The organism is Paenalcaligenes niemegkensis, assembly GCF_022230885.1.
In the GTDB taxonomy this organism is placed as follows: Bacteria; Pseudomonadota; Gammaproteobacteria; order Burkholderiales; family Burkholderiaceae_B; genus Paenalcaligenes; species Paenalcaligenes niemegkensis.
This window is the reverse complement of record NZ_JAKGCT010000001.1, coordinates 230,687-288,357: the sequence shown is the minus strand read 5'-3', so window position 1 is coordinate 288,357 and position 57,671 is coordinate 230,687. Positions and strand designations below refer to the sequence as shown.

The window sequence follows — 57,671 nt, the reverse complement described above, 5'->3', positions numbered from 1 at the left end:
GTGACTCGATGTGTAGCGGGATCAAGCTGCAGAGTGCCAATTTGTATTACGTCGTCGGTAAGTTGGGGCGCACGACGCCTTAGTACCGCCTTGATGCGGGCCAATAGCTCTTTGGGCGAAAAGGGTTTGGTGATGTAGTCGTCGGCACCTGCCTCGAGCCCTTCAACCTTATCGACTTCCGCCCCTTTTGCGGTAAGCATAATAACAGGCACCAGGCTTGTGCGCTCGTCTGAGCGCAACTTGCGTGCCAGGGCAATGCCGGAGGCACCCGGAAGCATCCAGTCGAGCAGGATCAAATCCGGAAGTTCGGCCCGGATTAGGATCTGGGCCTGCTCGGCATCAGAGGCACGTAATACTTTATGCCCTGCAAACGCCAGATTGACTGCAATAAGCTCTTGGATTGCAGGCTCGTCTTCAATGACTAGTATGGTTGTGGTCATGCGTATGTAAATCGTTAAAACCGCTGGGAAAAAGCGATGATTTAGGGATAATACGGATCATCATATGGCTTTAATGTTTCAGGTTTGTGAAAACTTTGAAGTAGCTAGCTTATCTATTTCTTGATGGGGCGTATCGAAATAACGGTAATTTGCGGTACGATTAGACCATCATGGAAAAAAGCATACCGATTCCTCTACCCCTTCGCCGGAAACTACCACGCATTTTGGTTTCCAGACCGTGCGCGAAGCCGAAAAAGCCGCTCGCGTCGCTGATGTTTTCCACTCGGTGGCAGCAAAGTACGACATCATGAATGACTTGATGTCGGCTGGCTTACACCGCATCTGGAAGTCCTTTACTATCGGGCGTGCTGATGTGCGGCCAGGCATGAAAGTGCTGGATATTGCGGGCGGTACGGGCGATCTGGCCAAAGCCTTTGCACGTAAAGCCGGCGTTTCGGGCGAAGTATGGCTGACTGACATTAACAGCTCCATGCTTGGCGTCGGGCGTGACCGTCTGCTTGATCGTGGAGTTCTCACGCCGGTGTCGGTCTGTGATGCCGAGCATCTGCCTTTTCCTTCCGAATATTTTGATCGTGTGACTGTAGCCTTCGGGTTGCGCAACATGACTCATAAAGATCAGGCTTTGGCCGAAATGCGCCGCGTTCTAAAGCCTGGTGGTAAATTGCTGGTGCTTGAGTTCTCACGTATCACCAAGCCTCTAGAGGCAGCCTACGATTGGTATTCGTTTAATGTGCTGCCTAAAATCGGCAAGGTGGTGGCAAACGATGAAGAAAGCTACCGTTATTTGGCTGAATCTATCCGCATGCATCCCGATCAGGAAAATCTGGCCGAGATTATGCGCACGGTAGGCTTTGAGCGTGTTAAGTATTTTAATTTGTCCGCCGGGATTGCGGCCTTGCACGAGGGGATACGGCTAGAGTAAACCTGATGTAATCCCTGGCCATTCTGCTGCAAAAGGGTTGTTTCCAGTGAAACAGCCCTTTTTTGTGCGTAGCCAGAACCACGCCAACAAGAAAAAGTAGTAATAAATAGCCAGATTGTGCTAATGTTCAGCTTTCCGTAAGCTTTTCTTAAGTGTCTCTGTTTTTGACACTGTAGAGCACGATATTTGCGTAACATCCGTTTTGCGCAGCAGGAGTCAACTCATGATCTCACAACGTTTTTCCCGATTTATGGCCGCCGCCCTGATCGCTGTGTCTGCAGCCGGTATGCTGGTGGTTTCCTTCGATGCAGAGGCTCGCCGTTTTGGTGGCGGTAAAAGCTTTGGTCGACAGTCTTCTAACGTAATGCAGCAGCGCCAGGCCGTTACGCCTCCAGCAGCAGCGGCTACACCCCGTGCGGCTGCTCCGGCAGCCGGTGCGGCAGCGAGTCGTGCTGGTGCAGCCGCTCCTAAAACAGGCATGTCGCGTTTCTTGGGGCCGCTGGCTGGTATTGCAGCCGGTCTGGGTATTGCTGCACTGCTGTCCAGTATGGGCTTAGGCGGAGCCTTGCTTGAGTTCCTGTCCAGTGCCATTCTTATTGGCGCGGTCATCTTTGCTGTCATGTTCCTGGTACGTCGTTTCCGCGCAGGCTCGGCTCGTCCTGCCACGCAAGCAGCTGGTAACACGGGCTCGGGTAACAACCACTTGCGTCAGGTCAATCCGGCCTCCAGCAGTCAGCCCGAGTGGCCTGCATCTGCCAGCCAATCTGGCGCTGCAGCACCTGCCGCGGTAATGGCTGCACCTGCTGCTGATCCGGTAGACCAAAGCTGGTTCATTCCTGCTGACTTCGACACACCCAGCTTTTTGGCAAATGCAAAAACAAGCTTTACCGAAATTCAGGCTCTGTGGGATAAGGGCGACCCAGCCGCACTGCGAGAGTATCTGACCGACGACCTCCTGAAAGAAGCTACACCGCAAATTCTTGAGCGCGAAGGCGAAAACGTCACTGAAGTGGTGCTGTTAAATGCAGAGCTTCTGGGTATTGAAAAAGTAGCTGAAGGTTATTTGGCCAGTGTCCGCTACTCGGGCATGTTGCGCGAAGGCAAGGATGCCGAAGCGTTCCGCTTCGAGGAAGTCTGGAATCTTTACAAGCAAGATAACGCGGGCTGGTTAGTGGCTGGCATTCAGCAGATGCCGGTCAGCGACGAATAACACTGTTATTTGTTTTAGTTCCCAAGCCGAACGCCGTATCCAACAAGTAGGGTACGGCGTTCAGTCTGTATTATATCCAGGCTGAGCGCTCCCTGAATGAAGCCGGCGGGTTAAACTAGGTCTTTATCCAAAGAACTCGCGGGTTAAATGTGTCTAACGCTACATTAATGTCTGTCGTCCCAGCTTTTCTGCATCCAGCCACGGTAGGTATGCGCATTGCCAATACCCTCCTGGCTCGCGATGAATGGGTGCGCAAGCGTTTGGCCGAGTTTCCCGGTCGTACTATACGCATTGTGGCTGGCCCTGTTTCTGCCCAAGCGTCGATATCCGTCATCGGTGAGCTCGTTCCAACTGCATCGGCAGTGGTGCCTGATGTGATCCTCACCCTTCCTACCGATAAACTTTCTTTACTTCCCCAGGCCTTGCGCGAAGGCGACTCGGCTGCTATTGCCCGTCTCCTGCATGTGCAAGGGGATGCTGGCCTGGCTAATCTGGTTTCTGAAGTTGCCCAGTCTGTCCAGGTTGACGTCGAAGGTGGTTTGGCTAGAGTCGTAGGCGACATTGCTGCCGTCCGCATTGTGGGTGGTGTAAAAAGTCTGGTTAACGCTAGCCGGCGTTCGGTTTCTCATGTTTCCGGTAATATCAGCGAGTATCTGGGTGAGGAAAGTGATTTTCTCGTCAGTCGCAGTCGATATTGGCTATGGGAAGACAAGCTGGCAGCTTTGACCGAGGCTCTGGCTCGCGTTGAGAACTCGGTAGGCCGGCTTGAACAGCAGCTTCCCGCAGCCAGGAAGGGGCACTAATGTTAAGTTTGTGTCGCTTTTTCCATATTTTATATGTGGCGTTCAAGTTCAGGCTCGACGAACTGGTGCTGTCCGGAATCCGGCATCCTTATGCCTATCGCCTGCTTTATATCGTTCGCCTGGGGCGTGCGCCCAAAATGACTCGTGGCGAGCGATTGCGCTTGGCTCTTGAGTCTCTCGGGCCGGTTTTTGTGAAGTTTGGTCAGGTTTTGTCCACTCGTCGCGACCTAATCCCCATCGATATTGCCGAACAGCTAGCCCTGCTGCAAGATCAGGTGCCGCCATTCGACTCTACTCTTTCTGCGCAAATGGTAGAGGCGGCCTTGGGTACCTCGCCGCATGTGCTGTTCAAGCACTTTGAGACCGACCCCATCGCTTCTGCTTCAATTGCGCAGGTACATTTTGCAGTACTTCATGACGGGCGAGAAGCTGCGGTGAAAGTATTGCGACCCGGCATGCGCGAGATCATTGATAAAGATTTAGCGTTGATGCGGGTCATGGCCAACCTGGTAGAAAAACTGATATCAGACGGACGGCGCCTGCGTCCTCGTGAAGTCGTGGGCGAGTTCGAAAAATATCTTCATGACGAGCTTGATTTAATTCGTGAGGCGTCCAATTGCAGCCAGCTACGCCGTAACTTTTCCCAGAATTCCGGCCGTGGCGAACTGTTGATGGTACCAGAGGTCTATTGGGACTACTGCGCAAACAATGTGTTCACTATGGAGCGCATGCGTGGAATTCCGATTAATCAAATTCAGCGGCTTACTGATGCTGGTATTGACCTTAAAGATATAGCTCGCAAGGGGGTAGAGATATTCTTTACCCAGGTTTTTTCCGATGGTTTTTTCATGCGGATATGCACCCGGGCAATATTCGTGTCTCAGATGATCCCGAAACCTTTGGCCGCTACATCGCCCTGGATTTCGGTATAGTGGGCTCACTGTCTGAATTCGATAAAAATTACCTGGCACAAAACTTTCTCGCGTTTTTTCAGCGCGATTATCGTCGTGTGGCACAACTTCATATCGAATCAGGCTGGGTACCAGCTACTACCCGGGAAGAAGAGCTTGAAGGCGCGGTTCGTGCTGTATGCGAACCGTATTTTGATCGTCCGCTTTCGCAGATTTCCTTGGGACAGGTGCTGTTGCGCCTGTTTCAGACGTCCAGGCGCTTTAATGTCGAGATTCAACCCCAATTGGTTTTGCTGCAAAAAACCTTATTGAACGTCGAAGGTATGGGGCGAGACCTGGATCCGGAGCTGGATTTGTGGGATACCGCTAAACCGTATCTCGAAAAATGGATGTATCAGCGGGTGGGTCCCACAGGATTCGCCCAGCGTATGCGGCTAGAGGCCGGGCAATGGGCGCAGATTCTGCCCCAATTGCCACGTTTGGTTTTTGATAGCCTAAGCAGGCCTGATAATACCGGTCAGCTGGCCGTCGAGCTTAAACAGTTACGCAAAGCTCATGAACAAAATAATCGCTTGCTGTTAGCGGTTTGTGCCGTGTTGGCTGTCGCAATTGCCGTAGCAATATGGGCGATTGTGCGGTTTTGATACAGCAATGTGTATTAATAGTCGGTCAAACCACGACTGACATAATTTTGATAACTAAAGATTCTATGATGTGTTGGCATTGCCGCCACAAGTCCCGTTCAGGTATGGCTACGCCCACTGAAGGCATTGCGCGTCTGTAGCGGGGACTGAATCTTAGCGATAGCGCCTCGCTGATTTGCTTGACAGTCAGGATGTACTATCGATTTATCCTTAAGGATTGCTAATGTTATACCCCGAGTTGTTTAAATCTATGGAAGCCGTTCGCTGGAATATGTCGCATGACATTCCCTGGGACGACTTTGACGGCTCCAAGCTTAGCGACGAGCAAGCTTACACCATTAAAATGAACGCTATCACCGAGTGGGCAGCCTTGCCTGCCACCGAGATGTTCTTGCGTGACAACCGAGATGACAGTGACTTTTGTGCCTTTATGTCAGTCTGGTTCTTCGAAGAGCAGAAGCATTCGCTAGTGCTTATCGAGTATCTGCGACGTTTCCGTCCCGAGCTTGTGCCTACGGAAGAAGAGCTGCATAACGTACGTTTCGAGTTTGATCCTGCGCCGGCAATGGAAACGCTGATGCTGCATTTTTGTGGTGAAATCCGTTTGAATCACTGGTACAGGCGTGCAGCCGACTGGCATACAGAACCGGTAATTCAGGCCATCTATAAAATAGTGGCTCAAGACGAGGCGCGTCATGCAGGAGCCTACTTGCGCTACATGCGCCGTGCCCTTGGCAATGCCAACGAAGCAGCTGGCCTGGAAGCCCGTGTGGCTTTTGCCAAAATTGGCGTGCTGATGTCTTCGGCAAACCGTACTGCTCAGGCCCTGCATCCCACGAATTTGCACGTTAATAAAGAAATGTATCCTCTTGATACTGTGCAGTCCAAGCTGCCTTCACCCGATTGGCTAGATCATTGGCTTGATGAACAAATCCGCTTCGACAAAGAATGGGAAGGTAAGGTGTCCACACGAATCCTCCACAATATGTCGTTGCTGATGGGGCAAGATTTCAACTCGGCCCAGGAACTCAATCGCTACCGTCGTGACTTGAACAAGCTCATTGTTCCTGCGTAGTTTATGTTGCCCACTTTTGAACAAAAAGTTCGTAGCCCTCAGGAACTCGCCGCTGCTATCGGGCGCGGCGAGGTATCCAGGCCGCTGATCTTTACAAACGGCGTTTTCGACATTTTGCATCGGGGGCACGTAAGTTATTTAGATGCGGCGGCACAATTGGGCCCTACCCTGGTGGTGGCCGTCAATACTGACGACTCTGTGCGCCGGTTGGGCAAAGGCGATGACCGGCCGCTAAATACAACCGAGGATCGGGCTGCCTTGTTGGCTGCGCTCGCCTCTACTTCCTTCATCACTTACTTCGCGGAAGATACCCCTGAAGCAATTATTGAATTGCTTAAGCCTGATCTTATCGTGAAGGGCGGCGATTACGATATGGAAACCCTTCCCGAAACGGCCTTGGTACGTAGCTGGGGCGGAGACGCTGTAGCCATTCCGTTTGCGTTTAATCGCTCCACGACTGCACTCGTTCGCAAAATTCGCCTGGATTAGGCGCGCAGCCGGGCCTGTAGGCATTGCATTGCTGCAAGCATAAGTCAGGCTATATATGCCTGACTGTGTGCTTGGCTGAAGTTACGGTTGTGGCTGAGCCGAAGGGGTAGGGCTAAGCAGCTGGTTCAATGCTGACAGATCGTCGACGCTTAAGCTGCCTGCAGCTTCTTTCAGACGCAGGCTGTTTACCAGAGTGTCATAGCGCGCTTTGGAAAGGGCCCGCTGTGTTTCGTATAGCTGCTGCTGAGCGTTCAATACATCGATATTGATGCGTACACCTACTTCGTAGGCCAGTTCATTGGCATCCAGGGCGGCCTGGCTGGATTTCTCGGCTGCTGCCAGGGCATTGATTTGCAATAGGCCGGAGCTAACCCCGCCAAAGTATCGTTGCGTGGCCTCAATTGCCAGGCGCCTGGCGTTCTCGCGTTCGTATTGATATTGTTGCAGACGAGAGCTTTGCTCGCGTACACGAGACGATATTTCGCCGCCAGAATACAAGGGAATCTCGAGTTCCAGTCCGATGCTGTTGTCCATCAGCCTGGGCGAAGTGTTGGGCCCGTATATCCCCATGTTGCTGGCACTGCCCGAGCGCGCCTGAATGGACAGGGTAGGGCTGTGTTCGCGTTTGTTGGCATCCAATAGTGACTGGGTTGCCTGCACTGCGAGATCAGAGTGCAGTACATTTAAATTGCTGCTTGCTGCCTGAGCTGTCCAGACATCGACTTGAGCGGGCACCGGAGCCGGGAGCTGTGTGCTTTGCAAAGGGTTTAGTGCCGGAGCAGGCTGCGCGATAATTGCCTGAAGACGCTGGCGTTGGGTTTGCAAGGCGTTTTCTGCGACAACAATATTAGCCTGGAGCAAGTCTAGTCTTGCGCGAGCTTCGTGTGCGTCGGTAATGGTGGCACCGCCCAGTTCGAATGAGCGTTGTGCAGCCTGGAGCTGGTGTGACACAGCGCGTTGCTGGGCTTGGAGAGAGCGCAGGCTATCTTGCTCGGCCAGTACATCAAAGTAGGCCTGTGAGACCCGCAGCATTAAGTCTTGACGCGCCTGTTCTTCGGCGATGACAGCCATGCCAGCTTGTTGCTGAGAGCGCTCATAGAGCTTGTAGGCGCTAAGATTAATAATAGGCTGTCTTAATACGACAGCCCACTGGTTAATGTTGCTGCTGCGATAGTGCTGTAAATTACCAGCCTGGCGTTCGTTGGCATTGGACAGCCCGGCTGTTGCGCTGATATGGGGCAGCAAGCTTGCCCTTGCCTGGTTGACCCATTCACTGTCGGCAACGGTGGCTGAGCGGGCCGCTGCATAGACCGGATCGTTTTGTAAGGCCAGGTTCCAGATTTCAAGCAGGTCGGCAGAGCTTGCTGTATTGCTTACCAACCCCAGCGTTAGCGTCGTTAGCCAAATACGTATACGACGGGACGCTAAAGCCATGTTAGAACTTGAAATGAGAAACGGCAGTACCATGCAACGGTTTGATGATGGTATCGAATAATGGTTCGGTTTCGAAGCTGGCAGCGCTGGTGCGGGTGATACGGGTTGCTACCATAACAGGAGCTTGCCCAACCACGGCTACCAGACGCCCGCCGATTGCCAATTGATATTTCAAGGCGTCGGGGACTGTAGGCACTGAGCCCGTCAAGAGGATAGCGTCGTATTCGGTGGTCCCCCAGCCTGCATGCGCGTCGCCGGTTTCTACAGTCACGTTATTGACGTTATTGCGTTGCAGGTTGTCTTTGGCAAAGGCAGCAAGCGTGCTGTTGACTTCAATAGTGGTGACATGCTGGCACAGGCTGGCCAGTAGCGCCGCCTGATAGCCCGAGCCTGTGCCGATTTCCAGAACACCATCGGTAGGCTTTAACTGCAGCTCTTGTGCAAGGCGGGCCTCGACTACCGGTGAAAGCATGGTTTCGTTGGTGTCGATCGAGTTAACAATCAGCGGGATTTCGGTGTCGGAGAAGGCCACGCCTTCCATGGATGGCGGAACGAAGCGTTCACGCTTAACGTCTAGTAACGACTGAAGGACGTTTTCATCGTACAAATGCCATGGGCGAATTTGCTGCTCGACCATGTAGTAGCGGGCGAGTTCGAGTTCTGACAGCGCGTGAATGTTCATAACTTCCAAAAACTAAGGCTCTTCGATTTTCCAGTATTTCGATTATAGGTCAGGATAGCCGAAGGTGCGTCTAAAAGTATCCGCGTAAACCATTTTAATGCGTAGACAGGTTTAGCACGAGGGAATCATATGGCGTAGCAATATGCTTGAGTTTTCGACAGCAATGGGCATGAACTGTTCAAAATCCATGTGTGCGCCATTGTTAGCGTTATCTGATATAGAGCGAATGCAAACAAAGGGCAGTTGATTCAGATAGCAGACGTGCGCGATGCTGGCGCTTTCCATTTCGCAGGCGAGGGCAGAAAATTCTTTTTGCAGCCACTGGCTTTTTTCGGGACAGGCAATGAATTGATCACCGCTTACGATTCGTCCAGTGTAGCTGTTGTGCGCGGTAATATGCGCAGAGGCCGCTTGCGCCAGGCCAAGCAATAACGGATCGCTCTTGAAATCGAAAGTGTTAAGCCTGAATATTTGACCGGGTGCCAGACCCAGGGCCGTTACATCCATATCGTGCTGAACCAAAGAGTCGCCGATGACAATATCGCCAGGCAGAATACCCGGGCCTAAACCCCCGGCAATGCCGATGTTGATGATCTGCGTGACACGGAAATCAGAGATCAGCAACTGCGTGCAGGCCGCAGCGTTAACTTTTCCTACGCCACATATCACGGCAACCACAGGCTTACCGGCAAACAGGCCCACGTGAAAGTGCATGCCGGCGCGTTCTACTGTCTGAGGCTGTTCAAGCTGCTGAAGAATGATTTCCAGTTCTTCTTGCATGGCAACAATAATGCCAGTGAGCGTTGATTTCATAGTGTGATCAGGTTTAAGACAAGCGTAGCTGCCTTAACTGTCTAAGGTTAAAGCAAGCATGCTTATTTTGAGAGCGGCTTCCACCATTGATGAAAGTGATGGACGGGGCCATGGCCACTGCCAATATCCAGTTCGTGAGAGCGGGCGATGGCTTTGTAAAGGTATTGCTTTGCCGCTTTGGCTGCTTCAACCGGATCTGCTGTTTGTGGCAAGAGGGCTGCCAGCGCCGCCGAAAGAGTGCATCCTGTACCGTGCGTGTTTTTGGTGTCTATACGCAGAGCAGGCATTTCGATCATGCGATCACCATTGTAGAGCAGGTCAGTACACTCTTTGCCGGGTAAGTGTCCACCTTTCAGAAATACCCAGCGCTCGTCATTGTGATCAAACAAACGGTGCAGCTTCTCGGCGGTACCGTACATTTCCTTGACGGTTTCAGCTGGCCGGCGCTCAATCAGCACGCCGGCTTCGGGCAGGTTGGGGGTCATCATGGTTGATTGTGGCAGCAGCGACTCACGCATTTCGTTGATAGCTGCTTTTTCGAGCAGATGATCTCCGCTTTTCGCCACCATCACCGGGTCTAATACAATATGTTTGGGTTTCCAGTGGGCAAGGCTGTCGCTGACCACACGAATGACGGGCTGCTGGCCGAGCATCCCTATTTTGACGGCATCAATACGCACATCGTTGAACAGGGTGTCAATTTGCAGCTTGATAAAATCGGGGTCTACAGGCGATATACCTGTCAGCCCCTGAGTATTCTGGGCAGTCAGTGCTGCAATAACAGCATTGGCGTAGGCGCCAAGTGCGCTCATGGCTTTGACATCAGCCAGCACGCCAGCGCCACCTGAGGGGTCTACGCCGGCAATGGTCAGAGTGCTTGGGATCATGTGTGCTTAGTTAAGAAGAACGGGAGTGGATTAAGCCTTCGGTGGGAGAGCTGGGATCTGCATCGTAATATTTACGAGGAACACGGCCAGCCAGATAGGCATTACGACCAGCCAGTACGGCCTGGTTCATTGCTGTAGCCATAAGTATCGGGTTTGTTGCTCCGGCGATGGCGGTATTCATCAGCACACCATCGCAGCCGAGTTCCATGGCAATAGTTGCGTCAGAGGCTGTGCCTACGCCTGCATCCACCAGAATTGGAATGTTGGCCTGGTCGATAATCAAGCGCAGGTTCCAGGGGTTGATGATTCCCATGCCTGAGCCAATCAACGAAGCTAATGGCATAACGGCAACACAGCCGATATCTTCCAGCATTTTGCATTGAATGGGATCATCGGTGCAGTAAACCATTACGTCAAAGCCATCGTCGACCAAGGTTTTTGCGGCCTTTAAGGTTTCAGGCATGTTCGGGAACAGGTTGTCGGCGTCGCCGAGCACCTCTAGCTTTACCAGGTTGCGGCCATCAAGCAGTTCGCGCGCCAGTCGCAAGGTACGCACGGCATCATCGGCGGTGAAGCAGCCTGCAGTGTTGGGCAGCAAGGTGTATTTTGAGGGTGGCAGGTAGTCAAGCAGACTAGGCTGATCAGGATCTTGCCCTATATTTGTACGACGGATGGCAACGGTAATGATTTCGGCGCCACTGGCCTCAATGGCAAGGCGTGTCTCATCAAAGTCTTTGTACTTTCCCGTCCCGACAAGGAGGCGTGAGTTATAGCTTTTACCAGCGATGACGAAGGGGTCTGACGGTGTCTGGAGGGTCATGATATGTGCTGCGCGGCAATAAGCACGCCAGGGCTTTTACCCAGCGCGCGATAAATAATACGAAAACCCTTAAAGGATAATCTATTTAGCTTGTAGACGCATTGTTTGTGCAATGGAAAACATGCGCTTACGGCTTTTAAAGCGATGAAACGATAGAGGCTTCAGCGCCAGCGCTAAGGGCGCGCAACACGAAAGGCATCTACAAGCTCGCAGATATGTTCGGCAGCATCCACCAGTCGAGGGCCTGGCCGGTACAGCGCATCAGGATCAATGGCATGAAAATGCTGATTCAGCGCGGCTGGTAACTGAAGGCGCTGCCAATAGGCTAACCGTTCGCTTTGAGCCTTGGGGTTGTCCAGGGTAGTGAAAACCAGGGCTGGATTTTTTTGCAACAGATCTTCGGCATTGACTTGCGGCGCGGCAACCTGGCTGCTGCCATACACGTTCACGGCACCACACACAGCCAATACATCGTTGAAAAGAGCATCGTTTCCAATCGTGTAGATCGGGTTGCTTCCCACCTCGAGGAACACGCTAACAGGCTGTGCGTCCTGATGGCTTTGGCTAAGCCTTTGTATCCGCCTGTCCATTGCCTCCGCCTTGGCATTGGCAATGGCTTCAGTGCCAAAAAGATGTCCAAAGCGTCTCACCTCCGAAGGAATTTCGGCAAGGCGTTTGGGCTGAGAGAACAGCAGCTCAATCTCAAGGGTGCCGAGGCTTGGGGTCAAGGTCAGCGACGCCTGTGAAGGCTGCCAGGCAATTACTACATCAGGGTTCAGGTTGATTAAGTGCTCGTTGTTCAGCGTAATGCCTGAACCCACGCGCGGCAGGTGCTTGGCTGCTTCAGGGAAGTCGCTGCTGGACACAGTGGCGATGATGTAATCGCCCGCGCCGGCAGCATATAGCAGCTCGGTTACGTGGGGGGCCAGGGTGACGGCGCGTTTATAGTGCGGTGCAGCACTCGCTTTGGAAGGAGCCAAAGCGAGTACGTTATGAGCAAAAACGCAGCAAAGCAGAAAAACGAGTTGTCGCACAACCAGAATGAACTCCGATGCCTTTATTTTAGAGACGCCATGCCAAGTTCACGAACACGGTTGAACCTGGGGTGTTGTAACCATTGGCGAGTTCGTAGTCTTTGTTGAATACGTTGTTCCAGCGAACTTGGGCCGTCATTGACTTGGTAAGCGGATACTCTGCAGTCAGGTTAAGCAGACTGTAGCTGCCTAGTGTTACTTCACCGAAGTCGCTGCGTTTTCCTGCCCAAGAATACTCTGCGCCTACCAGCAACTGCTGATATTGATAGTCGGCACCCAGCTTGTAGTTTTGGGCAGCCCGGCGCAGCAGACGCTCGTCAGTTTCCCGGTTACGCGGGTTAGTAAAGTCGGCACTGCCCCAAAAGTTCAGGTTATTGAAGCGCTGATCCATAGTCAGGGAGACCCCTCGCATGCGGGCCTTGTCTATGTTTTCGTATGTCCAGCCCGTACCCTCTGTGCTGTTTATCAGGTTCTTAACGCGGTTTTCGTATGCAACAAGGCTGATTTTTCCGCTCTCATGTCTATAAGTGATGCGTGCTTCGGCGTTCTTCGACGTTTCTGGCTTGAGGTCCGTGTTGGACCCCCAAGGGCCATACAAGGCTGTGAAGTCCGGCACCTTGAAGCCAGTATTGTAAGAACCTCCCACGCTCCAGGCATTATTTATATCAAAGTCATAGCCAACGCCTCCGGTGGTGCGTTTGATGTCTTTGGACATGTGATCATGACGGACGCTAACTTGTGCGTGATGGGGACCAGTGTGCAGGCTGTAGATCAATGCGGCAGAGTTGGTGCTGCGCTTATCCACAGGTAAGCCTTGTTCGTTTTTGACACGCTCGTTAGTGTGTTCGACCAACGCAGTGAGCTGCTGGGCATCGCTGAGCTGGAAATCGTTTTGCCAAGCGTAATTTCTTAGCGTGCTTTGGTAGCGGCTAAAAGGAGTCGACGCGTTAGGGGCCCGCGTTTCAACGGACTCACGAGACTCGTCAATGCGTAGCCTGCTGGTCCAGTTTTCCGTCAGTTTGTGGGTGCTTCCAATGCCATAGGCCTGCTGATGTGTAATGATATGGTCGTTTATGGCGGGGTCACCACCCGTGTCAAAGTCGCCGTCTATTTGTGAGCTAAACAGATGCGTATCGATACGATGGTTTTCATTGATGGCGTATCCGAGGTTCGCAACAACGCTATGGCTATCGTAGCCGTCGGTATCGCCATTGTAGGTGAAGCTATCGGCATTCCTGTTGGTGGCGTTAAAGCCATCGCTGTTTGCCAACGAGCCACTTAAGCTGTAATTGAAGCCGTTAGCGGCTCCTGATATGCCTGCGCTGGACTTAAAGGTATCGTGGCTGCCCAGGCCCATGTTTGCCCATAACGACGCAGGTTTGTCGGTAGCGCCTTTTTTGGTGATGATGTTGACAACTCCACCAATGGCTTCTGCGCCGTATAGGCTGCTGCCAGCCCCGCGCACAATTTCGATTTGCTCTATTTGTGAGGGATCGATAGCATTTAGGTTAACAGAGCCTTGCACACTGCTATTGATACGTACACCGTCTACCAGTACCAAAGTGTGTTTGCTTTCGTTACCTCGAATGAATATACCGGTCTGAGCCTGTGGGCCGCCGGTATTAGAAATCTCAATACCATGTTCCCTTGACAACAGGTCAGCCACGCTGCTTTGGCCCGCACGCTGAATGGTCGCTGCGTCTATAACGCTTACGTCACCAATGACCGCGCTTTCGAGCTGCGCCGTACGGCTGGCAGTCACGATGACGTTCTCAAGCTGGCTGACAGAGGGAAGGCTTTGGGCAGAAACAGCCCAGGGCAGGAAACAGGCCAAAACAGCGGCTGTTTGCCGATTTAGAATAAAAGACATGATGAACCCTGTGTGGCGCGCGTCCCCGCACGCCGTTAATTAAACATCGCATCCAAACCAGGGGTGGATTGGTGGATCGGCCAGGTGGCAAAAAGGCTCGGTGTCGGGCTTGCATGTGTGTACATGAGTACCGTTGCGGGGGCAGCACGATTAGAGCTGTGGAGCGAGTTCACAGCTTTACGTTTCCCGATGAATTTGTGGTGTTAAGGCTAAAACCAGCAAAAAGATCGTACAAATAGTAATGATGCACCTTGTTGCGCATAGGAAATGTAGCATGGGCGGGGCGCGAGGTTACAATATAATGTTTTGATTGTGGTTTCTCGATCTCGATTTATTGTCGCTCTTTGAGAAAATCAGTCGCTGATTCAGAATGTTTACATTTATTGCCCCGTATTTTTGCGATCTCTAGGATTACTACGTGTCTTATCCCGCTATTCCTTATCCTGTCTCTTCGTATACCCGTGCCGGTGAGTTTGTACGCTTGCTGTCAGAACGCATTGTCATCCTCGATGGTGCGATGGGCACGATGATTCAGCGCTATAAGCTTAGCGAAAGCGATTTTCGCGGAGAGCGTTTTAAAGATCACCAAAAAGACGTGCGTGGCGACAATGAATTGCTGTCCATTGTTCGCCCGGACATCATTGCTGAAATACATCGCCAATACCTCGATGCAGGTGCCGATGTCATCTGTACCAATACTTTTGGTGCCACCGAAGTTGCACAAGGCGATTACGAGCTGTTTGGTATCTCGTACGAGCTGAATCTCGAGTCAGCCAGAATTGCTCGTCAAGTCTGTGATGAGTTTGAAAGCTCGGGCAGCAAGCGTTATGTAGCAGGCGTATTGGGGCCACAGCCTAAAACAGCCTCTATTTCGCCAGATGTGAATGACCCCTCCGTGCGTAACGTCAACTTTGAACAGCTGCGGGATGCTTATACCGAGCAGCTGAACGGCCTGATCGATGGCGAGGTCGACATTATTCTGATTGAAACTATCTTCGATACCCTGAATGCGAAAGCGGCTATCTTCGCCGTTGAGAGCGTATTTGAAGAGCGCGGTATTCGTCTGCCGGTTATGGTGTCAGGCACTGTGACGGACGCCTCCGGCCGCATTCTGTCAGGTCAGACTGTAGAGGCTTTCTGGAACTCTGTCCGACATGCACGCCCGGTCACGATAGGTCTTAATTGCGCCTTAGGGGCCGCCCTGATGCGCCCTTATGTCGCCGAGCTTTCAAAAATATGCGATACCTACCTGTGCGTCTACCCTAATGCGGGTTTGCCTAACCCGATGGCCGAAACCGGCTTCGACGAAACGCCTGCCGATACCTCCAGTTTGCTGGAAGAGTTCGCGCGTTCAGGGCTGGTCAACATGGTGGGCGGATGCTGCGGCACTACCCCCGAGCATATTGCAGCCATCGTCAAGCAGGTTAAAGAGCTTCCTTTACGAGTTGTACCCAAGGTTCCTGTCAAAACTCGCCTCTCAGGCCTGGAAGCGTTAAACATTGACGAGGAAAGCCTCTTTGTAAACGTTGGTGAGCGCACAAACGTCACCGGTAGCAAAGCCTTTTTACGCCTGATTCGCGAAGAGAAGTTCGAGGAAGCCCTGTCGGTTGCGCGCCAGCAGGTCGAGAGCGGTGCACAAGTGATCGATATCAACATGGACGAAGCCATGCTGGATTCGGTGGCTAATATGCGTAAATTTTTGAACCTTATCGCCTCTGAACCCGATATATCTCGTGTGCCGATCATGATCGACAGTTCGAAGTGGGAGGTTATAGAAGCCGGGCTGCGCTGTGTTCAAGGCAAGGCCATCGTTAACTCGATTTCCATGAAGGAAGGGGAGGCCGAGTTCCTGGCTCATGCGCGACTGTGTCGACAGTACGGCGCTGCTGCTGTCGTGATGGCCTTCGACGAGCAGGGGCAGGCTGATAACTACGAACGTCGCATACAGATTTGTCAGCGGGCCTATGATCTGTTGGTTAACGAGGTGGGCTTTCCGCCCGAAGATATTATTTTTGATGCCAACGTCTTTGCGATCGCGACGGGCATCGAAGAGCATAATAATTACGCTGTGGATTTTATTAACAGCGTGCGCTGGATACGAGAAAACTTGCCGCATGCACGTTTGTCTGGCGGTATTTCCAACGTCAGTTTTTCGTTCCGTGGCAATGAGGCCATGCGCGAGGCCATTCATACCGTATTCTTGTACTACACGATTCGCGAAGGCCTCACGATGGGTATTGTGAATGCCGGTCAGCTAGGCGTGTATGCCGATATCGACCCAGTCTTGCGAGACATGGTCGAAGATGTAGTCCTGAATCGTGAAAATCCGGTAGCTAAAACCGATCCGGCTGACGACAGCACGTCGACTGAGCGTCTGGTAGAGCTGGCAGAAAGAGTCAAAGGCTCCGGTGCCAAGCGCGAAGAAGATCTGAGCTGGCGCGAGAATTCGGTAGAAGAGCGCTTGATTCATGCACTGGTTAACGGCATCACCACCTTTATTGTGGAAGATACGGAAGAAGTGCGCCAGAAAATAGCCGATGGTGGCGGCAGACCCATTCAAGTCATCGAGGGTCCTCTCATGGATGGCATGAATGTGGTGGGTGACTTGTTTGGTGCCGGGAAAATGTTCTTGCCGCAGGTTGTGAAATCGGCGCGTGTAATGAAGCAAGCCGTGACCCATCTTGTACCCTTCATTGAAGAAGAAAAACGCCAGATTTCAGCAGCAGGCGGTGATGTACGCTCCAAAGGGAAAATAGTCATTGCTACCGTAAAAGGCGATGTGCACGACATTGGCAAAAACATCGTTACGGTGGTGCTGCAATGCAATAACTTTGAAGTGGTTAATATGGGCGTCATGGTGCCCTGTGCCCAGATTCTGCAGAAGGCCAAAGACGAAGGCGCTGATATGGTGGGCCTGTCGGGCCTGATCACGCCCAGCCTGGAGGAAATGAGCTATGTGGCCTCCGAGATGCAGCGCGACGAGTATTTCCGCGATAAGCAGATCCCGCTGCTGATCGGTGGCGCCACCACCAGTCGTGTTCACACCGCGGTAAAGGTTGCGCCTAACTACGAAGGACCGGTTATTTATGTACCTGACGCCAGTCGCTCGGTGGGCGTAGCCACCCATTTAATGTCGGATGCACGTGATGTGTATCTGAAAGAGCTGGCAGATGAATACGACCTGGTGCGTACTCGGCACGCCAATCGCAAAGAGACGCCTTTGGTCGATCTTGCCCAGGCCCGGGCAGATGCACCCAAAATAGACTGGTCAGCTTATGTCCCGCCACGGCCCAAGTTCGTGGGCCGTCGCACCTTTATTAATTATGATTTGTCTGAGATCGCCAAGTACATAGACTGGACGCCGTTTTTTCAGACCTGGAGCCTGTTCGGCCGTTATCCGCGCATTCTTGAAGATAAGGTGGTGGGCGAACAAGCCAAAGAGCTTTTTGCCGAAGGACAGGCCATGCTTAAGAAAATCATTGACGGCCGCTGGTTACAGGCGAATGGTGTAATTGCCTTTTATCCCGCCAATACGGTCAATGGCGAAGATATCGAGATCTACAGTGACGAGACCCGATCCAAAGTGTTGTTTACCTGGCGTAATTTACGTCAGCAAACAGTGAAACGTGAAGGCGTCGATAGCAAAAGCCTGGCCGACTATATCGCTCCCAAAGAAACGGGTATCGTCGATTACATCGGTATGTTTGCCGTTACGGGTGGTCTGAATATAGAAAAACACTCAGAGCGCTTTGCCGCGGCGGGCGATGATTATTCTGACATCATGCTTAAAGCCCTGGCTGATCGATTTGCCGAAGGCTTTGCCGAGTGTTTGCATGCACGCGTGCGCACTGACTTGTGGGGCTACGTGCCGCATGAAGATCTCGATAGCGAGGCGCTAATCGATGAGAAGTATCAGGGCATACGACCCGCTCCAGGCTATCCTGCCTGCCCCGAGCACGTGGTTAAGGCTGACATGTTCGAGGTCATGCAATGCGAGGACATCAATATGCAGCTAACCGATGGTTATGCAATGTTCCCGGCATCCAGTGTGTCTGGGTTCTACTTCAGCCATCCACAGTCGCAATATTTTAATGTGGGCAATATTGGTGAAGATCAACTGCAGGATTACATTGAGCGCTCAGGACGTGAAGAGGACGATGTTCGGCGTTCTTTAGCAAGCGTTTTGCGGAGCTAATGCTCATGCCCAGTGCGAAGTCTACGTCGCAAGGCATAGATTCAGCGTCCTCCAGGCGCAGGGCACTGGGCGATTTTCTGCGCAGCGCCCGAGAAAGGATTACCCCGCAAAGCCTGGGTTTGCCCGTGGGGGTTCGGCGTCGAACACCGGGATTGCGCCGCGAAGAGGTCGCGCAGTTATGCGACATCAGTGTCACTTGGTATACCTGGATCGAGCAGGGCAGGGAGATCTCGATTTCCGCTACCGTCTGTGCGCGGCTGGCAACGACATTGCGGCTGGGGCGTGCCGAGCGTCATTACTTATTTGAGTTAGCCGAAGCGACAGATCCGGATCACGACGAAGTCGCTGCCCAGTTGCCGCCAGGGCTTTCTGATTGTGTGCAGAGCATTGCGGCTCCTGCTTATATTTTGGATCGTACCTGGAATGTGTTGGCGAGGAACGCTGCTTTATTGCGTTTATTCGATGGCTGGCCGGATCGTTCAGCAGAACCTAACCTATTACGCTATATTTTTCTGGATCCCGCTGCACGCTCGCTGGTCATGGATTGGGAGCAGAGGGCAACTCGGGTGGTCAGTGAGTTTCGTGCTGATGTAGGAGCTCATGCCGATGAGCCCGAGCTTAGCGCTTTACTCGATGAGCTGCTGGAAGAAAGTCGCGTCTTCGAACAATGGTGGGGACGCCAGACAGTGGTCGAACGCGAGGGTGGCTTGCGTAGTTTTAACCACCCTCAAGATGGAATTTTGCATTTTCAGCAATTTACATTCAGGCTTGCAGTGCGGCCAGACTGCAAGCTGGTTATGCTTATACCCGGTCAGTCTTAGCTTTTTTTCAAGAACTCGGCTTTTAACTCATAACTGATACCATCGATTTTGCAGCTGATTTCGTGATCTCCTGGCACAATACGGATTCCGCGAGCTTTAGCCCCCTTCTTAAGCGTTGTTGACGAACCCTTTACGCGTAAATCTTTAATAAGGTAGACATCGTCGCCGTCTGCTAATGGGTTTCCGTTGGCATCACGGATTTCGGGTGTGTCATCTTGCTCTTCAAGCTGGGCAGCTACCATCGGCCATTCGTGAGCGCAATCAGGACAAATATAGTGTTCCCCATCTTGGTAGGTATGTTCAAGCTTACAGACTGGACAGGCTGGTGGCGTAGGCATAAAGACTCCTGATAAATACGCTTTTACTTGGTTTTAAGATTGTTTTGCGGTCTTTTGTACGTAATTGGTGGCAAAACACCGCAAATGCTATCACGCCATAGGCTGCGGTGTCTTGTTCTCAGGGACGTCGACGCTATTTTTTCCGGGCTGCAGTGAAGCGCCGGCATCCGCCTTCAAGCGTAGAAACGAGAGGCTTGATACTGCGGTAAGAATGCCAATGACCATAAAGCCCCAGAATAAATCGGTGGTATTTACCGCGGTGTCCCCGCGCCAATGCATACTGAGATTTAAGGTAACAGCAGCACAAGCTACACCGATACTGATGCCTAGCTGCTGGGCCATCGAGGCAAAGGTGCTGGCGCGACTCATGCCTACAGCATCAATATCAGCATAGGTTAGTGTATTGACGGCAGTGAATTGCAGCGACCTGAAGATACCCCCTATACCCAGGATTACGGACATCCACCAAAGAGGGGTGTCGGTGTCAAACCAGGCGCACAAGGCGATAAACAATCCGGTCAGCAAGGCGTTATAACTAAGCACTTTTCTATAACCCAGACGCCGGATAATAAAAGGGGCGACGGGCTTCATGACCAGTGCTCCTATGGCGCTGGTAAAGGTGACCATACCTGCGGCGAAGGCTGTCATTCCGAAACCCACTTGCAGCAAGATCGCAAGCATAAAAGGCACCGCACCCAATGAGAAGCGGCAAAGGTTGCCACCGAGTACGGAAATCGCAAAGCTACGGATGCGTAGCAGGGACAGATCGATAATTGGAGCAGCTGCACGGCGTGCATACCAGATGTAGGTGAGCCCACTGCTTAGTCCGATAACCAGAAGGGTGGCCAGCAAGCGGCTGGACATTTCCTGATGCCCTATGGATTCAAAGCTGATCACCAAAGTCGACAAGGCAACACTGCTTAGCAGGAAGCCAACCCAGTCAAGGCGCTGAGCCTCTATGGGGTAGTCGTCCCGAATAAACTTCAGGACTAGTGCAACCCCAAGAATGCCCACCGGTATATTCATCAAAAATATCCAGTGCCACGAAGTGTAGGTGACCAGAAATCCTCCTACGGGGGCCCCAGGATGGGACCGAACAAGGCGGGAAGGGTAAGCACCGACATGGCACGGAGCAGTTCTGTCTTTGGGACACGACGTAGTAATATGATGCGGCCCACCGGAACCATCATGGCACCCGCAATGCCCTGTAGCACCCTTGCTGCCACCAGTTGTTCCAGGGTTTGCGAGGCAGCGCAGGCAACAGAACTTGCAGTAAAGATTATAATAGCGGTCAGAAAGATACGCCGAGCGCCAAACCGGTCGGCCGCCCATCCGCTGATCGGTACAAACACCGCAACGGCAAGCAGATAACTGGTAATAATGGAATTCATGCGTATGACGCTGGTGTTTAAGTCTGTCGCCATGGTGGGCAGTGCGGTTGCCACTACGGTTGCGTCCAGCATCTGCATGAATAAGGCGCACCCTACAATGTAGGGGATCATTTTGATGGCGCGTTGTTCGGTTTTGGAAGGGAGAGGTGCTGCAGCTACGGTGTCGGGCTTATCCTCAGTTTGCATGCCTTGCTCTTTTTATGGGTCGGTTTGAAGTACACTTGAAGCTTGGTTGTTTAAACCCGTTATTTACCTTTATAGACATTATGGCAAAAAATTACGAGTCCGAGATCACGCAGTTTCTCAATAGCTATAAAAAACAAAACCCGGAAACTGAAGTGCGTCAGCGTGAAGGCCGTGGCCGGCTGTGGGATAAGCATATTGATCCTGAACTGCAGGAAGGGTATCGCGCGAGCCGCATCCCTCAGCCTCCCTATGTCTACTACGAAAACAAATAAGCTTGCTTAATGTCTGAAACGACGGCGGAAGGCTTGGCCTGTAGCTCCGGGGCTACAGCGCAAGACATCCACGAGGTCGATAACGTTGCATTGGCTCGCCTATATGGCGAGCCTTTGTTCGCTATTCCTCAAGATCTGTACATACCGCCTGATGCGCTTGAGGTGTTTCTTGAAGCTTTCGAGGGGCCGCTTGATTTATTGCTCTACCTGATTCGTAAGCAAAATTTTAATGTGCTGGATATTCCGATGGCCCAGGTCACCGGTCAGTATCTGGCGTATGTAGACGAGATCCGCCGTACCAATTTAGAACTGGCCGGCGAGTACTTGCTCATGGCTGCACTGCTCATAGAGATTAAGTCTCGAATGCTGTTGCCAGTGAAGAAAACTGATTCAGGTGAAGAGGTCGAAGACCCTCGCGCAGAGCTGGTTCGTCGCCTGCTCGAGTACGAAAAAATGAAGCTGGCAGCCCAGAGGCTGGACAGCCTTCCCCAGCTAGGGCGTGATTTTAAGCGTGCACAGGCACATCTGGATCTGCATGTCGAGCAGCTGCTTCCAGATGTCTCTCCAGATGATCTGCGCGATGCATGGCGTGAAATCATTCGTCGGGCACAGCTAAACCGCAGCCACACGATTACACGCGAACAGCTTTCAGTACGCGATCACATGAGTCAGATTCTTCGTCGGCTTAGCCATGTCCAGTTTTTAGAGTTCGGTGAATTGTTTTCCGAGCGGGTTTCTGAGGGCGACACAGTGGCCATCATTGTGGTGCATTTTCTAGCCATGCTTGAGCTGGCCAAGGAATCGTTGCTTGAGGTGACGCAGGCAGAGCCATATGCCCCAATTTATGTACGACTTGCCTTTATTCGCATTACCGGCGATACAGTTTGAGTCCTGATTTAGGTATCGGAGTTTTTTGTGAAAGTTGTCCACACCATTCAAGAGTTACGTGATCATTTGCAGGGCCAAACGCGAGTTTCGTTTGTGCCGACCATGGGTAATCTCCACGAGGGACACCTTTCGCTAATGCGTTTGGCACGGCAGCATGGTGATCCGGTGGTTGCCAGCATCTTCGTGAACCGGCTGCAATTTGGTCCCAACGAAGATTTTGACCTTTATCCGCGCACGCTTCAGCGGGACATTGAAAAACTTGAAGCTGCACGCGATGTCTATGTGCTGTTTGCACCTTCTGAAAAAGAGATGTATCCAGAGCCGCAAAGCTTCAGAATACAACCGCCCGATGATTTGGGCGATATTTTGGAGGGCGAGTTTCGTCCCGGCTTTTTTGATGGCGTCAGCACCGTAGTGTTAAAGCTTTTTTCATGTGTGCAGCCACGCGTAGCGGTCTTTGGTAAAAAGGACTATCAACAGCTGATGGTGGTGCGAAATATGTGCCGACAGTTTCAGCTACCCGTAGAAATACTGGCGCATGAAACAGTCCGGGAAACCAGTGGCCTGGCGCTGTCTTCACGCAATCGATATCTGAGTGATGCTGAGCGGGCGCAAGCGCCGCAGCTTTATGCTTGTTTGAACGCGGTTAAGCAGCAGGTGGCAGCCGGTGCAAATGATCTGAGCGAGATTGAGCAACAGGCCATACAGCTTTTGCAGCAGCAAGGCTGGGATGTTGATTATCTGGCGTTGCGACGTCAGCGCGACTTGCTTAAACCCAGCTCCGAAGAAATCGCCTCCGGTGAACCCTTGGTAGCCTTGGGGGCGGCCAGGTTAGGCAGCACCCGACTTATAGATAATCTGGAGCTATAAAGAATCGCCCTCTTATGACGATTAGGCTGGAAAGCAGGCATGGATAAGTCAATCCTGTCAGAATTGACAGGTAGACGTATCTAAAAGTATCAGGAAGAATACGGTCATCTTAATTGGAGAACCGTATGAAATATCTTTCTGCAGAGTCAATGGCGCTTGCTCTTAAGTCTCTGACCAGTCGCGAGCATGAAGTAAAAAATCTAGTCGTTCAAGGGTTAGCTAATAAGGTTATTGCTGCTGAGCTAGGCATTTCACAACGCACTATAGAGGCTCATCGCGCCCGGGTATTCAGCAAGCTGCAGGTGCGTAACGCGGTAGAGCTGGCCCATGTATTGCTGGTGCAAAGGCTGGCCGAGCCAACGACACCATTCCAGGATAATCCCCTTTGCCGTCCCCAACTAAAAAAGACCCTAAGTAAGGGTCTTTTTGTTGTGTGCCTTGTACAGGTTACTAGAAGCTAGTGCAGACCGGAGCAGGGGCGTTATCAAGCTCGGGTATAGGGTCTATGTCGGCTTGACGACTTAGCAGTGTTTCGAGGGTAGGCCGTACTTGGTTGAAGGTGTTGACACGCATCTGTCTGTCGTTCAGGAAGCTGAGTTCTGCCACGGTTACATCGTCACGAGTTTGCAGAATGATGCGTGTGGGTTCAGTGCCTACGGGATGCCAGCATCCAGCGGCATGTTGCACCTCAGCCGAGCCGCCAACCGGTTCGATTTTCATGCGCCATATGCCCGACGGGGCGGTTGTTAGCGTGGTTCGCAAGGGTACGCAATGCACATTGGAATCCGAGCAGGCGATAGTGCCCAGGAAGGTACGGGCTTCAAGCAGTTCACGTACTTGTCTTGACTCAATGACAGCGCGATCTACCGTACGCTCATGTTCGGCTTTGGCGTTTTCGCCAAAACCGACTTGAACTTGAGAAGAAGCCAAAGTCTGATCGCGTCCGCGAGCCTTGTTTTGTGCGTCGGTAATCGTGCTGTCGCGTGCGGCATTAGGACTAGGGGCGACAGGTTGTTGGGCGCATCCGGCTACCAGTACACCCAGAATCAATGTGGTCACAGCCGTAATCGAGCGGTGTTTTTTTAATGTAGCGATGGGCATCGTGTTTTCCTAAGCTAAGTGGGCAGATGCGTTGCTGTTAGCCGCGCATTGTAGTGAAAGTGAATTATAGGCGCTTAACGATAAAGGTAGCGTAACTATGCTTTATATGCTGTGTTTGGCCTACGTTTGCGGGTTGCTTTTGCTGGGTCATCGATGCTCCTGCTGGTATCAGCAGCTTCTGCTGCGCGGTCAGGTGCCTGATAGACACCTGTTATTAAGAGCCTTGCGCAAGGCTGTAACATGCGCCAATCCTGCTCCCTGCCTGGTGACGGTGGCCAGTTCCGCCTACCAGCGTGGTTTGCTCCGCCTGGGAATTTGTCTGACCGTCATTTTGCTTAGCCTGCATCTGCACGGTTTTACCGAAGCTTATACCGGCATATCTTTAGTGCCGAATGCATCACTGTATTGGCGAAGCTGGGTGCTTTCAATATTGGTATTAATGTCTTGTATCGATTTTAAAACACGATTATTACCCGATGCCTTGTGCTTTCCACTGTTGATTTCAGCGCTGGTGATGAGCGCGTTATGGCCTGCGGCGATTTCTCTGAACTCTGGGTCAACGGTTATTGCTGTGGCTGCAATCGCTTGCGGAACTTATGTTCTGGGCCATTATTTTATGGGTGCTCAGGCGATTGGATTGGGTGATGTGAAATTGTATATCACGCTGGCGGCGTGCCTTCCTTCTACTGAAGCGGTGTTATACGCTTATCTGTATGCCTGTCTGGCATGCTGGCTCATGCAGGCCTTGTGGCAACGCCGATGGTTGCCACGTGGTGCCTGTGCTTTCGGACCCTACTTATGCGTGGGATATCTGGTCGCCAATCTCCCCATGCCTGCGTTACAGTAAGAGTTTCCATCTAACAAACGTGACAGCGCACCCACATGCTTAAAATTGGCTTAACAGGCGGTATTGGTTCAGGTAAAACCCGGGTCGCAGACTATTTCGCAAGCTGGGGGGCGACATTGGTGGATACGGATCTTATCGCCCATTCGCTGACCATGCCGCAAGGCGACGCTATTGAGGCGTTACGACACGAGTTCGGCACCGAGTTTATTACTGACGAAGGCGCAATGGATCGCGTTAAAATGCGCGAATATGTGTTTGCCGAGCCAGAGCGGCGAAACAGGCTTGAGCGTATTCTTCATCCTTTGATTCGTGATGTTACAAATCGCCAAATACTTCAGGCGCGGGGGTGTTATGTTGTGGTGGTTGTGCCTTTGCTGATCGAAAGCGGGCAATGGCATGAACGAGTTGACCGCGTCTGCGTGGTTGATTGCGATCCAGCTACCCAAATTCAACGAGTACGCGCACGTAGCGGGCTGACGGCACAGGCTATTGAGCGTATTATGAGTGTACAAGCCACGCGTGAACAACGCTTGGCAGTTGCCGACGACGTTATTCTTAACGATGCTGCTACCTCTTTGCCCACATTGGAGGCTCGGGCGCGGCAACTACACCTGCTCTGGATGAGGCTGGCGACAGGCGCATCGTAAGCCACATTGTTTATATAGCTATTCGACAAATTAAGGTTTATATCGCGTGATTCTCTACGAATACCCATGCAATGAACGCGTACGAGCCTTTCTGCGGGTCGAGCATTTATTTGATCGTTTATTTTATTTTTCAGAAGGTAGCGATCCTTTATTGCATCAGGTCGCAGTGGCGACGCTTTTTGAAATGCTCGAAATTTGTGAGCGTTCCGACATCCGCGGAATGGTTCTACAGGATATAGAACGCCAGCGAGTGGCGCTAGCCGCTTTGCGTGAGCACCCCGGAGTGGCAGGAGAGCGTCTGGATGCCATGCTGGCTGAGCTTCGCAACGTGGCTGCTAATCTGGCGTCCCAGGGCCGCATTGGACAAACGCTGCGTGATAACGAATGGCTTGCCAGCCTAAGGGGGCGCGTGGCCGTGCCTGGCGGCAGCTCGCAAGTCGATATGCCTTCGTACTTTACCTGGCAGCTTAAGCCGGAACAGGCCCGTAAAGCCGATATCCAGCAGTGGATGAAGGCGTTTATGCCTTTGCATCAGGCCTTAAGCCTTATTTTGCGCTTGCTGCGCGATGCAGGCGATGTGGTTGATCACGTTGCCTACGAAGGTAGCTATCAAGAAATGCTCAGTGGGAAGTCATTCCAGCTGCTCAGGGTTTGGGTCGATGCCAGTGCAGGAGTGTTCCCCGAAATGAGTGCTAATAAATATGTGATTTGGGTGCGATTTGCGGTGCAAGACAACGAAAACAAGCCTCTCTCAGTATCCAGGGATATTCCTTTTAAGCTTGCGCGATGCAATATTGGCTAAAGGGAACTTTTGTTTACGCTTTATGTCCGAGTGTGAGTTCGCTCCTGAGCTTAGAACACGGCGTTAATCATAAGCGTGTCTTTGGCACAAGCCAGTTCTAACGATCCAATAACAAATTTCAATGCCCTCATTTGTCTGATGGGCATCTTTATATCGCTGGAGAGCATCGCATGTCCGTATCCAAGCCTCGCGCAAGGTTGAAGTCTAAGAGAACCTTGTGGTGGTTAGTCGTTTTGCTAGTACTGGGTATTGGGTATTGGTGGTTTTCTGGCGAGAACACTACTGCTCCCGGGTCAAAGAATACAAATGTCAGTGGCCGCATGGGCGGGATGGCCGGCCTAAAAACGCCAGTACGCGCCGAAGCCGCAGTGGCTGGCAGTGTGCCGCAGCGTATTCATGCCATCGGCACAGTACAGGCCTTTAATACAGTCACGGTTCGGAGTCGTGTTGAAGGTGAGCTGGTAAGCATTGAGTTCGAAGAAGGCCAGCTGGTCAAGGCCGGAGACCTATTGGCCCAGATTGATCCACGTGCCTATCAGGTAAGGCTTGATCAGGCCTCAGGGCAGCTTAAGCAAACCGAAGCGCAACTGAAAACCGCTCAGGCAGACTTGCAGCGCTACCGTCGTTTAGGTCAGCAAAATTCGATCGCCGTACAACAGGTAGAAGCTCAGGAATCCATGGTCGAGCAGCTCAAGGGCAGCGTACAGACAAATAAGGCCGCTGTGGATGACGCCAGGCTGCAACTGGACTACACCAAGATTACCGCGCCTATTACCGGGCGTCTGGGGTTAAGAAATCTTGATGTGGGTAATCTGGTTTCGGCTTCCAACACCGAAGGTCTGGTCGTAATTACACAGACACAGCCTATTGCCGTCGGCTTTTCATTGCCGCAGCATGATTTGCAAAGTGTGTTCGAACGTATGCTGACTGAAGGTACGCTGTCAGTTAGTGTTAGTGACCGTGAAGGCCAGTCCATCGCCGCAGGCGAGCTGCTGGCGGTCGACAACCAAATTGACGTCAACACCGGAACAGTGCGGATGAAGGCCAGCTTTCCCAACTCCAATAATCGTCTCTTTCCTAATCAGTTTGTGAGCGTGAGTGTATTGCTGGGTAACCAAGAGGGTGTGGTGGTGCCTGCCCAGGCAGTACAGACTGGCTCTATCGGAACCTATGTGTATGTGGTGAACGAGCGCCAGCAGGTATCTATACGAGCGGTTGAAGCTGGCATTACTACCGGTCCGTCTACCGTGATCGTTGCGGGTCTGGCCGAGGGCGAACTGGTCGTTACCGATGGTACTGATCGCTTGCGCGAAGGCGCGCCGGTCGAAGTGTTGCCTGATCCTGTTTCCGACGCCGTGATATCTTCGTCTCGCGATGCGGAAACAATCGCGACTGCATCCGAAAAAGTGCGCCGTGAAGCCAGGCAATCCAGCGAGCAGGGTAGGCGGTCCACGACGACCTCACCTTAAGGGGTCAAGGTGAATTTTTCCCGGATTTTTATTCTTCGACCCGTGGCCACTACGCTGGCCATGGTGGCGTTATTGATTTCTGGACTGCTGGGTTACAAATGGTTGCCGGTGGCTGCATTGCCCCAGGTCGATTACCCAACGATTCAGGTAGTTACCTTGTATCCGGGCGCCAGCCCAGAGGTTATGGCGGCTTTGGTTACGTCGCCCCTTGAGCGGCAATTTGGGCAGATGTCAGGGCTGGCACAAATGAGCTCCTCCAGTTCGGGCGGAGCATCACGGATCACGCTGCAATTTGATTTGGGACTGCCCCTTGATGTGGCTGAGCAAGAGGTTCAGGCGGCGATTAGTGCTGCCTCTACGATGTTGCCCTCTGATCTGCCTTCACCACCACTCTATAACAAGGTCAATCCGGCCGATACTCCCGTTATCAGTTTGGCGATTACTTCGCCTACCTTGCCGCTTACCGAAGTTCGTGACCTGATTGACTTGCGTGTCGCGCAAAAGCTGTCACAGATTAATGGGGTGGGTTTAGTCAGCATTTCCGGGGGCAGCGCCCTGCAGTGCGTATTCAGGCCAATCCCGACATGCTGGCCTCCCATCGGTTAAGCATGGCGGATATTCGCCAGGCCGTCGTGTCGGCGAACGTAAATCAGCCTAAAGGGAATCTGGACGGCCCCTTGCGTTCTACAACTATCAGTGCCAATGAGCAATTGCGGTCTGTGGCCGATTACGAACAGCTGATTATTCGCTACAGCGATGATGCTGCTTTACGTTTAGGGCATGTCGCTACAGTGGTACACGACGCCGAGGACATCAGGCAGTCGGCATGGTTTGGCGGAGAGCCCGCTATTTTGCTTAATGTACAGCGCCAGCCCGGTGCTAACGTCATTGCCGTAGTCGATCGAATTACCGAAGAGCTTCCCGCATTGCGGCAATCGTTGCCAACGGGTGTGGATATCGTGGTGGCAACTGACCGTACGCACACGATTCGCGACTCCGTCAATCACGTTCAAAAAGAAATGCTCATCGCCATAGGGCTCGTGGTGCTCGTCACATTTGTGTTCTTGCGCACCTGGACGGCGACATTTATTCCCAGCGTGGTAGTGCCACTTTCGCTGGCAGGTACCTTCGGGATCATGTTCCTCCTGGGTTTCAGCATTAACAACCTGACCTTGATGGCGCTGACTATTGCTACCGGTTTCGTCGTGGATGACGCTATCGTCATGATCGAGAACATCGCGCGTCACATAGAGAAGGGCGAAAAGCCATTTGTTGCGGCGTTAAAGGGGGCCTCTCAAATAGGGTTCACCTTGATTTCTCTTACGCTGTCATTGATTGCGGTGTTAATACCTTTGCTCTTTATGAGTGACGTAATTGGACGCCTGTTCCGCGAGTTTGCTGTGACTCTGGCGGTGGCTATTTTGCTGTCCCTGTTCATTTCCTTAACGTTGACACCCATGATGTGCGCCCGATTATTGAGGGCGCCTGAAGAAGGGGGACGATGCGCTGCCAGCAACAGGTATAGCTGGATGGCAGCATCGCTTTACGGGCTTAATGGATCGGTGGATGCAAAAGCTGACCCAAGGTTATGACTCGGGTTTGCATTGGGTACTAAGCCGGCAAACGCTGACGTTGCTGATAGCAGTGGGAACCCTGGTGCTGACCGCACTGCTTTATGTGGTCGTGCCCAAAGGCTTTTTTCCACCGCAAGATACAGGCATCATTCAGGCGATTACAGAAGGGCCTCAACGAGCCTCGTTTGCCGCCATGAGCCGCCTGCAAGAGCAAGCTGCAGAACAGATTCTGCAAGACCCGGATGTAGAAAGCGTAAGCGCCTTTATCGGTGTGGACGGTAGCAACCCCACGTTGAACACTGGCCGCATACAGGTGGCGCTGGTGGCGCAAAGCAGCCGAAGCCGTAGCGCTCAGGAAATTATTGATGACTTGCAGTCTGCGGTGCATCCTATTCCCGGTCTATCCGTCTACTTTCAATCGGTACAAGAGTTAACCGTTGATGATCAAATCAGTCGCTATCCCTACCAGATAGCCCTGTCAGACCCGGATCCGGTCAGCCTTCTGACATGGCTGCCCAAATGGGTAGAAGCCTTGCAATCGCTGCCTGCGGTCGATGGCGTGGTGTCAGATCTGCAGCAAGACGGGCAGCAACTGGTTCTAGATATTGATCGCGACACCGCAGCCCGGTTAGGCATCAGCAAAGCAGGCATTGACGACGTGCTGTACGACGCATTTGGTCAACGCCAGATTTCTACCATTTATACCCAGTCCGCCCAGTACAGGGTAGTGCTTGAGGTGGGCCAGCGTTTTAGGGCGGACCCCGAAAGTGTAGGCCAATTGCACGTGACTACCAGCTCTGGTGACACCATAGCGCTGGAAGGCATTGCACGCATCAGAACTCAGCCGATGGCATTATCCATCGATAGGCTAGACCAGTTTCCTGCAGCGAATGTGTCGTTCAGCCTGGCGCCAGGTGCGTCCTTATCGGATGCGATTGAGCAAATCCAGGCCACGCGGGCTGATATTGGTATGCCAGAATCTATTGAGCTGCGATTTCTGGGTGCTGCCCATGCTTTCGAAGCGTCTCTGTCCAGTACTTTGTGGCTGATGCTGGCTGCTGTGCTGACGATGTACATTGTGCTAGGCATCTTGTACGAAAGCTATGTGCACCCCATCACGATTCTCTCTACGCTGCCTTCGGCGACAATCGGTGCCTTGGCCGCCTTGCTGCTCATGGGCTGGGATCTCGACATGGTGGGTGTCATCGGTATTATCTTATTGATAGGTATCGTCAAAAAGAACGCCATCATGATGATTGACTTTGCCTTGGTGGCTCAGCGTGAGCAAGGTGTTGATGCGCAGAAGGCAATTCATGATGCGGCCTTGCTGCGTTTTCGTCCCATACTGATGACCACTTTTGCAGCGATGTTCAGCGCTGTACCACTGATGCTCGCCACGGGTTCCGGAGCTGAAATGCGTCAGCCATTGGGTCTGGTCATGGTCGGGGGCTTACTGTGCAGTCAGGTGCTGACGCTGTTCACCACACCCGTGATTTACCTGTATTTTGATCGCTTGGCACGGCGCTGGAGCCGGCAGCATGCAGTAGGTACGGACGAGGCTGTGCCATGAGGTGGCTGACTGCATTTATTGTGCGGCCAGTCGCTACCACGCTGATATGCATAGCGATGGTCGGTGCGGGTGTCCTGGCTATGTTTTTCTTGCCCGTCGCCCCGTTGCCACAAATGGATTTCCCCATGATTTCCGTTAGTGCGAGCTTGCCCGGTGCTAGCCCCGAGACCATGGCGTCGAGTGTGGCAACCCCTCTCGAGCAGGCTCTAGGGGCTATTTCCGGGGTCACGGAAATGACGTCCCGCAGTTCAGAGGGCTCAACTCGCATCAGCCTGATGTTTGATTTCAGCCGTGATGTCAACAGTGCAGCCCGGGATGTACAGGCCGCCATCAATCAGGCCCGTCCCATGCTGCCGTCGGGGATGCGTAACGTGCCTTCTTACCATAAGGTGAATCCGTCTTCTTCACCTGTCATGGTGCTTGCAATGACCTCACCGACGGCTACACAGGCCCAGCTTTACGACCTTGCTACGACGATTGTGGCGCAAAAGCTTGCTCAGGTGAAAGGAGTGGGAGAGGTCACGGTTGGTGGGGGATCCTTGCCTGCCGTACGGATCAATCTCAATCCGCAGGCTCTTGCCAATGCGGGGGTGTCGCTGGATGAAGTGCGCAACGCCCTGACGCGCGAAAACTCGATCGGGCCAAACGGTTATATAGAAAACTCGCAGCATCAGTGGTATTTGAGTTCCGGCCGTCAAATGAATACGGCAGCGCAGTTCAGGCCCTTGATTGTCGCATGGCGCAATGACAGCCCCATACGTTTGCAAGATGTGGGTACGGTAGAGGATGCGTCTGAAGACAAGTTCAATGTGGGTTACCTGAATGACCAGCAGGGCATCCTGTTGCTGATACGGCGCCAGGCTGATGCCAATATTATCGAAACAGTGGATGCCATACGAGATCGTATGCAAGCCTTCGAGGCAATGATGCCGGCTGATGTACGTCTGTCTGTAGCGCAAGACCGTACGCCAAGCATACGGGCGTCGATGCATGAAGCACAAAACACATTGTTTATTGCTGTGGCACTGGTAGTGTTGGTGGTACTGGCTTTTTTGCGCGACTGGCGCGCTGCACTCATCCCTGCGGTGGCGGTACCCGCCTCGTTGCTTAGTTCCTTCACCCTGATGTATTTCTTTGGCTTTACGCTTAACACCATTTCTTTGATGGCGTTGATTGTTGCGACAGGCTTCGTCGTGGATGATGCCATCGTGGTCCTGGAAAGCGTGATGCGCCATATAGAGAAAGGCCTGTCTCCGCATCGTGCAGCCATTCGCGGGGTACGTGAGGTTGGCTTTCACCGTGACCGCCATGAGCCTGTCGCTGGTGGCGGTGTTTATACCGATGTGGCTGGTAGGCGGGCTGGTAGGGCGCTTGTTTAAAGAGTTTGCCGTGACGCTGTCAGTGGCGGTGATGTTTTCATTGCTGATTTCTATTATGCTGACGCCGATGATGGCGTCAAAACTGTTACGAAGGAGAAGCTCCAGGCCCACGCCGCCACGTGGCATATTTGCCCTTTTGGGCTGGATAGGGCACCACTCGGCAACGGCGTACAAGCGCAGCTTGAGGGTCGCGCTTAAATACAAACGGCTCACCTTGTTGTCCCTGTTCATTACCATAGGCCTGAACGGCTATTTGTATACCATCGTGCCTAAAGGGCTGTTCCCACAACAAGATACGGGCCAGCTCATGGGGTTTTTTCGTGTGGACCGGGGTACGTCATTTCATGCCATGCAGCCCAAGCTTGATAAATTTCGCCATGTCTTGCTGGCCGACCCGGCGGTGCAAAGTGTGGCGGTATTTGCCGGCGGGCGTGGCGGCAGTAATTCGTCAATGATTCTGGTTGAGCTGGCACCATTGGACGAACGCCAAGTCGGAGCAACCGAAGTGGTGAATCGACTGCGTGAGCAATTGCAGTCGGAGCCTGGAGCGCGTTTGTTTTTAACACCGCAGCAAGATATTTTCGTAGGCGGAGGCTTGGGCAGGGCCGGGTCTTATCAGTACAGTCTGCTGGGCAGTGATCTTGAACTGCTCAAGGAGTGGCTGCCCAAGGTGCGTCGGGCAATGGCTGATCTGCCTGAGCTGACCGACGTGGACGCAGACTCCGATGATCCGGGAAGCCGTGTCGAATTGCGTATAGACCGTGATAAGGCAACTCGCCTGGGTGTGGACATGGCCCTCGTGGCCTCAACCTTGAATAGCTCCTTCAGCCAGAGACAAGTCTCGGTGGTGTATGGACGTTTGAATCAATACAACGTGGTGCTGGGCGTTGAAGACCGTTTCGCCCAAGATATAGAGTCGTTGCGGCAAGTCGAGGTTATCAGTCGCGACGGTAACCGGGTTCCGTTGTCGGCCTTTACCGAGTTCGTGTCTGGAACAGCTCCTTTGAGTGTGAGTCACCAGGGGCTCTTTGTGGCCGAGAGCGTGTCTTTTTCTTTAGCTGAGGGCGTTTCCCTTGAGCAGGCGACAGCGGCTATCGAGGAGTCGCTGGCTCGAATCAGCTTGCCTACGCATCAGATACAGGCGGGCTTTGAAGGTTCTGCCAGACTGATGCAAGATGCACTAACCCAGCAGCCCTGGCTGATTCTTGCCGCATTGCTGACGATGTACATTGTGTTGGGAATGCTCTATGAAAGCTATGTGCATCCCATTACGATTTTATCGACCCTGCCGTCGGCAGGGATCGGCGCCTTGATCGCTTTGATGGCGGTAGGTGAAGAGTTTTCCATCATTGCCATGATTGGTGTGTTTTTACTGATAGGTATAGTCAAGAAGAACGCCATTATGATGGTTGATTACGCGCTTATTGCCGAGCGTAGAGACGGCCTTGCCCCTACGGACGCTATTTATCAGGCTTGTGTCGTACGCTTCAGGCCCATCATGATGACGACTATTTCGGCGATTCTGGGCGCCTTGCCTTTACTGCTCGCAACGGGGCCTGGCGTAGAGATGCGCCAGCCGCTCGGGCTTACGATTGTTGGTGGGTTGGTGGTGAGCCAGGTTCTGACGCTCTATACCACCCCTGTGGTTTACCTTTATCTGGATGGTTTTCGCCAGCGTTATCTTGCTTCACGCTCGGCGAGCCGCTTAAAGCATGAGTCTTAATTGTTTAGCGTCCTGTGCAGTGGCCTGGGGGCATGCGTTGCCTGACAACTGGCGCCGTTCGTTAACGGTAACCTTGCTGAGCGGTGTATTGGCAGGGTGCGCAGTAGGCCCTGATTATCAACGTCCTGTATTCAACGTAGGAGACCACTACCTGAATGCGGACGAAGAGCTGATCAGCAATGACGGGTGGTTTCAGGCTAATCCGGTTGACTCAATTGGGGCAGGCCAATGGTGGCTATTGTTTGACGATGCGCTGCTAGGCCGACTAATCGCTGATTTACATGCCCATAACGCCGACCTGGCTCAGGCAGAGGCCCGATATCGTCAGGCTACTGCCGCCCTGGGTGGGGCGCGAGCTGCTTTTTCCCTACTTTAGACGCTGATGCAGGGGCAACTCGCGGCGGTTCAGGCACAACGTCGCCGGCAACTACCTACAACCTCGGATTAAGTGCAGGGTGGGAGCCCGATGTGTGGGGCCGGGTTCGACGCAGCAACGAAGCTGCCGAGGCTAACGTAGAAGCCAGTCAGGCCGACTTTGCAGCAACACGCTTGAGTCTGGAATCCACCCTTGCCAAAACCTATTTTCAGGCTAAAAATGGCTATGCTTCCCAGCAGTTGCTGGACGAAACCATTCGAACTTACGAACAAGTTCTTGCTATCACCGAGAATCGCCTGGCGGTAGGGATGGCGGCGCAAAGTGATGTGGCGGCCGCGCGCGCGCAGCTTGAGAACACCCGTACCCAGCGCTTGGCTCTGAATCGCCAGCAGGCCCAGTTGCATAACGCCCTGGCTGTGTTGGTGGGTCTGCCACCGGCTGAGCTTCAGGCTTTGGCTCTGGATGGTTGGCCTACCTTGCCCAAAGTTCCATCGACATTGCCGGCCCAGCTACTAGAGCGGCGTCCCGATGTTGCCAGCGCTGAGCGCAGGGCTATGGCTGCCAACGCTCAAATCGGCGTAGCCAGGGCGGCCTGGTTTCCAAATTTGAATTTAAGTGCACAGGGCGGCTACAGGGCAGGCGAATGGGCACAGTGGTTAAGCGCACCGGCTCGTTTCTGGAGCTTAGGCCCTTCCTTGGCTTTACGCATTTTTGACGGTGGCGCGCGCACAGCACAGGTTAACGAGGCTATAGCAAGTTATGACTTGCAGGCCAACGGATATAAACAGGCTGTCCTGGTCGCCTTGCGCGAGGTTGAAGACAGCCTGGCCCAGTGGTACGGCATTGCGGCAGAGACAGTGACTCAAGACCGTGCCTTGGCTGCAGCGAGGGAGTCACTGCAGCTGATGCGTAATCAATACGAAGCAGGCCTGGTTGATTTTTTAAGTTTGGCTCAGGTTGCCACGACTACATTGAACGCTGAACGGTCGGCTATTTCTTTATTGTCCGAACAGTACATTGCTGCGGTAAGCTTAATTACCGGCCTGGGGGCGGATGGGATGCCTCGACCGGACTGGCGCCCGAGAACGCGCCCGAACGACCCGCTTCGGACCGTTTAATGCCAAGTGACGATTAACAGTAGCAGGTATTGGCACTTACTCTTGTTCCATCCACGCATATAGCCCGTCTACCCAGTTTCTTGCGGGCAGGCCGTAGTTTTTAGCGATCTCCAGGGCTTTGTCGTAGAGATCATCGAAGTCTACTTGCGGGGCGGCTTTGAAGGCGATCGCAACGATATTGCCATCGTGCGATTCGGGCAGCCACGCCACGGCGGCAAAGCAAGACTGCAAATGATGCAAGTTGGTAGCGTGTACCAGCTCGTTGCCTAGAAGGTTAACCGTCAAGACACCATTCTTGCCAAGACTGCGAGCGCATGCTTCGTAGAACCCGGCGCTTTGCAGAGCCGGAGCATGCGATTCCGCGTTGTATAAATCGACCTGCAGCACCTCAATGCTTTCTGGCTGAACATGAGCAAGATAGTGCTCTGCGCACTCTATGGTTACATTGAGCCGCTCATTGTTGGGCGGTAAATGAAATAAGACGTGGCAGGCACGTACGACCGCCGGGTTGAGCTCGACGGTCGTAACCCGGCTTTCAGGGAAGTTATCGTAGCAAAAACGAGTTAAAGAGCCAGCGCCCAAGCCTAGCTGAACTATATGTTTGGGGGCGGGGTTGAATAAGCTCCACATCATCATTTGCTGAACGTACTCGAGCTCAAGGTGTTGTGGAGCGCTGATGCGCATCGCGCCTTGCACCCAGGGAGAACCTAAATGCAGATAGCGCACGCCTTCGTGTTCGGAGATAGTCACTTGTCCGCTCATGAGCTCGGCACCAATTGACGGATACCGGCAATGCCGTGGGCAGACGCTTGCTGCGCCCGCCTCAGGGTTCGGTCTGACTGACCGCCAATAGCATAGGCCGGGCGGCCGGCTGCTTGAGCCAGCTCGGTAAATCGCTCCCAGCCCAAGGGAGGCTGTTCGGGATGTGACGGGGTAGGGAGTACATGTCCGATCACGACAAAGCTGGCATTCAAGGCAATCGCTGCATCAATATCGCTTTGATCATGAGCTGAAACAGCAACCAGGGCAGTCTTGCTGACGCCGACGATCGGGTCCGCATGCGGCGTATCGGCAAGCAAAGGTGCATGTACTTGGGAGGCCAGGTGTTTCGCATCGGCCGCACGCAAGTGCACGCCGTCAGCAAGAGGCCACCAGCTTGACGAATGCACACTGTTGATCAGACATTTCGCCTTGTGTTTATGACACAGCGCAACAGTTTGCTGCAGGGCTGCTTTCAGCGCCTGTTTTTCGTGATCGTTGCTCGCAGCCGCTTCCCAGGCCGGTTCACGAAACTGTACCAAAGCTATACCTGAGCGTAGTGCAGCATCCAGGCGGGTTAACCAGGGTGTCAGATTGGCAGAATCTCCGATTTGGCTGATTAAATAACGTGAAGGCAGCTGCAGCCAACGCAGGGGCGGCTCTGTTGCGGGTAGTACTGGGCCCACCGAAATAGGAGCATGGGGGTTTATCCAGGCGAGCTTCTGACCTTCACGGCCACTTTCTTCACCTTGCCATCGCGTAACTTTGCAAAATGAAAGGCGCACAAAGTTTTTTGGATACTCGTGCAGGTAGTCGACCCACGGAGCTGCCTGAGTGATAGTAATGCCCAGCTCTTCATTCAGCTCACGAGTCAGCGCCTCTAGCACGGTTTCTCCGGCTTCTATTTTCCCGCCAGGCAGCTCCCACCATCCTGCCCAGGGTTTATCGTCGGGCCGATTGCCCAGCAGCAACTGGCCGTCGGGCCGCAGAATCATGCCGACGGCCACGTGAATGGTGGGTTTTTCAGTCATATCTGGCCGCCCAGTCTCTAGCAAATTGGCGTGCTACCCGGCCAGAGCGGGAGCCGCGGTGCAGAGCCCATTGTAAGGCTTCGGTGCGTGAGTTTTTTATGTGCTCGTCATCGCAGCCCGCCTGACGCAGCCAGTGGTAGACGATATCCAGATACTTGTCCTGGCTGAAGGGGTAGAACGACAGCCATAAGCCAAAGCGCTCTGATAGGGACACTTTTTCTTCAACTGCCTCGCCAGGATGAATTTCGCCATCGCTATGGGGCCTTGCCGCCAGGTTCTCGCTATGATATTCAGGCATCAGATGGCGGCGATTAGAAGTAGCGTAGATCAGCACATTGTCGCCAGGTGAAGCCACCGAGCCATCAAGCACTGACTTAAGCGCTTTGTATCCGGGCTCCCCGTCTTCGAATGACAAGTCATCGCAGAAAACAATAAAGCGCTCAGGTCTGCCGCTAATGAGTTCAATGATGTCGCCTAGATCGCCCATGTCGTCTTTGTCGACTTCAATTAGGCGCAGCCCCCGGTCGCTTAGACTGGCAAGCATGGCTTTGACCAGTGAGCTTTTTCCGGTGCCGCGTGCTCCTGTCATGAGCACATTGTTTGCAGGCTTGCCGGCTAAAAACTGTAGCGTATTGCGCTCGATGGTTTCTTTTTGTTGCTCGATGTGTTTAAGATCATCAGGGTGGATAGTTGCAATGTGTTTTACAGCATCAAGCCAGCCTTGAGAGCCACGGCGTCGCCATCTAAAGGCTTGTGCATCCCAGTCAGTCTTGGGTGGTGCAGGCGGAAGCCAAGCTTCAAGCTGAATTAAGACGCGTTCGGCGCGTTCAATTAAGGTGCTGAGGTCGGGCGAGGTCAACGGCTTTCTCCACTAATTACTCTAAAAAGTCTATTATCGCTAATTTGACGTGACTGCTGATGATATATGTACACAACGCTTGCCTGTACAGTTCGGCTAATAGCGTACAAAAACGTATAATTACCTTCTTGTGCTGGGTGCGCTAGTTACCCATAACCTTTTAGTCCGGAAATTGTTTTGAATCTCCCAGATCTGATGAACCCCATAGCCGATGATATGCGCGAGCTTGATGCCGTTATAAGGGGACGCCTTAACTCTGAAGTTGTCTTAATTCGCACTATTGGAGAATACATTGTGGGGGCTGGCGGTAAGCGTATGCGCCCCGCTATGGTGTTGGCTGTGGCTAAAGCCTTAGGTTATGAAGGTACCAATCACCATGTTATGGCTGCGGTAGTCGAATTCATTCACACATCAACGTTACTGCATGACGATGTGGTTGACGAGTCCGACCTGCGCCGTGGCCGCAGCACGGCCAATGCCGTCTTTGGAAATGCAGCCAGCATATTGGTGGGCGACTATTTGTACTCACGTTCCTTCGAGATGATGGTGGAATGCAATTCTATGCGCGCAATGACAGTGCTGTCAGGCGCGACTACCATCATCGCCGAGGGCGAAGTCTTGCAATTGCTGAATGTGCACGACCCTGACGTGTCTCGCGAGCGTTATCTGCAGGTGGTTCGCTATAAAACCGCTAAGCTTTTCGAAGCTGCGGCTCAGGTAGGGGCTATTTTGGCCGAGGCGTCTACCGAGCTGGAGCAGGCCGCAGCAGCATACGGCCGTCATCTGGGTACGGCTTTTCAGCTGATTGACGATGTACTGGATTACAGTGGCGACGCTGAAGCGCTGGGCAAAAATGTGGGCGACGATCTGCGCGAAGGTAAGCCAACACTGCCGTTGATACGGGTAATGGAAGTGGGCACACCCGCCGAGCAGCAACTGATCAAAACAGCTATTGAAACCGGTGACGCCGATTTTACGGCGGTAGCTCAGGCTATTTACAACACCGATGCGCTAACTTATACGCGTGATGCGGCTGATGCCGAGATTCAGATTGCCTTAGAGGCTGTCAGCGTATTTCCTGAGTCGCCATTTAAACAGACATTAATCGAGTTCTGTCAGTTCTCTCTTAAGCGCGATCGTTAAGTTAATCATCGTAGGTTGATCGGACGTCCCAAGTTGCGGACGTCCGGCCAACTCTTCTTTGCTGCAGGCTTGTGAGGCCAGGTCGAGGGGTGGCAAGGCATAGCTATTATGCATTCAGTGTTTATTCGATTCTTCGCTTACGAGGTATGCAATGCAGCAGGTTTTTGGGGTGATTGGTAAGTCGGGCAGCGGTAAGACCACGTTAATCGAAGCAATGTTGCCATGGTTTGCGCAACGGAAATTACAAACAGCTGTGATAAAGCACAGTCATCATCAGCTTAGCTTTGAGCCTCCACACAAAGATAGCGCTCGCTTCAGAGCGGCGGGTGCGCGAGAGGTCATTGTGGCGTCGCCCTATCAATACGCTGTATTTCACTCATTGCACGAGCAGCCTGAGCCCTCTTTATTTGAACTGGTGGGCAGGCTGTCGCCCGTTGATCTTGTTTTGGTCGAAGGCTACCGCCAGGCAGATGTTCCACGCATCGAGGTGCATCGCCCCTCCAGAGGAATAGACCCCGTCTATAAAGAAAACCAAGGCGTGATTGCCATTGTTACCGACGATGAGGTTATTGATTGCCCTTTGCCCCAGCTGGATCTGAATTCACCCGATTCCGTTGCTGAATTTATTGCGGTTCACTTACAGTTAAAGCTGTAAATAGCAGTGATTCCATAGGGTTAAGACAGCAGTTAAGAAGCAGGAGGTGTAAGGTTGCCGATTTTGTCCAAAAGTCGATCAGAAGCAAATAAAGGTATTTGCGCTAATACCGTTTCTTGATTCGACTTATGAGAAACCGCATTGCTTGACAGTTGACGACCACTGACGCCGTCATGTTTTTTTAGAGTAGATTATTGTCGAGCTATCCTGTTGATAGCTCTTTCAAAAAAGGATTAGTCGTGACCATTATCGAACTCGATATTGCTCAAACAGTTGGGGTAGCAGCCGTTTTTTTAGTGCTCGGTGAATTTATTAAAAAACGGGTTGACATCTTATCGCGCTATTTTATTCCCGGTCCTATTATCGGCGGCCTGCTATTTTCAATTATTGCGTTAATCGGCCACCAGACCGGTGGGTTCGGTTTTGTGATGTCCGACGATATCCGCAACTTTTTATTGCTGGTGTTTTTCACCACTATCGGTTTTTCTGCCAGTTTCGAGCTGCTGAAGAAGGGCGGGGTGGCGGTAGGCATATTCTTGACCGCAGCCGTTACTCTGGTCATTTTGCAGAACCTGATGGGGGTCAGCCTGGCTACCCTGCTGGGTGCCAATCCATTGATCGGTTTGGCAGCCGGTTCCATATCAATGACGGGGGACACGGCACCTCGGCTGCCTTTGGTCCGTTACTTGAGCAACGGGGCGCTGTAGGCGCCTTGCCAGCTGCTATTGCTGCTTCTACCTGGGGGTTGGTGGTAGGTTGCCTGATCGGGGGCCTGTGGGCCGGCGTTTGATGCAGCGCTACAAAATAGGCAGACCTGCCCCTACCGTAGCCAGTCCAGTTGAAAGTCCTGCCCAATACACGACTGACGAGCCACATCAGCCACTGTCTGCCGACTCGGCACAGCAGGCCATACAAGAAGATGGTAGCTTTGACATGACGATGTATGCTGTTGTGCTGCTGGCTGTCGCAATTGGTTTCGGCACCGTTATTATTGATGTGCTGGCCGATTATGGCATAACTTTTCCGGCGTATCTCGGAGCAATGATAGTTGCCGCGGTAATTAGAAACACGATCGACTGGCGCGGTTTTCGTTTGCCTGAGAAAGAGTTTTCTGTCATGGGGAATGTATCGCTGGCTTTCTTTTTGGTCATGGCATTGATGGCCATGAAACTTTGGGAATTAGCCGAGGTGGCCGGCCCCTTGCTTGTTATTCTTATTGCCCAAACCGTTCTGATGTTCCTGTTTGCCAGTTATGTCACGTTTAAAGTGATGGGTTCTGATTACGATGCCGTGGTAATTGCAACAGGGCACTGTGGTTTTGGTATGGGTGCTACGCCTAACGCCATGGCGAATATGCAGTCTTTCACTGCCCAGAATGGTTATTCCACCAAAGCTTTTTTGTCATACCCCTGGTAGGCTCATTGTTTATCGATTTCTTTAATGCTGTGGTAATTACCGCATTTCTTAACTTCCTGGGATAAGTGCAGAAATATCACCGTTAAGATAGAAATAAGAAAGGGCATAAAGCGATTAGTTTGCTTTATGCCCTTTTCGCTAATTCGCTGAACGTTAAAAACCTACGCTTTGTAAAGAGCTTTAAGCGCTAGCGGGTGAAACTGCTGCGGTTGGGGATGTTAGCGTCCATTCGTAATCAACGGTTAACGGGGCATGATCGCTAAAACGTTCGTCTTTATAAACATGGGCCGACCTTGCTGTAGCCGCGATTCCTGGCGTGGCAATTTGATAGTCAATGCGCCACCCCACATTGTTCGCCCAAGCTTGCCCGCGGTTGCTCCACCATGTGTAGCATTCGGCAGTGGTATCCGGGTGCAAGCTGCGATAGACATCCACCCATCCCATCTCATTTAATACTTTGGTCATCCAGGCACGTTCTTCGGGCAGAAAGCCTGAGTTTTTCAAATTGCCTTTCCAGTTTTTTAAATCGATTTCCTGGTGCGCGATATTCCAGTCACCGCAGATGATAAACTCACGCCCGGTGTCGCGATGCTCTTGCATTAACGCGTCCATCCATTGCTCATAATGCGCAAGAAAGCGATATTTGGCGTCTTGGCGCGGATCGCCACTGGAGCCAGAAGGCAAGTAGGCACTGACGATGCTTAGCTGGTCGTAGTCAGCGCGAATAATACGGCCTTCAGGATCAAATTCGCTGCAGCCCATACCTGGGTTTACAGTGTGCGCATCGTTTGATAAATAAAAACCGACGCCGCTATAGCCTTTGCGCTCTGCCAGGTTGAAGTGCCCGGTGTAGCCTTCCGGATGGCGCATGGCATCGGTCAGGTCGCTGTCTTGAATACGAACTTCTTGCATCGCCACTATGTGTGGACCATAGCTGCTAAGCCAGGGCTGGAGGCCTTTGCGAAAGGCCGCACGAATTCCATTAACATTTAAGCTGGTTACTTTTAACAAGGTGATTTCTCCGTCATTACGCAGAGCACTTTACTCTATTCACCTTATTGTTGCAGCGCCAGCCCTGAGGAAGCAACTACGTAATGACCTTCGCCCTTGCGCAAGAAAGCCTGGCCACTGTATTTTGAGGCCAGGACTTCTATAGTTTGAGTGTACATACAAAACAAATACTAATTACTTTTTTCAGCAGAGCCACGGCGCAGGGCATCTATACTCCAGGGGCCTCCGCCGGCTGCGCTGATGTATAAAAAACTGAAGCAAAATAAAATAGCTGCATCGCCCCCGTTAAGCACCGGCAGCAAAAAGGTGGCTGCGCTGGCATGGCCAATAAAATAGGCGAATGCGCACAGACCCGAAGCAATAAAAGCAGCGGGGCGGGTGAATAGACCTAAAATCAGCAAGGCTCCAAACACAAGTTCGATAAGGCCGGCAATGCCGGATAGTGAGCCAATCTGAACGTTGGCAAACATTTCGACAACAGGTGTTTTTAGAATTTTAGCGGTGCCGTGTAAAAAAAGCAGATAGCCACTAACAATTCTAAGCACACTTAATAAGCGGGGCGACCAAATTGCGCAAGCTGTGGGATTCATAATTGTTCCTTAACAGTAAAATAGCAGCGATAAAGACGGGCAACGGTCGTGATAATTACGCCTTACTCAGATTTTTCCAGGCAACGCGTACTGGTATCGTAGCGCCTGATAATAAAGCCCCCAAGGCCATCATAACGATAAAAGAACAATTAGTTGTTTTCAGGTGAGTCTTCGCATTTGCTTTCCATGGACAGAAGATGCTTGGGCATGGGGCTCTTTACTATGAAATAATAAAGCTTTTCTTTCTTCTGGTGTTTAAGGTAATCATGGGGCATACATCTTCTCAGCGTAGCGAATTTGTTCGGTTCGCTTTAGATCAAGGCGTGTTGCGCTTTGGAGAGTTCAAGGTAAAGTCCGGACGCTTAAGCCCGTATTTTTTTAATGCGGGATTGTTCAACAGTGGGGCGTCTGTGGGTAAGCTGGCTCAATTCTATGCACAGGCTCTCGTTGATTCCGGTCTTGACTTCGACATGTTGTTTGGGCCTGCCTATAAAGGTATCCCGTTATCGACGGCCACCGCTTGCGCATTGGTCAATCATCCGGGACTTCACGGACGCGATGTTCCATTCGCCTTCAATCGTAAAGAAGCCAAAGCACATGGAGAGGGCGGAACGCTCGTGGGTGCGCCACTGGAAGGCAAGGTGGTGATTATTGACGACGTAATTACTGCTGGTACATCTGTAGGCGAGTCAGTTGAGATCATCCGTGCGGCTGGCGCCGAACCAGCTGCGGTTCTTATTGCCCTGGATCGCATGGAGCGGGCTGGCGCGGATGATGCCCTGTCGGGGCATTCGGCTGTGCAGGAAGTCGAGCAGCGTTATGGCATACCTGTGGTCAGCATCGCTACGCTTGGCGATATTATGGCTTTTTTGGAAGATAATGCGACGTTTGCGGAGCATCAGCGTACTGTCTCGGCATATCGCGCTCGCTATGGTGTGTAAATCACGCCCTGTGGATAAGTTTCCAGAAACTTATCCACAGAGGTGTTTTTATCATTTGCAGCGGCTCAAGCTAATCCCGAAAGAACTAACGTTCGGCGCCAGCACGACGCTTTTGCAACTCAATGGCTCCAAGCACGGCAATGCCGCGAAGAGGCTCAGGGGGTAGCCATGTGGGTTTATCAAGGGTCAGGACATCTTCGAGCTCGGGCGATGTCTGTCCCATCACCAGCTCGGCAAGCAACTTGCCATAGATTGACCCTTTCAGCACTCCAGCCCCATTGCAGCCCACAGAGGTGTATAAATTGGGTTTTAGCTCACCAAAATAACTTGCACCGTTACGCGTCAGGGCGGTGGCACCTCCCCAGACGTATTCCAGCTCATGTTTAGCTACAGAAGGGTAGCGGCGACGATAGCAATCGAGCAGCATGGCTTTGACAGAGGCGTCAGCTTGCGGATGTTCGTACGAATACGCGCTGCGCACCATAAAGCGGCCTTCTTTGGTTTTTCTTAAGGTGGAGCCTAAGCGATTGGCCGGAATCAGACCCCATTGCTCATCATGGCCGAACCATTGCTGTTCTGTCTCTGTTAACTGCGCTGTGAAGCCAGCGTATGTATAAATGGTAATAAGCCGGTCTTTCAGATAGCCTAATTTCTTGGCAAAACCGTTATTGGTCAGCAAGAGCTTAGAGGTACGGATGTGTGCATTGTTGACATGGAGGCTAAAGTGTCCGCCTTGCTCTTCCACTTCCTGCACGGGTGAGTTCTCGGCCAGCACGACATTTTCGGGCAGTGTGTCAGCCAGCCCTCGCACCAGGGCAGCTGGCTGCACAAAGACATTATTTTGCGTCTGCAGGGCATAGTGGTAGTAACGAGTACCAATGTTGTGTACCAGTTCTTCCTGGGTCAGGGCGCGGCAGCTTATGCCCCAGTCTTGATACTGAGCCAGCATGCTCTGCAGGCTTTCTTTGCCTTTTTCGGTGGCTGCCCCATGGTACTTGCCTACTGCAGCCCAGCCGCAGTCAATACCGTTTCTTATCACGATATCGTGCAGCCATGAAAGCCCCGAATTGTATACCCGGATTTGTTTAAGGGCGGTTTCGCGCGGACTATGGTGGCCGCCAATTTTGGTGTTGTGCGGCAGACTAATTAAAAACCCTGAATTGCGGGCTGATGAACCCTCACCCAGGGTGGTGGCCTCAAGCAGCAAAACCTGTTTCTCAGGATTCAGCTCGGCAATACGTCGGGCCGCAGCTAAACCAGTAAAGCCAGCTCCGATTACGATGAAGTCATACTCGGCTGCAAGCTTTACGGCTTTGGCGGGCTGACGCGTTGGCAGGAGTGCGTTCCAGCCCGACTTGTTGGTGTAATGGGGGTAGGTGTCAGCGATTGACACGATGATGCTCCTTGAGGATGCTGAAAGATTAGCTTTTACTTTCCAGGCTCTTCATCACTTCTTCCTGGACTACGTCCCAGATATCGGCTTTGAGTTTGGTGTAATGGCTTGATAGCTGCACGCTGGCGTTGCGCGGGTGCGGAAGGTCGTTGCGTATATCGGTGACGATTCGCCCCGGCTTGGCACCCAGAATAATGATCCGGGTGGCTAGCAGCAGCGCTTCGTCAATAGAGTGCGTGATAAACACAATGGTTTTACCGCTTTTCTCGTAAATTTCCACCAGTTGTTCTTGTAAAACCTGACGCGTCATGGCGTCCAGGGCAGCAAAAGGCTCGTCCAGCAGAATGACATCGGTATCGTTAGCCAAGACTCGTGCAATGGCTACGCGCTGACGCATGCCCCCGGACAATGCCTTGGGGTAGGCATCGGCAAATGATGTGAGCCCCACCATGTCGACATATTTCTTTGCCTGCTCGTGGCGTTCCTTTTTGTTCATGCCCCGAAGCTTTAAACCAAAGGCCACGTTGTCGATGACACTCAGCCATGGAAATAATGCGTATTGTTGAAAGACCATGCCGCTTTGGGGGTCTACATCGGTGACAGGCTTTCCATTGACGGCGACCTCACCTTCAGTGGCTTGCTCAAAGCCTGCAATGAGGTTGAGCAAAGTGGATTTTCCACAACCCGAGGCGCCTAACAACACAACGAATTCGCCTTTGTCGATTTCGAGATCGATGTCATGCAGAACTGTTAAGTCACCGAATTTTTTGCTTAGCCCTTTAATTGAAATCATGCTTAGTCTCCACTTAACGTTGCCACGCCAATACTTTGTTTTCGATACGACGCAAGATGACGTCAATGATGAGCACGGTGACACTGATCATTACCATTCCGAGCACCACGGTGTCGGTCTGGAAAAACTCTTTGCCGTTCATGATCATGAAGCCCAGGCCTTCCTTTGCGGCAATCAGTTCGGCGGAAATGACGCAGGTCCAGGCCAGGCCCAGAATAATTTTGAAGCCGCTGATGATTTGTGCCAGGCTGGCCGGTAAAATAACTTCACGCATAACTTGAATTCGGGATGCGCCCATGTTGCGGGCGGCCAGAATCAAGACCTTGTCAACGTTGCGCGTGGCTTCGATTACATAGAGCAGGGCAGGCGCGATGGTACCCATGAACACAATGCTATATTTTTGTGTTTCCGTGATGCCGAACCACAGCAAGGACAAGGGGATCCAGCTCATGGAGGGGAGTGGTCGCAGCAGCGAAATAAGCGGATCAAAGATGGCGCAGGCGCGTCTAGATGTGCCCAGAACCAGACCAAGCGGAATTGAGACCGCGACAGCCATGAAGAAACCGATCATCACGCGGCGTGTTGAAGCCAGCACGTTGGCGATAAGCGTGCCGTTATTCAAGGTGGTATAGGCGCGGGCAAGCACTTCCGATGGCGCAGGCAAGAAGATAGGGTCAACAAGTCCGGTGCGGCAGGCTGTTTCCCATATAGCGACAAAAACAATTACGGATAGCGTGCTGATCAACAGAAGAGATCGCTGCTTTGGTGTATTACTAGACATAGTATGGCTCAAGAGATTGGCAATGCAGACGGTCATGCTGGCATGAGCCGTCTGTAGAGCACAATTAAATACGTGTCCCCGAGGGCGAGGCCTAGACGAAGTCGGCTTTGACCCAACGAGCGACCTCAGGCGATTTATCGATCTGCCCGAATTCCACAAGCATATCGGCCAGCTTTTGTAAGCCTTCGATAAATTTCGAATCTTTTTCCAGCATGGATTTCTGGGTAGCCAGGTCGTACCAGTCGGCGTCTTTGATGGTCTGTAGCTGCTCGTCGGCACTTAGCTGAGTTAGCTCGGTCAGTATGTCGACAGCCTTTTCAGGCTCGGAACCCAGCAGGGCGCATGTTTCAAAGTAGGCGACAGCGAATGCTTTGACAAGGTCTGGGTTTTTGTCGGCAAAAGACTTGCTAACAACCAGCACGTCGGGACCGGGCGTCACGCCAAACTCTTTGTACAGACTGAACTCGGTGTCATCAGCCAAAAGCTTAATGCCCGGCATATTTGAGATCTGGTTGAAGTAAGGTGTCCAGGTAGCGCATGCATCAATTTGCTTGGACTGCAGGGCGGCTGGCAGCTCCGGGGCAGGCACATTAACGACATTGACGTCGGTATCGACTTTCAGGTTGTTTTGCGCCAGCAGATCCAGCACTAGCATATGGCTGCTTGAGGCAAAGGTAGTGCCTATGGTTTTACCGCGCAGGTCGTTGACGGAGTTGACATCTTCCTGGGTAAATAAACCTTCAACCCGCCCGAAGTTTTCAGGCACGCCAATCAGATAGAATCGCTCAACGTTGCGAGCCATTAAGGCGATGGCGGAAACCACACCTGTTCCGGCGATATCAATATTGCCTGCCATGAGCGCACTCATACGCCCGGATGAGGTGCCAAAAGACTCCCATCCCAATTTGATCTTGTTGGTTTCGAAAGTGCCATTTTGCATGCCAACATAAGCAGGGTAGTGGCCCAGCCACTGAGAACCACCGTAATTGACGGTTTGATTTTGCTGGGCAAGGGCCAGACGGCTGCTTAAGGGAAGGGCTGCCAGGAGGCCGGCCCCTATGGTCATGCTTTTGACAAAGTTTCGTCGATTGAGTGTAGACATCTTGTCTCCTTGTTTTAATGGTGAACGTTTACAGTTTTATTCAAGCCAGGGTATTTTTTTCTTCAATACCGGAAGTACATGTTCATCAAGTGCTTTTTGACAGCTTTTGTAAATATCTGCTCTGACGTCTTCGTTTTCCCCGCTGCGTGAGATCAGATAGATGGTGCGTGAAAAGCCCGGGCCAGGCAGAGGGAGAACCGAAAGTTTCTCCCAGTAGCCAATTCCTTGCAGGACACACAATGGCGAAGCGATGGCCCATCCAAGACGGGATGCAACCATAGCCAGTACAACATCAGCAGTATCTATTTCAAGGTAGTGGGGGATAGCGACATTGCGACGCCGCAAATGACGCTCCACCACCGCCCCGTAATGAGACCGCTCGCTAAAGCGAATGAACGGTGCAAGCTGCGCACAGTCCGGCAAATCCTTGTCTTTGAACTTCGACTCCATACCTTTGGGAACGACTAATAAAAATGGTTCTCGGTAGAGCGGAGTTCGTACCAAACCGTCTGCCTCTTCACAGGGATCAGAAGAAATAATCAGATCCAGCTGGCGGTTTAATAAACCATTGGCATGTACAGTCGCCAGCCCCGACCATGCAAGAATGCGACTTGCATTTTGCAGAGTCGTATTTAAAACATGGGGCCCTACCGTAGCCGAGAATGAATCAATCATTCCGAGACGAACTTCACCCCGGCTTAGCTGAGCGGCTTCACGAGTTTGGGCAATGAGCTTATCCATTTCCAAGACCAGATGCCGTGCGCCACGATTTAATGAAATACCCGCTGCGGTCAGCTTTAAGGGCCGTTTACTGCGGTCAAGCATAGGTACGCCGATTATCGTTTCAATCTGAGCAATGACCTGCGACACCGCTGATTGTGTTAATCCGAGCTCGTTGGCCGCTTGGGTCAGGCTTCCGGTTGCAGCCACGGTGACAAAAATTCGTAAGGCCCGGATATCTAGAGCCTTGTTCGCTTTCATATGTCTCTCCAACTATTAGCAAGACTATCATCGTAACAATAATAAGGTATCAATTTAGCCACATCATAAGAAAAACTAATGATGACCCTGATTTGAGCTTATGAGTTGGGTTGCCAAAGAGACTATATGGCTGTGCTTGTGAAAAAAAACCGCAGCACCAGGGGCTGCGGTTTGTGACAAGAGCTAAGGTCTTTATCCAAGCTTTTCTTTAAGCAGGTCGGTAACCTGCTGCGGGTTGGCCTTGCCGCGAGCGGCTTTCATGACTTGCCCCACCAACGAGTTGAATGCCTTGTCCCGGCCGCCACGATACTCTTCTACGGTTGCGGGGTTGGCAGCAATAACCTCGTCGACCATGGCTGAAATGGCGCCTACATCGTTGATTTGCTTCAAGCCTTTGCTTTCAATGATGGCATCGGCATTACCGTTTTCCTGACCTTCCCACATAGCCTGGAAAACATCACGCGCGATCTTGTTTGAGATGGTGCCATCAGCAATACGCGCAATGAGTTTTGCCAATTGTTCAGGCGTGATTTTGGCGTCGGCCAGTTCGCGCTCTTCACGGTTAAGGGTGGCTGCGAGCTCACCCAGTATCCAGTTGGCGCTAAGCTTGGCCTGCGCATTGCTCAAGGCCGCATTGGTTTGTTCAAAGAACTCTGCTGTGCTGCGGCTAAGTGTTAACTGAGCGGCATCATAGGCGCTCAGGCCGAAGTCATCCTGGTAGCGCTGGCGTTTGGCTGCGGGCAGCTCGGGCATCTGGCTACGCACCGTTTCAATTCTTTCAGCAGAGATCAGCAACGGTGGCAGGTCTGGGTCGGGGAAGTAGCGGTAGTCGTTGGCATCGCCTTTGGTACGCATGCTGCGCGTTTCATCCAGCTCGGCGTCGTAGAGGCGTGTTTGCTGGATAATTTTGCCACCATCTTCGAGCACTTCAATCTGACGTCGGGCCTCATAGTTGATGGCGCGCTCAAGAAAGCGGAAAGAGTTGATATTCTTGAGTTCGCAGCGGGTGCCCAGTTCAGCTTGCCCCTTGGGACGTACAGATACGTTGGCGTCAACGCGAAATGACCCCTCTTGCATGTTGCCATCACAAATGCCCAGCCAGACGACCAGACTGTGCATGGCACGAGCATAGCCCACGGCCTCTGCCGCTGAACGCATTTCTGGTTCTGAAACGATTTCGAGCAATGGTGTGCCGGCGCGGTTCAAGTCAATTCCGGTTGAGGACTCACCATGCGGACCTGTGAAGTTTTCGTGCAGTGATTTGCCGGCATCTTCTTCCAGGTGAGCTCGCGTTAAATTAATTGTGCGTTCTTCTTCGCCGACAAAAAAACTGATTTTTCCACCTTCTACAACCGGATGCTCGAATTGGCTGATCTGGTAGTTTTTAGGCAGATCAGGGTAGAAGTAGTTTTTACGGGCAAACACTGATCGGGGCGCGACATGGCCGTCGACCGCCAGGCCAAAACTGATGGCCTTGTCGACGGCGCCCGCATTAAACACCGGCAAGGTGCCTGGCAGCGCCATATCGACAGCACTGGCTTGCGTGTTTGGTGCGGCACCAAAGCGGGTGCTGCTGTCAGAGAATATTTTAGAGTCGGTCGAGAGTTGGGTGTGTGTCTCTAACCCAATAACAATTTCCCATTCCATTATTTTGTTTCCGGTTTACGTTGATGCCAGTCAGTGTCTTCTTGGTAACGGTCAGCCAAGGCAAGCAGTTGCCCTTCATTGAAGTAGTTACCAATCAGTTGCAGGCCTATAGGCAAAGGCTGGGCATCGTTACTGAAGCCGCAGGGTATAGACATGGCGGGAAGCCCGGCAAGACTGACGCCAAGGGTGTAGATGTCGGCCAGCCAGTCAGTAGTAGGGTCATCAGAGTGCTTGCCCAGAGGCCGGGCCAGGGTAGGTGTAACCGGCCCCATCATCAGGTCGCACGATGCAAATGCCTTTTGGAAGTCGTCGACAATCATTCGGCGCACACGCTGGGCTTGCAGGTAATAAGCATCGTAGTAGCCTTCTGACAATACATAGGTACCCACCAGAATACGACGTATGACTTCATCACCAAAGGCTTCAGTGCGTGATCGGCTGATCATTTCTTCGAGGTTGCTGTACTGCTCTGCGCGATGGCCGAAGCGTACGCCGTCGAAGCGGGAAAGATTGCTGGACGCTTCAGCAGGACTGATGACGTAATAGGCAGGAATGGCTTCGCGCGTAAGTGGCAGCGAAACGTCTACACGTGTTGCACCCAGTTTTTCGAAATGGGCAATGGCTGTTTCAACGCTGGCCGCAATCGCATTAGCGAGCTCGCCTTCAAAGTATTCTTTAGGTACACCGATGCGCAGGCCAGCTAAAGGCTGAGCAGGGTTTTGAGCCAGGCGCTGCTGCCACTGCTTAAAGTCGTTGCGCACGCGATCGCCTGTGTTCTTCTGACCCTGGCAGTAATCCAGGCTGGTAGGGTCGCGTTCGTCAAAGCCACTGATTGTGCTTAGCACTTCGAGCAGGTCTTTGGCGCTTCGGGCGATGGGGCCTGCCTGATCCAGGCTGGAGCCATAGGCGATCATGCCAAAACGCGAGACTGTGCCATAGGTGGGCTTGATGCCGCTAACGCCACACAGTGCTGATGGCTGGCGAATGGAGCCCCCCGTGTCAGTACCTGTAGCTGCAAGTACCAGGCCTGCCGCTACGGCGGCGGCTGAGCCGCCTGAGGAGCCTCCAGGGGTATTGGCCGTATTCCAGGGGTTGTGGGCTGCACCAAAATATGAGCTTTGGTTATCAGAACCCATGGCGAACTCGTCGCAATTAAGTTTACCCAGTGAAACTGCGCCTGCTGTGCTTAGCTGCTCGACAACGCTGGCATCAAAGGGGCTCACGTAGTGCTGGAGCATTTTGCTGCCCGCTGTGGTGCGCCAGTTTCTGGTCACGAAGATATCTTTGTGAGCAATGGGTATGCCGGTCAGGGCTCCGCCCTGATTGGTGGCGATTAAAGCGTCGGCAGCGTCAGCCTGCTTTAGCGTGAACTCGGGGTCCACATGTATAAAGGCGTTTAAGCCGTTATGGGCCGCAACAGCGTCTAAGGCTTGCTGAGCGAGTTCGCGCGCACTGAATTTCTTTTCGCGTAATGCAGAGCTTAGAGCGTGAATGGACGTGTATTCGTTTAATAGTGACATAGTGGGTGTTACTCGATGACAGTGGGCACAAGGAACAAGCCTTCGTCTTGTGCCGGAGCGTTGGCCATCAGGGCCTGTCGCTGTTCTTCGGTAGCCGTGGGGGCAGCTTGATCGGGACGCAAGCGCAACGAGATCTCTTGTATTGCCGCCAGCGGATGGGCCATAGGTTCTACACCACTGGTGTCCACCGATTGCAGGGCCTGGATGAGACCAATAATACGGCCGAAGTCTTGCTCGGCCTGTGCGGTTTGCTCCGGCGAAAGTTCAATGTGTGCCAGTTGTGCAATGCGTGCAACATCTTGCTGTGAAATTGCCATAAATAATTCCGGAGTTTCTATAAATGATTTTAAATGCCCGAGCGGCGGAATGCCGGGAAACAGGCCTTTTCCTGAAAATAGGGTTACAGGGTTTAACCAGACGCTAATTCTGTCTTATGAGATACAAATTATAAGTTATCATTGACCCTTTATTTCTCAGGTGTTTTGTGTGTTCGCTGGTAAATAGGCTTTTATAACCTATTGCACTGATGGCGATGGCGTCGAACATACCTATTTTCCCATCAATTTATCTATATTGCGCGCCCATGTTCGGATTCCTACGCAGTTATTTCTCCAGCGATATGGCGATCGATCTCGGTACGGCCAATACCCTTATTTACGTTCGGGGCAAGGGGATTGTGCTGGATGAGCCCTCCGTTGTTGCGATTCGCCATGATGGCGGACCTAACGGAAAAAAATCATTCAAGCGGTTGGTCGTGAAGCCAAGCAAATGCTAGGACGTGTTCCCGGCAATATCGAAGCGATACGTCCCATGAAAGACGGTGTTATTGCCGATTTCACGGTGACTGAGCAAATGCTCAAGCAGTTTATACGCATGGTGCATCCCCGCAGCATGTTTGCCCCCAGCCCGCGAATAATCGTTTGCGTTCCCTGCGGCTCTACGCAGGTCGAGCGTCGTGCTATTCGTGAATCCGCTCTGGGTGCTGGTGCCAGCCAGGTTTATTTAATTGAAGAGCCTATGGCTGCAGCCATAGGGGCGGGCCTTGCGGTTTCCGATGCCAGTGGTTCAATGGTGGTTGATATCGGGGGTGGTACTACCGAGGTGGCCGTTATTTCTTTAGGCGGCATGGTTTACAAAGGGTCGGTACGAGTCGGGGGCGACAAGTTCGACGAGGCCATTATCAATTATATCCGTCGTAACTACGGCATGCTCATTGGCGAGCCTACAGCCGAACGCATCAAAAAGAAATCGGTTCAGCCTTTCCGGGTACGGAAATTCGTGAGATCGAAGTTAAAGGGCGCAACCTGTCCGAAGGCGTTCCGCGCAGTTTTACGGTCTCTTCTAACGAAATTCTCGAGTCCCTGACCGACCCCTTGAATCAAATCGTTTCAGCCGTTAAAACAGGGCTGGAGCAAACACCTCCAGAACTGGGTGCCGATATTACCGAAAAAGGCATTGCACTTACCGGGGGCGGTGCCTTGGTACATGATCTCGATCGCTTGCTTCAGGAAGAAACCGGCCTGCCTGTTGTCGTTGCCGACGATCCTCTCACTTGCGTTGTTCGAGGTTGTGGCGAGGCCCTGGAGCATCTTGAGAAGCTCGGGGCTGTATTTATCTACGATTAATCAGGTCGACCACAGGTTTGGCGGTTTAAGCGAAACCGTCGAATCTTTATTGGTTTATTCATGCAAGAACAAAGCACAATCCGGCTTTTTAAGCGCGGGCCCTCTGCCGAGGTTCGTTTAGCGGTCTTTGTGGCTTTAGCAATTGTTTTATTGGTAGTTGATGCTCGAAGCAAAATGCTAGAGCCTGCGCGTCAAGCGATTTCTGTAGTGGTGTATCCTTTTCAGCGTGTCGCGATGGCACCGGGGGATCTTGCCGCCTATCTAAGCAGCTGGACTGATTCTGCTGCTGTTGTACGCTCCGAGAAAGAAGCCCTGCAACGACAGCGGGTCGAATTGGCCCAGCTGTCCACCCATGCAGCGCAGTTGTCAGCCGAAAACGAACAATTGCGCCGCTTGCTGCAGGTTGCCGATACGGTCACTCAGCCTTCGGTAGCGGTCGAGGTTTTTTACGAGCCTCCTAATGCCTTTAATCGTCGTCTTGTCTTTAACAAAGGTTCGACTCACGGCATACGTGCAGGTATGCCTGTTATCGATGACGGTGGGGTAGTGGGGCAAGTGGTTCGTGTTACACCCTACACATCCGAAGCGGCCCTGATTACCGATGATAAGGTGTCCATCCCCGTTCAGGTATTACGTAATGGTCTGCGGCTGATTGCGTTCGGTGGGGCTGTGGGGTCCAAAGTTGAAGCACGCTACCTGACTTCTGATGTTGATCTTGAGGTGGGCGACACCTTGATCACCAGTGGCATTGGCGGGCTGTTTCCTGCAGGTTTGCCCGTGGCACGTATTGATAGTGTAGAGCGCGACAGCTCTACTGGCTTTGCCGTGGCCGTCGGGTCGCCCCTGTCCTTTCCCGAACGTTATCGGCATTTTCTGATTCTGTTGGTTCCAGAACCCGTACTCAATGTTGACGACGAGGACATGACAAATGAGCAATAAACCGGAACGCGCAGCTTTGCCGGTGAAACGCTCGTCTTCGTTAAGCTCGCTGCAGCCCATCGATTCCTCACCTTTTAAAAACGCCTCCAGTCAGTGGATAGTCTGGGGTTCTGTTTTCATAATGTGGCTAATGTCGCTGCTCCCATGGCGTCACTGGACACCCGCTCCGGACCTGCTGATGCTGGTCATTGCTTTCTGGGTATTGCATGAACCCAGACGCATGAATATGCTGTGGGCGTTTTCTCTAGGTATTTTGATTGATGTGCATGATGGCAGCTTTTTCGGCGAACATGCGCTCAGTTATGTGCTGGCGGCTTACGGAGCCATTGTGCTGACACGACGTCTGTTGCTGTTCGAACCTCTTATTCAGCTTATACACTTACTGCCGGTATTTCTGGTAGCAAATGCTGTTCCTCGCTTTTTGCATGCCTGGCTGGCCGGCGAATGGGGCGGATGGGGCTGGGTGTTATCCGCTGCGCTAACGGCTATGCTCTGGCCTTTGGTGGATTTCTTGCTGTTTCTCCCCCACCGTCGCTTAGATGATGCCGACGACGGTTCGGCATAATGATGCCCTAGCCCATGTTTGAGTTTAAGAAAACCTCTCATTTGCATCGCCGTCGCACGCTCATTCGGGCTTGGGTGGCTGGCATTGTCGCAGTGGTGTTTCTATCCTTGCTTGGTGGCAGGCTTTGGTATCTGCAGGTGGCGCGTTACGAAGGTCTGGCCGCACGGGCCGACCGCAACCGTATTGCGGTTGTTCCGATTGCCCCGCGGCGCGGCGAGGTAACCGACCGCGAAGGTGTGGTGCTGGCGCGCAATTATCGCGACTACACCTTAAATGTTGTGCCTGCTCAGGTCGAGGGGAGTATTGATGACTTACTCGATTCGTTGAGCGAGCTTGTGTATTTAAGTCCGCGAGACCGCCGTCGCTTTAAACAGGCGTTGGGACAAAACAGCCGATATTCAGAGGTCCTGTTACGCAACAGCCTGAACGAAGTCGAGGCGTCGTGGTTCGCCGCCCATTCTTTTAAATACCCTGGGGTGAGCCTGCAGGCACGCTGGGTGCGCGAATACCCACAAGGTGAGGCCGCTGCCCACGTCATTGGTTATGTAGGGCGTATATCGGAAGCCGACGAAGAAAGCCTTGAAAAGCAAGAGCTATTGGGCAACTATCGGGGCACGTCGATTATTGGCAAAAAGGGTGTGGAAAAAACTTGGGAGAGTACCCTGCATGGCCAAACCGGGGTGGAAGAGCGCGAAGTCACCGCTTCAGGCAGACCCGTACGGGTTCTAAGCCGCATTGACCCCATCCCTGGTTCCGACTTGAAGTTGTCTATCGACATCGGCTTGCAGAAACTGGCTGAAGAGCAGTTTGCCGGACGGCGCGGTGCGCTGGTTGCTATTGAACCTAAAACAGGGGAGATTCTGGCCTTTGTCTCTGCTCCGTCCTTCGATCCCAATCTATTTGTCGACGGTATTGACGTCGAGAACTGGCGCAAGCTCAACGAGTCGCCCGATCATCCCCTGATCAACCGGCCCTTGTATGGTACTTATCCTATTGGCTCGACTTATAAGCCATTTGTAGCCCTGGCAGCACTGGAGCTGGGCAAGCGAGACGCCAAAGATCGCATCTCAGATCCGGGTTACTATGAGTTCGGTGGACAACGCTTCCGGAATGCTGGCAACGTTGCCTACGGCTCTACAGACCTGCATAAGGCTTTGATGGTTTCTTCGGATACGTATTTTTATTCCCTAGGTCCCGAAATAGGCGTCGATGCATTGCACGACTTCAGCAAGCAGTTTGGGTTCGGCCAGGTTACGGGTATTGATCTTGATGGCGAGCGGCGTGGTATTCTGCCTTCGCGTGAATGGAAACGCCAGGCTTTCAAGCAGCCATCGCAGCAGCGGTGGTACGCAGGTGAAACAATTTCTGTAGTAGTAGGCCAAGGCTATAATTCCTTCACCCTTTTGCAACTGGCGCAAGCCACCTCTGTACTGGCAAATAACGGTGTCTATATGCAGCCGCATTTGGTAAGTCATATTATTGACCCGCAGACTCAAGCTCCTAAGCCCACAGTCACGCGCCCCTCCCACACGATTCCGCTCAAGCCCGAAAACATAGAGGCTGTTAAAAATGCCTTGATCGACGTTACGCGTTCAGGTACGGCCAGGCGAGCGTTTGCCGATGCGCCTTATCAGGCCGCAGGTAAAACCGGGACTGCTCAGGTTTTTAGCTTGCGAGGTACTAAGTACGATGCTTCTGCGATTGATGAGCGCCTTCGGGACCATGCGCTGTTTATGTCCTATGCACCGGCCTCAGAACCAGAAATTGCCATTGCCTTGCTGGTGGAGAATGGTGGCTGGGGCAGCTCTATAGCCGCACCTATAGCACGTACCTTATACGATTATTGGCTTGTAGACAGGCGGAAAAAACCATGAAGCGCGTTTGGCAATGGGGGCTGAAAGCGCTGACCGCCTTCGATTGGCCCTTACTCATCTTGTTGTTGATTATGGCGGGCTGCGGTCTGGTAGTAATGCATTCGGCCGTGGGCAGTACCGATTGGCGTTTTGCCGATCAGTCACGACATTTCATGGTGGCCTTTCTGGTAATGTGGGCCGTGGCATTGGTCCCACCGCCCTGGATTATGCGCTTTGCTCCATATGTCTATGCGTTCTCGGTGCTGATGCTGTTGGGTGTAGAGTTTTATGGAGAGTCCAGCAAAGGGGCCACACGCTGGCTAAACTTTGGCGTGGCCCGTATTCAGCCTTCAGAAATGCTGAAAATCTCCGTCCCGCTGATGCTGGCATGGTATTTTCATCGCAATCAGGGCTCCGGCCTTCGTATTGTGGATTTTCTTGCTGC

The 57,671-nt window shown here is 52.5% G+C and carries 46 protein-coding genes and 7 pseudogenes (2 of these 53 running past the window's edge); 29 read left to right on the top strand and 24 right to left on the bottom strand.

All coding sequences use genetic code 11. The features are described from left to right. Positions 1-440, bottom strand: the 5' portion of a protein-coding gene (phoB, locus tag L1889_RS01420) for a phosphate regulon transcriptional regulator PhoB (RefSeq protein WP_238663551.1). 277 nt of this gene lie to the left of the window's left edge; only the first 440 of its 717 coding nucleotides appear in the window; the start codon lies at positions 438-440; the stop codon falls past the left edge of the window. A gap of 208 nt (positions 441-648) precedes the next feature. Here phoB and ubiE point away from each other — a divergent pair. The 6 genes and pseudogenes from ubiE to L1889_RS01390 all read left to right on the top strand — a co-directional run. Further along, positions 649-1,383, top strand: a pseudogene (gene ubiE, locus L1889_RS01415) (bifunctional demethylmenaquinone methyltransferase/2-methoxy-6-polyprenyl-1,4-benzoquinol methylase UbiE); the annotation flags it as partial. Positions 1,384-1,606: 223 nt separating this feature from the next. Next, positions 1,607-2,593, top strand: a complete 987-nt coding sequence (locus tag L1889_RS01410; RefSeq protein WP_238663550.1) for a Tim44 domain-containing protein — start codon at positions 1,607-1,609, stop codon at positions 2,591-2,593. 167 nt (positions 2,594-2,760) lie between these two features. Further along, positions 2,761-3,396 carry a ubiquinone biosynthesis accessory factor UbiJ gene (locus tag L1889_RS01405; RefSeq protein ID WP_238663549.1) on the top strand — a complete coding sequence of 212 codons (636 nt, stop codon included), beginning with the start codon at positions 2,761-2,763 and terminating at the stop codon, positions 3,394-3,396. Beyond that, positions 3,396-4,951 (top strand): annotated as a pseudogene (gene ubiB, locus L1889_RS01400) (ubiquinone biosynthesis regulatory protein kinase UbiB). Before L1889_RS01405 ends, ubiB begins: the two are co-directional and overlap by 1 nt. A 223-nt stretch (positions 4,952-5,174) precedes the next feature. Beyond that, positions 5,175-6,026: a ferritin family protein gene (locus L1889_RS01395; protein WP_238663548.1), complete on the top strand. Its 852-nt coding sequence runs from the start codon at positions 5,175-5,177 to the stop codon at positions 6,024-6,026. A gap of 3 nt (positions 6,027-6,029) precedes the next feature. After that, positions 6,030-6,515 (top strand): adenylyltransferase/cytidyltransferase family protein, encoded by a 486-nt coding sequence (locus tag L1889_RS01390; RefSeq protein WP_238663547.1) that lies wholly within the window; start codon positions 6,030-6,032, stop codon positions 6,513-6,515. Between the two features lie 81 nt (positions 6,516-6,596). Here the strand turns inward: L1889_RS01390 and L1889_RS01385 are convergent, their stop codons facing one another. The 7 genes from L1889_RS01385 to L1889_RS01355 form a co-directional block, all read right to left on the bottom strand. After that, positions 6,597-7,949 (bottom strand): TolC family outer membrane protein, encoded by a 1,353-nt coding sequence (locus L1889_RS01385; protein ID WP_238663546.1) that lies wholly within the window; start codon positions 7,947-7,949, stop codon positions 6,597-6,599. A 1-nt stretch (position 7,950) separates the two neighbouring features. Further along, on the bottom strand, positions 7,951-8,631 hold the full coding sequence (locus L1889_RS01380) for a protein-L-isoaspartate O-methyltransferase family protein (RefSeq protein ID WP_238663626.1): 681 nt from the start codon (positions 8,629-8,631) through the stop codon (positions 7,951-7,953). A gap of 111 nt (positions 8,632-8,742) precedes the next feature. Further along, entirely contained in the window at positions 8,743-9,444 is a 702-nt protein-coding gene (locus tag L1889_RS01375; RefSeq protein ID WP_238663545.1) for a 5'-methylthioadenosine/adenosylhomocysteine nucleosidase, read from the bottom strand. 62 nt (positions 9,445-9,506) lie between these two features. Next, on the bottom strand, positions 9,507-10,331 hold the full coding sequence (gene thiD / locus L1889_RS01370) for a bifunctional hydroxymethylpyrimidine kinase/phosphomethylpyrimidine kinase (RefSeq protein ID WP_238663544.1): 825 nt from the start codon (positions 10,329-10,331) through the stop codon (positions 9,507-9,509). Positions 10,332-10,341: 10 nt separating this feature from the next. Then, entirely contained in the window at positions 10,342-11,151 is an 810-nt protein-coding gene (locus L1889_RS01365; protein ID WP_238663543.1) for a thiazole synthase, read from the bottom strand. Between the two features lie 173 nt (positions 11,152-11,324). Further along, positions 11,325-12,185 carry a cobalamin-binding protein gene (locus L1889_RS01360; RefSeq protein WP_238663542.1) on the bottom strand — a complete coding sequence of 287 codons (861 nt, stop codon included), beginning with the start codon at positions 12,183-12,185 and terminating at the stop codon, positions 11,325-11,327. Positions 12,186-12,213: 28 nt separating this feature from the next. Beyond that, positions 12,214-14,055 (bottom strand): TonB-dependent receptor plug domain-containing protein, encoded by a 1,842-nt coding sequence (locus tag L1889_RS01355; protein ID WP_238663541.1) that lies wholly within the window; start codon positions 14,053-14,055, stop codon positions 12,214-12,216. A gap of 418 nt (positions 14,056-14,473) precedes the next feature. Here L1889_RS01355 and metH point away from each other — a divergent pair, with 418 nt between their 5' ends. Both metH and L1889_RS01345 read left to right on the top strand, forming a co-directional pair. Then, positions 14,474-18,250 (top strand): methionine synthase, encoded by a 3,777-nt coding sequence (gene metH, locus L1889_RS01350; protein WP_238663540.1) that lies wholly within the window; start codon positions 14,474-14,476, stop codon positions 18,248-18,250. A gap of 5 nt (positions 18,251-18,255) precedes the next feature. After that, complete coding sequence (locus L1889_RS01345) at positions 18,256-19,071, top strand: helix-turn-helix transcriptional regulator (protein WP_238663539.1); 816 nt, start codon at positions 18,256-18,258, stop codon at positions 19,069-19,071. Here the strand turns inward: L1889_RS01345 and L1889_RS01340 are convergent. Beyond that, the gene (locus L1889_RS01340; RefSeq protein WP_238663538.1) at positions 19,068-19,409 is read right to left on the bottom strand and encodes a zinc ribbon domain-containing protein YjdM; all 342 of its coding nucleotides are present in this window, start codon (positions 19,407-19,409) and stop codon (positions 19,068-19,070) included. The two genes, L1889_RS01345 and L1889_RS01340, sit on opposite strands and share 4 nt — an antisense overlap. Positions 19,410-19,499: 90 nt before the next feature. Then, positions 19,500-20,911 (bottom strand): annotated as a pseudogene (locus tag L1889_RS01335) (DHA2 family efflux MFS transporter permease subunit). Between the two features lie 155 nt (positions 20,912-21,066). Between L1889_RS01335 and L1889_RS01330 the strand changes: the two are divergent. The 4 genes from L1889_RS01330 (at position 21,067) to L1889_RS01315 (ending at position 23,477) form a co-directional block, all read left to right on the top strand. Further along, positions 21,067-21,258 carry a DUF3460 family protein gene (locus tag L1889_RS01330; protein WP_238663537.1) on the top strand — a complete coding sequence of 64 codons (192 nt, stop codon included), beginning with the start codon at positions 21,067-21,069 and terminating at the stop codon, positions 21,256-21,258. Positions 21,259-21,267: 9 nt separating this feature from the next. Further along, complete coding sequence (locus L1889_RS01325) at positions 21,268-22,146, top strand: segregation and condensation protein A (RefSeq protein ID WP_238663536.1); 879 nt, start codon at positions 21,268-21,270, stop codon at positions 22,144-22,146. A 27-nt stretch (positions 22,147-22,173) separates the two neighbouring features. After that, on the top strand, positions 22,174-23,016 hold the full coding sequence (panC, locus tag L1889_RS01320) for a pantoate--beta-alanine ligase (protein ID WP_238663535.1): 843 nt from the start codon (positions 22,174-22,176) through the stop codon (positions 23,014-23,016). A gap of 125 nt (positions 23,017-23,141) precedes the next feature. Then, positions 23,142-23,477 carry a response regulator transcription factor gene (locus L1889_RS01315; RefSeq protein ID WP_238663534.1) on the top strand — a complete coding sequence of 112 codons (336 nt, stop codon included), beginning with the start codon at positions 23,142-23,144 and terminating at the stop codon, positions 23,475-23,477. Here the strand turns inward: L1889_RS01315 and L1889_RS01310 are convergent. After that, positions 23,467-24,117 (bottom strand): hypothetical protein, encoded by a 651-nt coding sequence (locus L1889_RS01310; RefSeq protein ID WP_238663533.1) that lies wholly within the window; start codon positions 24,115-24,117, stop codon positions 23,467-23,469. The genes L1889_RS01315 and L1889_RS01310 overlap by 11 nt on opposite strands. 97 nt (positions 24,118-24,214) lie before the next feature. On the opposite strand from L1889_RS01310, the gene L1889_RS01305 reads away from it, so the two are divergent. From L1889_RS01305 to L1889_RS01270, 8 genes and pseudogenes are all read left to right on the top strand, one after another. Continuing rightward, positions 24,215-24,964, top strand: a complete 750-nt coding sequence (locus L1889_RS01305) for a prepilin peptidase (RefSeq protein ID WP_238663532.1) — start codon at positions 24,215-24,217, stop codon at positions 24,962-24,964. Between the two features lie 35 nt (positions 24,965-24,999). Further along, positions 25,000-25,611, top strand: coding sequence for a dephospho-CoA kinase (gene coaE / locus L1889_RS01300; protein WP_238663531.1), 612 nt, complete (start codon positions 25,000-25,002; stop codon positions 25,609-25,611). A gap of 46 nt (positions 25,612-25,657) precedes the next feature. After that, positions 25,658-26,413: a cell division protein ZapD gene (gene zapD / locus L1889_RS01295; protein WP_238663530.1), complete on the top strand. Its 756-nt coding sequence runs from the start codon at positions 25,658-25,660 to the stop codon at positions 26,411-26,413. A 170-nt stretch (positions 26,414-26,583) separates the two neighbouring features. Next, on the top strand, positions 26,584-27,882 hold the full coding sequence (locus L1889_RS01290) for an MdtA/MuxA family multidrug efflux RND transporter periplasmic adaptor subunit (protein ID WP_238663529.1): 1,299 nt from the start codon (positions 26,584-26,586) through the stop codon (positions 27,880-27,882). Between the two features lie 9 nt (positions 27,883-27,891). Beyond that, positions 27,892-31,026, top strand: a pseudogene (locus tag L1889_RS01285) (multidrug efflux RND transporter permease subunit). Next, a pseudogene (locus L1889_RS01280) lies at positions 31,023-34,128 on the top strand (efflux RND transporter permease subunit). The pseudogenes L1889_RS01285 and L1889_RS01280 overlap by 4 nt, the downstream one beginning before the upstream one ends. After that, positions 34,118-34,504: a hypothetical protein gene (locus L1889_RS01275; RefSeq protein WP_238663528.1), complete on the top strand. Its 387-nt coding sequence runs from the start codon at positions 34,118-34,120 to the stop codon at positions 34,502-34,504. Before L1889_RS01280 ends, L1889_RS01275 begins: the two are co-directional and overlap by 11 nt. Continuing rightward, positions 34,447-35,622, top strand: coding sequence for an efflux transporter outer membrane subunit (locus L1889_RS01270; protein ID WP_238663625.1), 1,176 nt, complete (start codon positions 34,447-34,449; stop codon positions 35,620-35,622). Before L1889_RS01275 ends, L1889_RS01270 begins: the two co-directional genes overlap by 58 nt. A 36-nt stretch (positions 35,623-35,658) precedes the next feature. Here the strand turns inward: L1889_RS01270 and L1889_RS01265 are convergent, their stop codons facing one another. Genes L1889_RS01265 through L1889_RS01255 form a run of 3 tightly spaced genes read right to left on the bottom strand, consistent with a single transcriptional unit; the run spans position 35,659 to position 38,271 of the window. Beyond that, the gene (locus L1889_RS01265; protein WP_238663527.1) at positions 35,659-36,384 is read right to left on the bottom strand and encodes a class I SAM-dependent methyltransferase; all 726 of its coding nucleotides are present in this window, start codon (positions 36,382-36,384) and stop codon (positions 35,659-35,661) included. After that, the gene (locus L1889_RS01260; RefSeq protein WP_257793796.1) at positions 36,381-37,412 is read right to left on the bottom strand and encodes a Nudix family hydrolase; all 1,032 of its coding nucleotides are present in this window, start codon (positions 37,410-37,412) and stop codon (positions 36,381-36,383) included. Before L1889_RS01260 ends, L1889_RS01265 begins: the two co-directional genes overlap by 4 nt. Beyond that, a complete protein-coding gene (locus L1889_RS01255) occupies positions 37,405-38,271 on the bottom strand; it encodes an ATP-binding protein (protein WP_238663526.1) in 867 nt (288 codons plus the stop codon). Before L1889_RS01255 ends, L1889_RS01260 begins: the two co-directional genes overlap by 8 nt. Positions 38,272-38,448: 177 nt before the next feature. On the opposite strand from L1889_RS01255, the gene L1889_RS01250 reads away from it, so the two are divergent. The 3 genes and pseudogenes from L1889_RS01250 (at position 38,449) to gltS (ending at position 41,485) form a co-directional block, all read left to right on the top strand. Then, complete coding sequence (locus L1889_RS01250; RefSeq protein ID WP_238663525.1) at positions 38,449-39,414, top strand: polyprenyl synthetase family protein; 966 nt, start codon at positions 38,449-38,451, stop codon at positions 39,412-39,414. A 151-nt stretch (positions 39,415-39,565) separates the two neighbouring features. After that, positions 39,566-40,069: a molybdopterin-guanine dinucleotide biosynthesis protein B gene (gene mobB / locus L1889_RS01245; protein WP_238663524.1), complete on the top strand. Its 504-nt coding sequence runs from the start codon at positions 39,566-39,568 to the stop codon at positions 40,067-40,069. Positions 40,070-40,308: 239 nt separating this feature from the next. Then, a pseudogene (gene gltS, locus L1889_RS19000) lies at positions 40,309-41,485 on the top strand (sodium/glutamate symporter). Between the two features lie 180 nt (positions 41,486-41,665). Here gltS and L1889_RS01235 read toward each other — a convergent pair. Beyond that, complete coding sequence (locus L1889_RS01235) at positions 41,666-42,496, bottom strand: exodeoxyribonuclease III (RefSeq protein WP_238663523.1); 831 nt, start codon at positions 42,494-42,496, stop codon at positions 41,666-41,668. A gap of 170 nt (positions 42,497-42,666) precedes the next feature. Then, positions 42,667-43,086, bottom strand: a complete 420-nt coding sequence (locus L1889_RS01230) for a DoxX family protein (RefSeq protein WP_238663522.1) — start codon at positions 43,084-43,086, stop codon at positions 42,667-42,669. Positions 43,087-43,352: 266 nt separating this feature from the next. Here L1889_RS01230 and pyrE point away from each other — a divergent pair, with 266 nt between their 5' ends. Continuing rightward, on the top strand, positions 43,353-44,027 hold the full coding sequence (gene pyrE, locus L1889_RS01225) for an orotate phosphoribosyltransferase (protein ID WP_238663521.1): 675 nt from the start codon (positions 43,353-43,355) through the stop codon (positions 44,025-44,027). Between the two features lie 85 nt (positions 44,028-44,112). On the opposite strand, the gene L1889_RS01220 is transcribed toward pyrE, so the two are convergent. The 8 genes from L1889_RS01220 to gatC all read right to left on the bottom strand — a co-directional run bounded on the left by L1889_RS01220 (position 44,113) and on the right by gatC (position 52,561). Next, positions 44,113-45,420, bottom strand: coding sequence for an NAD(P)/FAD-dependent oxidoreductase (locus L1889_RS01220; RefSeq protein WP_238663520.1), 1,308 nt, complete (start codon positions 45,418-45,420; stop codon positions 44,113-44,115). Between the two features lie 28 nt (positions 45,421-45,448). Next, positions 45,449-46,213, bottom strand: coding sequence for an ABC transporter ATP-binding protein (locus L1889_RS01215; protein WP_238663519.1), 765 nt, complete (start codon positions 46,211-46,213; stop codon positions 45,449-45,451). A gap of 13 nt (positions 46,214-46,226) precedes the next feature. Beyond that, entirely contained in the window at positions 46,227-46,994 is a 768-nt protein-coding gene (locus L1889_RS01210) for an ABC transporter permease (RefSeq protein ID WP_238663518.1), read from the bottom strand. A gap of 91 nt (positions 46,995-47,085) precedes the next feature. After that, positions 47,086-48,096 (bottom strand): ABC transporter substrate-binding protein, encoded by a 1,011-nt coding sequence (locus tag L1889_RS01205; RefSeq protein ID WP_238663517.1) that lies wholly within the window; start codon positions 48,094-48,096, stop codon positions 47,086-47,088. A 36-nt stretch (positions 48,097-48,132) separates the two neighbouring features. Continuing rightward, entirely contained in the window at positions 48,133-49,077 is a 945-nt protein-coding gene (locus L1889_RS01200) for a LysR family transcriptional regulator (protein WP_238663516.1), read from the bottom strand. A 192-nt stretch (positions 49,078-49,269) separates the two neighbouring features. Continuing rightward, positions 49,270-50,724, bottom strand: a complete 1,455-nt coding sequence (gatB, locus tag L1889_RS01195) for an Asp-tRNA(Asn)/Glu-tRNA(Gln) amidotransferase subunit GatB (protein ID WP_238663515.1) — start codon at positions 50,722-50,724, stop codon at positions 49,270-49,272. Further along, positions 50,724-52,244: an Asp-tRNA(Asn)/Glu-tRNA(Gln) amidotransferase subunit GatA gene (gene gatA, locus L1889_RS01190; RefSeq protein WP_238663514.1), complete on the bottom strand. Its 1,521-nt coding sequence runs from the start codon at positions 52,242-52,244 to the stop codon at positions 50,724-50,726. Before gatA ends, gatB begins: the two co-directional genes overlap by 1 nt. Before the next feature lie 8 nt (positions 52,245-52,252). Next, complete coding sequence (gatC, locus tag L1889_RS01185; RefSeq protein WP_238663513.1) at positions 52,253-52,561, bottom strand: Asp-tRNA(Asn)/Glu-tRNA(Gln) amidotransferase subunit GatC; 309 nt, start codon at positions 52,559-52,561, stop codon at positions 52,253-52,255. Between the two features lie 266 nt (positions 52,562-52,827). Between gatC and L1889_RS01180 the strand changes: the two are divergent. The 5 genes and pseudogenes from L1889_RS01180 to rodA form a co-directional block, all read left to right on the top strand. Beyond that, positions 52,828-53,869 (top strand): annotated as a pseudogene (locus tag L1889_RS01180) (rod shape-determining protein). Between the two features lie 60 nt (positions 53,870-53,929). Further along, complete coding sequence (gene mreC, locus L1889_RS01175) at positions 53,930-54,808, top strand: rod shape-determining protein MreC (protein ID WP_238663512.1); 879 nt, start codon at positions 53,930-53,932, stop codon at positions 54,806-54,808. Then, a complete protein-coding gene (gene mreD / locus L1889_RS01170; RefSeq protein ID WP_238663511.1) occupies positions 54,798-55,373 on the top strand; it encodes a rod shape-determining protein MreD in 576 nt (191 codons plus the stop codon). Before mreC ends, mreD begins: the two co-directional genes overlap by 11 nt. Positions 55,374-55,387: 14 nt before the next feature. Beyond that, the gene (gene mrdA, locus L1889_RS01165; RefSeq protein WP_238663510.1) at positions 55,388-57,247 is read left to right on the top strand and encodes a penicillin-binding protein 2; all 1,860 of its coding nucleotides are present in this window, start codon (positions 55,388-55,390) and stop codon (positions 57,245-57,247) included. Further along, positions 57,244-57,671, top strand: the 5' portion of a protein-coding gene (gene rodA, locus L1889_RS01160; RefSeq protein WP_238663509.1) for a rod shape-determining protein RodA. The gene runs 712 nt beyond the window's last position; 428 of the gene's 1,140 nt are visible here — the first part of the coding sequence; its start codon is at positions 57,244-57,246; its stop codon lies off the right edge, out of view. The genes mrdA and rodA overlap by 4 nt, the downstream gene beginning before the upstream one ends.

Coding starts and splice junctions, on each gene's coding strand:
- L1889_RS01410 (WP_238663550.1), top strand. CDS start 1,607: ATGATCTCACAACGTTTTTCCCGATTTATGGCCGCCGCCCTGATCGCT.
- L1889_RS01405 (WP_238663549.1), top strand. CDS start 2,761: ATGTCTGTCGTCCCAGCTTTTCTGCATCCAGCCACGGTAGGTATGCGC.
- L1889_RS01395 (WP_238663548.1), top strand. CDS start 5,175: ATGTTATACCCCGAGTTGTTTAAATCTATGGAAGCCGTTCGCTGGAAT.
- L1889_RS01390 (WP_238663547.1), top strand. CDS start 6,030: ATGTTGCCCACTTTTGAACAAAAAGTTCGTAGCCCTCAGGAACTCGCC.
- L1889_RS01385 (WP_238663546.1), bottom strand. CDS start 7,949: ATGGCTTTAGCGTCCCGTCGTATACGTATTTGGCTAACGACGCTAACG.
- L1889_RS01380 (WP_238663626.1), bottom strand. CDS start 8,631: ATGAACATTCACGCGCTGTCAGAACTCGAACTCGCCCGCTACTACATG.
- L1889_RS01375 (WP_238663545.1), bottom strand. CDS start 9,444: ATGAAATCAACGCTCACTGGCATTATTGTTGCCATGCAAGAAGAACTG.
- thiD (WP_238663544.1), bottom strand. CDS start 10,331: ATGATCCCAAGCACTCTGACCATTGCCGGCGTAGACCCCTCAGGTGGC.
- L1889_RS01365 (WP_238663543.1), bottom strand. CDS start 11,151: ATGACCCTCCAGACACCGTCAGACCCCTTCGTCATCGCTGGTAAAAGC.
- L1889_RS01355 (WP_238663541.1), bottom strand. CDS start 14,055: ATGTCTTTTATTCTAAATCGGCAAACAGCCGCTGTTTTGGCCTGTTTC.
- L1889_RS01345 (WP_238663539.1), top strand. CDS start 18,256: ATGCCCAGTGCGAAGTCTACGTCGCAAGGCATAGATTCAGCGTCCTCC.
- L1889_RS01340 (WP_238663538.1), bottom strand. CDS start 19,409: ATGCCTACGCCACCAGCCTGTCCAGTCTGTAAGCTTGAACATACCTAC.
- L1889_RS01330 (WP_238663537.1), top strand. CDS start 21,067: ATGGCAAAAAATTACGAGTCCGAGATCACGCAGTTTCTCAATAGCTAT.
- L1889_RS01325 (WP_238663536.1), top strand. CDS start 21,268: ATGTCTGAAACGACGGCGGAAGGCTTGGCCTGTAGCTCCGGGGCTACA.
- L1889_RS01315 (WP_238663534.1), top strand. CDS start 23,142: ATGAAATATCTTTCTGCAGAGTCAATGGCGCTTGCTCTTAAGTCTCTG.
- L1889_RS01310 (WP_238663533.1), bottom strand. CDS start 24,117: ATGCCCATCGCTACATTAAAAAAACACCGCTCGATTACGGCTGTGACC.
- L1889_RS01305 (WP_238663532.1), top strand. CDS start 24,215: ATGCTTTATATGCTGTGTTTGGCCTACGTTTGCGGGTTGCTTTTGCTG.
- coaE (WP_238663531.1), top strand. CDS start 25,000: ATGCTTAAAATTGGCTTAACAGGCGGTATTGGTTCAGGTAAAACCCGG.
- L1889_RS01290 (WP_238663529.1), top strand. CDS start 26,584: ATGTCCGTATCCAAGCCTCGCGCAAGGTTGAAGTCTAAGAGAACCTTG.
- L1889_RS01275 (WP_238663528.1), top strand. CDS start 34,118: ATGAGTCTTAATTGTTTAGCGTCCTGTGCAGTGGCCTGGGGGCATGCG.
- L1889_RS01265 (WP_238663527.1), bottom strand. CDS start 36,384: ATGAGCGGACAAGTGACTATCTCCGAACACGAAGGCGTGCGCTATCTG.
- L1889_RS01260 (WP_257793796.1), bottom strand. CDS start 37,412: ATGACTGAAAAACCCACCATTCACGTGGCCGTCGGCATGATTCTGCGG.
- mobB (WP_238663524.1), top strand. CDS start 39,566: ATGCAGCAGGTTTTTGGGGTGATTGGTAAGTCGGGCAGCGGTAAGACC.
- L1889_RS01230 (WP_238663522.1), bottom strand. CDS start 43,086: ATGAATCCCACAGCTTGCGCAATTTGGTCGCCCCGCTTATTAAGTGTG.
- pyrE (WP_238663521.1), top strand. CDS start 43,353: ATGGGGCATACATCTTCTCAGCGTAGCGAATTTGTTCGGTTCGCTTTA.
- L1889_RS01215 (WP_238663519.1), bottom strand. CDS start 46,213: ATGATTTCAATTAAAGGGCTAAGCAAAAAATTCGGTGACTTAACAGTT.
- L1889_RS01210 (WP_238663518.1), bottom strand. CDS start 46,994: ATGTCTAGTAATACACCAAAGCAGCGATCTCTTCTGTTGATCAGCACG.
- L1889_RS01205 (WP_238663517.1), bottom strand. CDS start 48,096: ATGTCTACACTCAATCGACGAAACTTTGTCAAAAGCATGACCATAGGG.
- L1889_RS01200 (WP_238663516.1), bottom strand. CDS start 49,077: ATGAAAGCGAACAAGGCTCTAGATATCCGGGCCTTACGAATTTTTGTC.
- gatB (WP_238663515.1), bottom strand. CDS start 50,724: ATGGAATGGGAAATTGTTATTGGGTTAGAGACACACACCCAACTCTCG.
- gatA (WP_238663514.1), bottom strand. CDS start 52,244: ATGTCACTATTAAACGAATACACGTCCATTCACGCTCTAAGCTCTGCA.
- gatC (WP_238663513.1), bottom strand. CDS start 52,561: ATGGCAATTTCACAGCAAGATGTTGCACGCATTGCACAACTGGCACAC.
- mreC (WP_238663512.1), top strand. CDS start 53,930: ATGCAAGAACAAAGCACAATCCGGCTTTTTAAGCGCGGGCCCTCTGCC.
- mreD (WP_238663511.1), top strand. CDS start 54,798: ATGAGCAATAAACCGGAACGCGCAGCTTTGCCGGTGAAACGCTCGTCT.
- mrdA (WP_238663510.1), top strand. CDS start 55,388: ATGTTTGAGTTTAAGAAAACCTCTCATTTGCATCGCCGTCGCACGCTC.